The 54,458-nt window shown below is 64.9% G+C and carries 57 protein-coding genes (1 of these 57 running past the window's edge); 34 read left to right on the top strand and 23 right to left on the bottom strand.

The genetic code is table 11. The features are described 5' to 3' along the window. The 8 genes from ctaD to HZZ16_RS06965 all read right to left on the bottom strand — a co-directional run. On the bottom strand, window positions 1-1,634 hold the 5' portion of the coding sequence (gene ctaD, locus HZZ16_RS07000) for a cytochrome c oxidase subunit I (RefSeq protein WP_197947782.1). Its footprint begins 280 nt before the window's first position; 1,634 of the gene's 1,914 nt are visible here — the first part of the coding sequence; it begins with the start codon at window positions 1,632-1,634; the stop codon falls past the left edge of the window. Continuing rightward, complete coding sequence (gene coxB, locus HZZ16_RS06995; RefSeq protein WP_197948053.1) at window positions 1,631-2,635, bottom strand: cytochrome c oxidase subunit II; 1,005 nt, start codon at window positions 2,633-2,635, stop codon at window positions 1,631-1,633. The genes ctaD and coxB overlap by 4 nt, the downstream gene beginning before the upstream one ends. Then, the gene (locus tag HZZ16_RS06990; RefSeq protein ID WP_197947781.1) at window positions 2,635-3,192 is read right to left on the bottom strand and encodes a c-type cytochrome; all 558 of its coding nucleotides are present in this window, start codon (window positions 3,190-3,192) and stop codon (window positions 2,635-2,637) included. The genes coxB and HZZ16_RS06990 overlap by 1 nt, the downstream gene beginning before the upstream one ends. 73 nt (window positions 3,193-3,265) lie before the next feature. Further along, window positions 3,266-4,345: a DUF305 domain-containing protein gene (locus HZZ16_RS06985; protein WP_197948052.1), complete on the bottom strand. Its 1,080-nt coding sequence runs from the start codon at window positions 4,343-4,345 to the stop codon at window positions 3,266-3,268. Between the two features lie 71 nt (window positions 4,346-4,416). Beyond that, window positions 4,417-4,596 carry a CsbD family protein gene (locus HZZ16_RS06980; RefSeq protein ID WP_197947780.1) on the bottom strand — a complete coding sequence of 60 codons (180 nt, stop codon included), beginning with the start codon at window positions 4,594-4,596 and terminating at the stop codon, window positions 4,417-4,419. A 163-nt stretch (window positions 4,597-4,759) separates the two neighbouring features. Next, window positions 4,760-6,364: an alpha-amylase family glycosyl hydrolase gene (locus HZZ16_RS06975; RefSeq protein ID WP_197947779.1), complete on the bottom strand. Its 1,605-nt coding sequence runs from the start codon at window positions 6,362-6,364 to the stop codon at window positions 4,760-4,762. Further along, window positions 6,345-6,914 carry a hypothetical protein gene (locus HZZ16_RS06970; protein ID WP_197947778.1) on the bottom strand — a complete coding sequence of 190 codons (570 nt, stop codon included), beginning with the start codon at window positions 6,912-6,914 and terminating at the stop codon, window positions 6,345-6,347. The genes HZZ16_RS06975 and HZZ16_RS06970 overlap by 20 nt, the downstream gene beginning before the upstream one ends. A gap of 11 nt (window positions 6,915-6,925) precedes the next feature. Continuing rightward, the gene (locus tag HZZ16_RS06965) at window positions 6,926-8,101 is read right to left on the bottom strand and encodes a zinc-dependent alcohol dehydrogenase (protein ID WP_197947777.1); all 1,176 of its coding nucleotides are present in this window, start codon (window positions 8,099-8,101) and stop codon (window positions 6,926-6,928) included. Between the two features lie 167 nt (window positions 8,102-8,268). On the opposite strand from HZZ16_RS06965, the gene HZZ16_RS06960 reads away from it, so the two are divergent. Continuing rightward, entirely contained in the window at window positions 8,269-9,051 is a 783-nt protein-coding gene (locus HZZ16_RS06960; protein ID WP_197947776.1) for an SDR family NAD(P)-dependent oxidoreductase, read from the top strand. A gap of 378 nt (window positions 9,052-9,429) precedes the next feature. On the opposite strand, the gene HZZ16_RS06955 is transcribed toward HZZ16_RS06960, so the two are convergent. Continuing rightward, window positions 9,430-9,834 carry a response regulator gene (locus HZZ16_RS06955; protein ID WP_197947775.1) on the bottom strand — a complete coding sequence of 135 codons (405 nt, stop codon included), beginning with the start codon at window positions 9,832-9,834 and terminating at the stop codon, window positions 9,430-9,432. Window positions 9,835-9,918: 84 nt separating this feature from the next. On the opposite strand from HZZ16_RS06955, the gene HZZ16_RS06950 reads away from it, so the two are divergent. From HZZ16_RS06950 to HZZ16_RS06935, 4 genes are all read left to right on the top strand, one after another. Next, window positions 9,919-10,926, top strand: coding sequence for a chemotaxis protein CheB (locus tag HZZ16_RS06950; RefSeq protein WP_197947774.1), 1,008 nt, complete (start codon window positions 9,919-9,921; stop codon window positions 10,924-10,926). A 10-nt stretch (window positions 10,927-10,936) separates the two neighbouring features. After that, window positions 10,937-11,218, top strand: a complete 282-nt coding sequence (locus HZZ16_RS06945) for a hypothetical protein (protein WP_197947773.1) — start codon at window positions 10,937-10,939, stop codon at window positions 11,216-11,218. Between the two features lie 341 nt (window positions 11,219-11,559). Continuing rightward, window positions 11,560-14,730, top strand: coding sequence for a CheR family methyltransferase (locus HZZ16_RS06940; protein ID WP_197947772.1), 3,171 nt, complete (start codon window positions 11,560-11,562; stop codon window positions 14,728-14,730). Then, entirely contained in the window at window positions 14,730-15,488 is a 759-nt protein-coding gene (locus tag HZZ16_RS06935) for a Crp/Fnr family transcriptional regulator (RefSeq protein ID WP_197947771.1), read from the top strand. Before HZZ16_RS06940 ends, HZZ16_RS06935 begins: the two co-directional genes overlap by 1 nt. Window positions 15,489-15,560: 72 nt before the next feature. On the opposite strand, the gene HZZ16_RS06930 is transcribed toward HZZ16_RS06935, so the two are convergent. After that, complete coding sequence (locus tag HZZ16_RS06930) at window positions 15,561-15,755, bottom strand: hypothetical protein (RefSeq protein ID WP_197947770.1); 195 nt, start codon at window positions 15,753-15,755, stop codon at window positions 15,561-15,563. Window positions 15,756-16,374: 619 nt separating this feature from the next. Between HZZ16_RS06930 and HZZ16_RS06925 the strand changes: the two genes are divergently transcribed. Then, window positions 16,375-16,575 (top strand): hypothetical protein, encoded by a 201-nt coding sequence (locus tag HZZ16_RS06925; protein ID WP_197947769.1) that lies wholly within the window; start codon window positions 16,375-16,377, stop codon window positions 16,573-16,575. Window positions 16,576-16,589: 14 nt separating this feature from the next. On the opposite strand, the gene HZZ16_RS06920 is transcribed toward HZZ16_RS06925, so the two are convergent. Next, complete coding sequence (locus HZZ16_RS06920) at window positions 16,590-16,874, bottom strand: hypothetical protein (protein ID WP_172783320.1); 285 nt, start codon at window positions 16,872-16,874, stop codon at window positions 16,590-16,592. A 286-nt stretch (window positions 16,875-17,160) separates the two neighbouring features. On the opposite strand from HZZ16_RS06920, the gene HZZ16_RS06915 reads away from it, so the two are divergent. The 6 genes from HZZ16_RS06915 to HZZ16_RS06890 all read left to right on the top strand — a co-directional run bounded on the left by HZZ16_RS06915 (window position 17,161) and on the right by HZZ16_RS06890 (window position 20,239). Further along, window positions 17,161-17,370 (top strand): hypothetical protein, encoded by a 210-nt coding sequence (locus tag HZZ16_RS06915; RefSeq protein ID WP_197947768.1) that lies wholly within the window; start codon window positions 17,161-17,163, stop codon window positions 17,368-17,370. Further along, window positions 17,370-17,570, top strand: coding sequence for a hypothetical protein (locus HZZ16_RS06910; protein WP_197947767.1), 201 nt, complete (start codon window positions 17,370-17,372; stop codon window positions 17,568-17,570). The genes HZZ16_RS06915 and HZZ16_RS06910 overlap by 1 nt, the downstream gene beginning before the upstream one ends. Before the next feature lie 66 nt (window positions 17,571-17,636). Then, window positions 17,637-18,713 (top strand): flavodoxin family protein, encoded by a 1,077-nt coding sequence (locus tag HZZ16_RS06905; protein ID WP_197947766.1) that lies wholly within the window; start codon window positions 17,637-17,639, stop codon window positions 18,711-18,713. Then, window positions 18,710-19,612 carry an NAD(P)/FAD-dependent oxidoreductase gene (locus HZZ16_RS06900; protein WP_197947765.1) on the top strand — a complete coding sequence of 301 codons (903 nt, stop codon included), beginning with the start codon at window positions 18,710-18,712 and terminating at the stop codon, window positions 19,610-19,612. The genes HZZ16_RS06905 and HZZ16_RS06900 overlap by 4 nt, the downstream gene beginning before the upstream one ends. A 98-nt stretch (window positions 19,613-19,710) precedes the next feature. Further along, window positions 19,711-20,040: a four-helix bundle copper-binding protein gene (locus HZZ16_RS06895; RefSeq protein WP_197947764.1), complete on the top strand. Its 330-nt coding sequence runs from the start codon at window positions 19,711-19,713 to the stop codon at window positions 20,038-20,040. Window positions 20,041-20,050: 10 nt separating this feature from the next. Further along, window positions 20,051-20,239 (top strand): hypothetical protein, encoded by a 189-nt coding sequence (locus tag HZZ16_RS06890; RefSeq protein WP_197947763.1) that lies wholly within the window; start codon window positions 20,051-20,053, stop codon window positions 20,237-20,239. Here the strand turns inward: HZZ16_RS06890 and HZZ16_RS06885 are convergent. Continuing rightward, the gene (locus HZZ16_RS06885; RefSeq protein ID WP_197947762.1) at window positions 20,236-20,493 is read right to left on the bottom strand and encodes a hypothetical protein; all 258 of its coding nucleotides are present in this window, start codon (window positions 20,491-20,493) and stop codon (window positions 20,236-20,238) included. The genes HZZ16_RS06890 and HZZ16_RS06885 overlap by 4 nt on opposite strands. Window positions 20,494-20,778: 285 nt before the next feature. Here HZZ16_RS06885 and HZZ16_RS06880 point away from each other — a divergent pair, with 285 nt between their 5' ends. Next, window positions 20,779-21,153, top strand: coding sequence for a hypothetical protein (locus HZZ16_RS06880; RefSeq protein WP_197947761.1), 375 nt, complete (start codon window positions 20,779-20,781; stop codon window positions 21,151-21,153). 4 nt (window positions 21,154-21,157) lie between these two features. Here HZZ16_RS06880 and HZZ16_RS06875 read toward each other — a convergent pair whose 3' ends face one another. Together HZZ16_RS06875 and HZZ16_RS06870 are read right to left on the bottom strand one after the other, a co-directional pair. After that, window positions 21,158-22,498, bottom strand: coding sequence for a polysaccharide deacetylase family protein (locus tag HZZ16_RS06875; protein WP_197947760.1), 1,341 nt, complete (start codon window positions 22,496-22,498; stop codon window positions 21,158-21,160). Between the two features lie 157 nt (window positions 22,499-22,655). After that, entirely contained in the window at window positions 22,656-23,462 is an 807-nt protein-coding gene (locus HZZ16_RS06870; RefSeq protein ID WP_197947759.1) for a polysaccharide deacetylase family protein, read from the bottom strand. 83 nt (window positions 23,463-23,545) lie between these two features. Here HZZ16_RS06870 and mgtE point away from each other — a divergent pair, with 83 nt between their 5' ends. The 4 genes from mgtE to tolA all read left to right on the top strand — a co-directional run bounded on the left by mgtE (window position 23,546) and on the right by tolA (window position 27,345). Continuing rightward, window positions 23,546-24,967: a magnesium transporter gene (gene mgtE, locus HZZ16_RS06865; RefSeq protein WP_197947758.1), complete on the top strand. Its 1,422-nt coding sequence runs from the start codon at window positions 23,546-23,548 to the stop codon at window positions 24,965-24,967. A 208-nt stretch (window positions 24,968-25,175) separates the two neighbouring features. Further along, window positions 25,176-25,493 carry a helix-turn-helix domain-containing protein gene (locus HZZ16_RS06860; RefSeq protein ID WP_197947757.1) on the top strand — a complete coding sequence of 106 codons (318 nt, stop codon included), beginning with the start codon at window positions 25,176-25,178 and terminating at the stop codon, window positions 25,491-25,493. Between the two features lie 135 nt (window positions 25,494-25,628). Next, on the top strand, window positions 25,629-26,447 hold the full coding sequence (locus HZZ16_RS06855; protein ID WP_197947756.1) for an aldo/keto reductase: 819 nt from the start codon (window positions 25,629-25,631) through the stop codon (window positions 26,445-26,447). 49 nt (window positions 26,448-26,496) lie between these two features. After that, window positions 26,497-27,345 (top strand): cell envelope integrity protein TolA, encoded by an 849-nt coding sequence (gene tolA / locus HZZ16_RS06850; protein WP_197947755.1) that lies wholly within the window; start codon window positions 26,497-26,499, stop codon window positions 27,343-27,345. 98 nt (window positions 27,346-27,443) lie between these two features. On the opposite strand, the gene HZZ16_RS06845 is transcribed toward tolA, so the two are convergent. Continuing rightward, complete coding sequence (locus tag HZZ16_RS06845) at window positions 27,444-28,160, bottom strand: DUF599 domain-containing protein (RefSeq protein WP_197947754.1); 717 nt, start codon at window positions 28,158-28,160, stop codon at window positions 27,444-27,446. Window positions 28,161-28,283: 123 nt separating this feature from the next. Between HZZ16_RS06845 and HZZ16_RS06840 the strand changes: the two genes are divergently transcribed. The 4 genes from HZZ16_RS06840 (at window position 28,284) to HZZ16_RS06825 (ending at window position 31,088) form a co-directional block, all read left to right on the top strand. After that, on the top strand, window positions 28,284-28,946 hold the full coding sequence (locus tag HZZ16_RS06840; protein WP_197947753.1) for a glutathione S-transferase family protein: 663 nt from the start codon (window positions 28,284-28,286) through the stop codon (window positions 28,944-28,946). A 298-nt stretch (window positions 28,947-29,244) separates the two neighbouring features. Beyond that, window positions 29,245-29,448, top strand: a complete 204-nt coding sequence (locus tag HZZ16_RS06835) for a hypothetical protein (protein WP_085969273.1) — start codon at window positions 29,245-29,247, stop codon at window positions 29,446-29,448. Window positions 29,449-29,603: 155 nt separating this feature from the next. After that, window positions 29,604-30,605 (top strand): hypothetical protein, encoded by a 1,002-nt coding sequence (locus tag HZZ16_RS06830; protein WP_197947752.1) that lies wholly within the window; start codon window positions 29,604-29,606, stop codon window positions 30,603-30,605. A gap of 42 nt (window positions 30,606-30,647) precedes the next feature. Continuing rightward, on the top strand, window positions 30,648-31,088 hold the full coding sequence (locus tag HZZ16_RS06825; RefSeq protein WP_036015220.1) for a DUF1489 family protein: 441 nt from the start codon (window positions 30,648-30,650) through the stop codon (window positions 31,086-31,088). Here HZZ16_RS06825 and panC read toward each other — a convergent pair. Next, window positions 31,085-31,936 (bottom strand): pantoate--beta-alanine ligase, encoded by an 852-nt coding sequence (gene panC, locus HZZ16_RS06820; RefSeq protein ID WP_197947751.1) that lies wholly within the window; start codon window positions 31,934-31,936, stop codon window positions 31,085-31,087. The two genes, HZZ16_RS06825 and panC, sit on opposite strands and share 4 nt — an antisense overlap. Window positions 31,937-32,185: 249 nt before the next feature. On the opposite strand from panC, the gene HZZ16_RS06815 reads away from it, so the two are divergent. The 4 genes from HZZ16_RS06815 (at window position 32,186) to HZZ16_RS06800 (ending at window position 36,017) form a co-directional block, all read left to right on the top strand. After that, the gene (locus HZZ16_RS06815) at window positions 32,186-33,109 is read left to right on the top strand and encodes a division plane positioning ATPase MipZ (protein WP_197947750.1); all 924 of its coding nucleotides are present in this window, start codon (window positions 32,186-32,188) and stop codon (window positions 33,107-33,109) included. A gap of 343 nt (window positions 33,110-33,452) precedes the next feature. Next, window positions 33,453-34,313, top strand: a complete 861-nt coding sequence (locus HZZ16_RS06810; protein ID WP_197947749.1) for an alpha/beta fold hydrolase — start codon at window positions 33,453-33,455, stop codon at window positions 34,311-34,313. A gap of 159 nt (window positions 34,314-34,472) precedes the next feature. Further along, entirely contained in the window at window positions 34,473-35,222 is a 750-nt protein-coding gene (locus tag HZZ16_RS06805; protein ID WP_197947748.1) for a vWA domain-containing protein, read from the top strand. 69 nt (window positions 35,223-35,291) lie between these two features. Further along, a complete protein-coding gene (locus HZZ16_RS06800) occupies window positions 35,292-36,017 on the top strand; it encodes a DnaJ domain-containing protein (protein WP_197947747.1) in 726 nt (241 codons plus the stop codon). 232 nt (window positions 36,018-36,249) lie between these two features. Here the strand turns inward: HZZ16_RS06800 and HZZ16_RS06795 are convergent, their stop codons facing one another. Further along, on the bottom strand, window positions 36,250-38,100 hold the full coding sequence (locus tag HZZ16_RS06795) for a D-alanyl-D-alanine carboxypeptidase (protein ID WP_197947746.1): 1,851 nt from the start codon (window positions 38,098-38,100) through the stop codon (window positions 36,250-36,252). 386 nt (window positions 38,101-38,486) lie between these two features. On the opposite strand from HZZ16_RS06795, the gene HZZ16_RS06790 reads away from it, so the two are divergent. Then, window positions 38,487-38,825 carry a phasin family protein gene (locus tag HZZ16_RS06790; protein WP_011087913.1) on the top strand — a complete coding sequence of 113 codons (339 nt, stop codon included), beginning with the start codon at window positions 38,487-38,489 and terminating at the stop codon, window positions 38,823-38,825. 79 nt (window positions 38,826-38,904) lie between these two features. Here the strand turns inward: HZZ16_RS06790 and HZZ16_RS06785 are convergent, their stop codons facing one another. Continuing rightward, complete coding sequence (locus HZZ16_RS06785) at window positions 38,905-40,560, bottom strand: TadE/TadG family type IV pilus assembly protein (protein WP_197947745.1); 1,656 nt, start codon at window positions 40,558-40,560, stop codon at window positions 38,905-38,907. A 479-nt stretch (window positions 40,561-41,039) separates the two neighbouring features. Here HZZ16_RS06785 and clpS point away from each other — a divergent pair, with 479 nt between their 5' ends. Continuing rightward, window positions 41,040-41,372 carry an ATP-dependent Clp protease adapter ClpS gene (gene clpS / locus HZZ16_RS06780; protein ID WP_197947744.1) on the top strand — a complete coding sequence of 111 codons (333 nt, stop codon included), beginning with the start codon at window positions 41,040-41,042 and terminating at the stop codon, window positions 41,370-41,372. A 287-nt stretch (window positions 41,373-41,659) separates the two neighbouring features. Next, window positions 41,660-44,068: an ATP-dependent Clp protease ATP-binding subunit ClpA gene (gene clpA / locus HZZ16_RS06775; protein WP_197947743.1), complete on the top strand. Its 2,409-nt coding sequence runs from the start codon at window positions 41,660-41,662 to the stop codon at window positions 44,066-44,068. A 71-nt stretch (window positions 44,069-44,139) separates the two neighbouring features. Here the strand turns inward: clpA and HZZ16_RS06770 are convergent, their stop codons facing one another. The 4 genes from HZZ16_RS06770 to HZZ16_RS06755 form a co-directional block, all read right to left on the bottom strand. Next, window positions 44,140-44,601 carry a peptidase associated/transthyretin-like domain-containing protein gene (locus HZZ16_RS06770; RefSeq protein ID WP_197947742.1) on the bottom strand — a complete coding sequence of 154 codons (462 nt, stop codon included), beginning with the start codon at window positions 44,599-44,601 and terminating at the stop codon, window positions 44,140-44,142. Window positions 44,602-44,725: 124 nt separating this feature from the next. Next, a complete protein-coding gene (locus tag HZZ16_RS06765; RefSeq protein WP_197947741.1) occupies window positions 44,726-46,147 on the bottom strand; it encodes an MFS transporter in 1,422 nt (473 codons plus the stop codon). 136 nt (window positions 46,148-46,283) lie between these two features. Then, a complete protein-coding gene (locus tag HZZ16_RS06760) occupies window positions 46,284-47,309 on the bottom strand; it encodes an aldo/keto reductase (RefSeq protein WP_197947740.1) in 1,026 nt (341 codons plus the stop codon). Between the two features lie 150 nt (window positions 47,310-47,459). Beyond that, complete coding sequence (locus HZZ16_RS06755; RefSeq protein ID WP_197947739.1) at window positions 47,460-48,416, bottom strand: AraC-like ligand-binding domain-containing protein; 957 nt, start codon at window positions 48,414-48,416, stop codon at window positions 47,460-47,462. A gap of 191 nt (window positions 48,417-48,607) precedes the next feature. Here HZZ16_RS06755 and HZZ16_RS06750 point away from each other — a divergent pair, with 191 nt between their 5' ends. Both HZZ16_RS06750 and HZZ16_RS06745 read left to right on the top strand, forming a co-directional pair. Continuing rightward, the gene (locus HZZ16_RS06750) at window positions 48,608-49,624 is read left to right on the top strand and encodes a carbon-nitrogen hydrolase family protein (protein WP_197947738.1); all 1,017 of its coding nucleotides are present in this window, start codon (window positions 48,608-48,610) and stop codon (window positions 49,622-49,624) included. 29 nt (window positions 49,625-49,653) lie between these two features. Further along, entirely contained in the window at window positions 49,654-50,691 is a 1,038-nt protein-coding gene (locus tag HZZ16_RS06745) for a phenylacetaldoxime dehydratase family protein (RefSeq protein ID WP_197947737.1), read from the top strand. On the opposite strand, the gene HZZ16_RS06740 is transcribed toward HZZ16_RS06745, so the two are convergent. Further along, window positions 50,688-51,326 carry an HAD family hydrolase gene (locus tag HZZ16_RS06740; protein ID WP_197947736.1) on the bottom strand — a complete coding sequence of 213 codons (639 nt, stop codon included), beginning with the start codon at window positions 51,324-51,326 and terminating at the stop codon, window positions 50,688-50,690. The two genes, HZZ16_RS06745 and HZZ16_RS06740, sit on opposite strands and share 4 nt — an antisense overlap. 88 nt (window positions 51,327-51,414) lie before the next feature. Here HZZ16_RS06740 and HZZ16_RS06735 point away from each other — a divergent pair, with 88 nt between their 5' ends. The 4 genes from HZZ16_RS06735 to tsaA all read left to right on the top strand — a co-directional run bounded on the left by HZZ16_RS06735 (window position 51,415) and on the right by tsaA (window position 54,204). Then, a complete protein-coding gene (locus HZZ16_RS06735; protein WP_197947735.1) occupies window positions 51,415-52,368 on the top strand; it encodes a lytic transglycosylase domain-containing protein in 954 nt (317 codons plus the stop codon). Window positions 52,369-52,592: 224 nt separating this feature from the next. Further along, entirely contained in the window at window positions 52,593-53,333 is a 741-nt protein-coding gene (locus tag HZZ16_RS06730; protein ID WP_197947734.1) for an AzlC family ABC transporter permease, read from the top strand. Next, window positions 53,330-53,680 carry a branched-chain amino acid transport AzlD family protein gene (locus HZZ16_RS06725; protein WP_036015173.1) on the top strand — a complete coding sequence of 117 codons (351 nt, stop codon included), beginning with the start codon at window positions 53,330-53,332 and terminating at the stop codon, window positions 53,678-53,680. Before HZZ16_RS06730 ends, HZZ16_RS06725 begins: the two co-directional genes overlap by 4 nt. Window positions 53,681-53,712: 32 nt before the next feature. Beyond that, window positions 53,713-54,204, top strand: a complete 492-nt coding sequence (gene tsaA, locus HZZ16_RS06720) for a tRNA (N6-threonylcarbamoyladenosine(37)-N6)-methyltransferase TrmO (protein ID WP_197947733.1) — start codon at window positions 53,713-53,715, stop codon at window positions 54,202-54,204. Window positions 54,205-54,458: the final 254 nt, after the last annotated feature.

Raw genomic sequence — 54,458 nt, 5'->3', positions numbered from 1 at the left:
AGGCTGCCGACGACCGGGATCATCGGGAAATTGTAGCTCGGCGGAGGAGACGTCGTTGCCCATTCCAGCGTCGGCGCATCCCAGGGATTGTCCCGCGCAACCTCGCCGACGCGCGCGCTCCTGAAGGCATTGATGAAGAACAGCAGGAAGCCGGCAATGAGGATCACGGCACTGAGGCTGATGAACAGGTTGAGTCCGTGCCAGGGCAGGTCCGGCTGATAGGTGTAGACGCGACGGGGCATGCCCTCGAGCCCGAGGATGTGCATCGGAAAGAACGTCGCGTTGAAGCCGACGAAGATCAGCCAGAATGACCACTGACCGAGCGCCTCATTCAGCATGCGTCCGGTCAGCTTGGGAAACCAATAATGGATGGCGGCAAGCAACGGAAACACGGCGCCACCGATCAGCACGTAGTGAAAGTGCGCGACGACGAAATAGGTGTCGTGCACCTGGGTGTCGAACGGCACGGACGCGACCATCACGCCGGTCAATCCGCCGATGACGAAGGTCACGATGAAGCCGATGATGAAGAGGAGGGGCGTCTTGAACACCAGCCGGCCGTCCCACAGCGTTGCAAGCCAGCAGAACACCTGGATGCCGGCGGGAATCGCGATCGCCATGCTGGAGGCCGTGAAGAAGCTGTCGCCGAGCCGCGGCAGCCCCGCCACGAACATATGATGCACCCACAGTCCGAAGGCGAGGATGCCAGTGGCGATCAGCGCCATCACCAGCCCGAGATAACCGAAGGCCGGCCGCCGCGCGAACGGCTCGATCATGGTCGAGACCATGCCCGCGGCGGGCAGGAAGATGATGTAGACCTCTGGATGGCCGAAGAACCAGAACAGATGCTGCCAGAGCAGCACGTCACCGCCCTCGGCCGGGTTGAAGAAATGCGTGCCGACGAGGCGGTCGAGGATCAGGCTGGTGCTCGCGAGCACGATCGCCGGCATCGCCATGATCACGAGGAAGGAAGTCACCAGCATGGCCCAGACGAACACCGGGATGCGGTCGAGCGTCATGCCTGGCGTACGCTGCTTGAAGATGGTGACGACGAGCTCGACCGCGACCGCGAGCGCCGAGATCTCGGTGAAGGTGATCATCTGCGCCCAGATGTCGGCACGCTTGCCGGCGCCGTATTGTGGGCCGGACAATGGCACATAGGCAAACCAGCCGACGTCGGGCCCCATGTCGAGCGCGAACGCTGTCCAGAGCAGGGTGCCTCCGGCGAGATAGATCCAGTAGGAGAAGGCATTCAGGCGCGGGAAGGCGATGTTGCGGGTGCCGACCATCAGCGGCACGAGATAGACCGCGACCGCTTCCATCACCGGCACCGCGAACAGGAACATCATGTTCGCGCCGTGCATCGTGAAGATCTGGTTGTAGCGGTCGGGACCGAGCAGGCGCGCCTCCGGCTGCGCCAGCTGAATTCGCATCAAGGCGGCAAGCACCCCGCCGAGGCCGAGGAACACGAAGGCGGTGACGATGTAACGGCGACCGATGATCTTGTGATCCACGGTCGCGAGCGCACCCCAGATGCCGGAGGGAGTCTTCCAGGTCTCCGCGAGCGCGTCGGTCAGGCGCTTGCGCTCGATCTCGATGTCGCGCGTATCGGGCGCTGCAACGGGACGGTTCATTTCAGGCTCGCCAGATATGCCGACATCGCGCGCAACTCGTCGGGCGTCAGCGGCACCATCGGCATGTTGTTGCCGGGCTTGATGGTCTGGGGATCGGCGGTCCAGGCGGCGAGCGAGCCGCGCGTGGTCTCGAACAGGCCTGCGGCGATGGTGCGGCGGCCGCCGACATGGGTGAGATCGGGCCCGGTGGTGCCGGCCGCCGCCGTGCCGCGGATGGTGTGGCAGGCCGCACAGGGCTTGGCCAGGAATGTCTGCAATCCCGTCGCGGTCTCTTCATCGGTCGGTCGCGCTGCCGCTTGCCGCTGTGTTGCCGCCCATGTGTCGTAATCGGCCTGCGGCTCGGCGATCACCAGCAGCGCCATATGGGCGTGTTGCATGCCGCAGAACTCGGCGCATTGGCCCCGATAGATGCCGGCGTGCTCGGCGCGGATGGTGAGCTCGTTGGAACGGCCGGGCACGAGGTCCTGCTTGCCGGCGAGACTCGGGACCCAGAACGAATGGATCACGTCGAGTCCTTCGAGCTTGAGGCGCACGTTGCGGCCGACCGGGATGTGGATCTCGTTGGCGGTTTCGAACCGGCTTGTCGGATCGGGGCCGATATATTCGAGACCCCACCACCATTGCAGCCCGCGCACGCGGATCGTCAGCTCGTCCTGGCCGGCGACACTGAGCGCGCGCGTCGCAACGAAGCTCATGATAGTGAAGGTGCTGATGATGAGAACCGTGGCGACCACCGCACCGGTGACGGCGATGGTCAGCCGTCGCTCGCGTCCAGGCTCGGGCGAGACCGGCCGCGCATCGCGGCTTCGCCACAAGGCGGCGATCAGCGCAACCATGACCAGCATCCAGACCAATGAGCACACCGCGACGATCAGGATGATGAGATGCTTCAGAGAGATCGCGGAGGTGCCGTAGACGTCGAGCGCGGATTGCCAATTGCCGCTGCACCCGGCCAGCGGCGCGGCAAGCAGGGCGCTCGAACAGGCTCGGCGGAGGTGGATCACGGTGTCGGTCCCTGATCCCGATGGACGGGTGTGGGACCTTCATCGAACAACAGCTTTGCCGGCGCGCGGTTCTCGGCCGGCCGGGTCTGCTTCTCGTCGTTGCGGCTCGGCGCGGCGGTCTTGCCTTCGTAGGAGCCGATCGTCTGCACATAGCCGGCGAGCTGCCAGATCTGATCCGTCGTCATCTTGTCGCCGAACGCCGGCATGCCGTGCGGCCGCCCGTCCCGGATCGAGGCGAAGATCGAGACCATCTCGGGGCCGTAGGACCACCAGCCGTCGAGGAAGCCGGGGCCGCTGCCGCCCCGGCCGTCGCCATGGCAGCTCTTGCAGCCGAACCAAGCATAGAGCCGCTTGCCCTGGCTGAGATTGTAGGCGTTGACCTCATAGGGCCTGCCGAGCACGAAATAGACGTTGGGCGGCGCGCCGCCGATGCGGTTCGGCATCAGCGCTATTTTGTCGAGCGCGTCGGCGATCGGTGGATCCAGCCGCAACTGCCGCTCTTCACGTTGGCACCCGGCCAATGCAGCTGCAAGACCAAGGAGAACGCTGGCCATTCGTTGCATCTGATCGCTTGAAGTCAGAAACCTAAGATCCTCAATCGGCTCGGCGATCCAAGGTTCCTCGCGCTCAATTGACGTTGTCGCCCAGCATGTTGCGGACGCCTGTGGTGACGGCGGCGAAGCCGCTCGTGCCGTGCATCAGCGCGATCTCGCCCTGCTGTTCGTGGCGGATGGCGTGCGCCATGATGCGCAGGCGTGGGTCGCCGCGGCTGTGCCACATCTGGTCGGCCATCCTGACCGCACCGCGGTGATGCCGGCTCATCGCCTCGACGAACAGCATGTCGAACTGGTCCGGCGGCGCGGTCTTGACCTGGCGCATCTCGGCCGGTGTCAGGAAGCCCGGCATCGCCGCCCGCTCCTCGGTGCTGCAGTCGGGCATCTCCGTGTCGAACCAGCTCAGCCACCAATTCTCGAAGATGCTGACCTCTCCGGTCTGGCTCGCAACCATCAGCATCGCGAGCTTCCGCAGATGCGGATCCTGCGCGCGCTCGGCACCCGTCCGCGCCAGCTCGATACCCTGGGCATGATGCGCGGTCATGTGACGGATGTAGGCCTGATCTTGATCCCTGTCGCGGCCCATCCACGGCAGCTCGTAGCCATGATTGCCGAACAATGCGACCGCCCCAAGCAGCGCAATCACGGCCGGCGCGCCGGTGATCCACATGTTGGTGAACCGCACGTCGCCTGCGGGCGCATTTCCGCGCCTCCAGCGCAGACGCGCGAACAGCGGATACATCACGGCGGAGGAGCCATGGACCAGCAAGCCGATCCAGTAGGGTTGCTGCAGCGTGAACAGCGGCTGCCAGAACGGAAACAGCGGCACCAGCACGAACCATTCCACGCCTGAAGAGAACACGGCCCAGGGCAGCGCCAGCAGCAGGATCGTCATCGGCCGCAAGTCGGCCGTCCAGCGTCCGAGCACGCCGAAGAAGACCAACGCCCAGGAAAAATCGGCCCATTGGTGAAAGGCGATCCCGGCCAGGATCGCGCTCCAGGATGGCTCGGCGCTGATCGCCCAGTCGCGCGCAGGAATCGCGGCGACCGTCATCCAGTCGACCGCCGCATCGCGGCCGATGCGGGCAGCGAAGAGCTGGCTGACGATGGTCGAAAAAGTGCTGCTGATCAGGCCGAGTGCGGCCGCAGCCATCCAGCGCGAACGCCGCCGCTCGCCGGTGGTGCGCCGCGCCCAACTCGCGAGCGCTGGTCGCGGCTCTGCGTTCACGTCAGCTGCTTGAGCTTCTTCAGCGGATTGAGCTCGCTCGGCTTGTCCTGTTCGGCGCGCCCGCGCTCGGCTTCCGCCTTGCCGTCATCATGCAGATCCTGGTCGCCGATGATCTCGCCGACGGCCTGCTTGGTCTTGCCGGCGATCCGCTGCTGCAGACCTTTGGTCTTGCCCATGAGCTGCCTCCGTTATGTCCTGCGTCGGGCTCACGCCGCTACCCCGGCGCCTGAAGGGGGCGTGGGCGCCGGGGCTGCGGTCTTGCAAATTGCCTCCGGCGGCGGGGGGAGACGCCGGAAGCATTGATCAGACTCTTCGCGACGCCGATGGTTCCTCCTGACGTCACCGAGGTTCGAGCGCGATGATCACGCCTTCGTTGCCCCGGAGCAGGATGGACGCATCCGGCACCGGCTCGGGCGGCCGATCCAGATGCGTCGACATCAAGATGCGGCCGCGACCTTGCCAATGGAATTTCCGCGGTTCGGCCGCGAGATTGAGCGCGACCAGAATCTCGTTGCGGCCCTCCTTTCGTTTGTACGCCAGGACATCGTTCTGCGAGCGGAGCGGCTCGTAGGCGCCCCGTTGCAGGCCGGTATGCTCGCGCCGCAACCCCATCAGCGTGCGAAACAGCGTCAGGATCGAGCGTTCGTCACGCTGCTGTGTGGCGACATTGGCTGCACCATCAGGACGCTCCAGCGGCAGCCATGGCTTGCCGCTGGAGAAGCCGCCATTGGGGCTTTCGTCCCATCGCATCGGTGCGCGTTCGGAATCGCGGCACAGGCCATAGCCGGGCACGAGCTTCTCGAAGGGATCACGGACGCGGTCGGGCGGGATCGGCACCCGCTTGCGGCCGATCTCGTCGCCCATGAAGAAGAACGGCGTTCCCCGCAGCGTCATCAGCAGCATCGCCAGCACGCGCATCTGCGCCTCGCCGATCTTGCTCGCGATCCGCTGCTTGTCGTGGCCGCCGATCACCCAGACCGGCCAGCCATCGTCCGGGATAGCGTTGAGATAGGCGTCGATCGTCGCCTGAAGCGAGAGGGCGTCCCATTTGGAATCGAGCAGGGCGAAGTTAAGCGGCAAATGCAGTCGCGGCCGGTCGTTGCCGTAGAAGTGGCCGATGCGGTCGGTCTTGCCCTGGACCTCGCCGCACAGCATCCGCCCGGGATAGGAATCAATCACCTCGCGGATGAACTCGATGCAATCCATCGTTTCAGGCCGGTCGTCGGTGAACACCGTCGTATGCCGCTGCGGCGGCGGCTTGCCCTCGGCGTTCGGGTTCGGCGGATTGTCGCGCAAGAGCTGGTCCTTGATCAGGACGGCGCTGGCGTCGACGCGAAAGCCGTCGACGCCGCGGTCGAGCCAGAACCGCATGGCGTCAGCGATCGCGGCGCGCACTTGGCCGTTGCGCCAGTTGAGGTCGGGCTGCTCCACCAGGAAGGAATGATAGTAATATTGCCGCCGCGCCTCGCACCATTCCCAGCCGCTGCCGCCGAACCGGCTCAGCCAGTTGTTGGGCGGCCCGCCGTTCTCGGCGGGGTCGGCCCAGATGTACCAATCTGCTTTCGCGCTGTTGCGTGAGCTCGCGCTTTCGACGAACCACGAATGGTCGTTCGCGGTGTGATTGGGCACGAGGTCGAGGATCAGCCGGATGCCGGCGGCATGCAGCGCCTCGAGCAGGCGGTCGAACTCCTCGAGGCTGCCGAAGGCGGGATCGACCGAACAATAGTCGGAGATGTCATAGCCGAGGTCGCGGAAAGGGCTTTTGTAGAGCGGCGTCAGCCACACTGCATCGACGCCGAGCCACTTCAGATAATCGATGCGCGACATAAGGCCGGCAAGGTCGCCCTTGCCATCGCCGTTCGAGTCCTGAAAGGAGATCAGCGCGATCTCGTAGATGACGGCGGATTCCCACCACGCAGCTTCGTCACGGGACTCGACGCTCATCACCTTGCTTCACCTCGTTTGTCTTGGCGTGGGCGGCGATCTGCCTTGCCGCAGTTCGCGCGCTCTCGATGCCCTTGGGAAAACCGCTGCGGTTCGGATAGAGCTTGCGCCGAGCATCGCGCGGCGGGCGTTGCGGCTTGGTATCCTGCGCGGCACGGTAGTCGAGCACGGCGATGCCGCCGACCATGAGCAGCGCCAGCGCGATATTGCCCTTCTTGGGATTGTCCGCCGTCAGCCCGGACAGCAGCGCGGCGGCATCAAGGCCGTCGCCGCCGACGCGGGCCCACAGACCGGCGTTCTTGTCGACCGAGAGCGACATGATCCCGGCGACGATCTCGCGCACGCCGAAGGTGCGGACCAGCGTCTCATGGCCTTCCATGCCCAGCGTGTGCGTGACGCGCCTCGGCGCGAACAATTCGACGACGCCAAGGCCGATGCTGAACCAGCCGAGCGCGCGCGCGAGCTGGTCCGCCGGCTGCTTTAAGCTCGGTCCGCCCTCGACGATCTTGGGGTCACCCTTGGTGCGCACGATGTTGGAGAAGTGAAACATGGCCACCTCCTTCAGGGCTTCAGCACGACCTTGACGCAGGAATCGCGCTTGTCGCGAAACACCTGGTACATCTCCGGTCCCTGGGCGAGCGGGACGGTGTGGGTGATGACGAAGGACGGGTCGATCTCGCCCTCTTCGATGCGGCGGAGCAGATCGTCGGTCCAGCGGTTGACGTGGGTCTGGCCGGTCCGCATCGTCAGGCCCTTGTTCATGAAGGCGCCCATCGGGAGCATGTCGGACAGGCCGCTGTACACGCCTGCCACCGAGATGATGCCGCCGGGACGGCAGACATAAATCATCTCGCGCAGCACGTGGGGCCGGTCGCTCTCGGCCATCACCATCTGCTTGGCGCGATCGAGCAGGGTGTCGGGCAGCGATGGCATCACATGCGCCTCCATGCCGACGCAATCGATGCATTTTTCCGGGCCCCTGCCGTCGGTCAGCTCCTGGAGCCGCTCCACCACGCTCTCGGTCTCGAAGTTGATCGTGGTGGCGCCGCCGGCTTCCGCCATGCTGAGCCGCTCCGGCAGGCAGTCGATCGCGATCACCTGGTTGGCGCCGAGCAGGATGGCGCTGCGGATCGCCATCTGCCCGACCGGGCCACAGCCCCAGATCGCGACCGTGTCGGTCGGCTCGATGTCGCATTGCGCGGCGGCCTGCCAGCCGGTCGGGAAGATGTCGCTGAGGAACAGCAATTGCTCGTCGGGAATGCCTGGGGGCACCTTGATGTGGGTGGCGTCGGCAAAGGGCACGCGGAGGTATTCAGCCTGGCCGCCGGGATAGCCGCCGGTCAGATGCGTGTAGCCGAACAGGCCCGCGGTCGTGTGCCCGAACACCTTGTCGGCCAGGTGACGCTTGCGGTTCGTCGTCTCGCACACCGAAAAATTGCCGCGCTTGCACTGGTCGCATTCACCGCAAATGATCGTGAACGGCACGACGATGCGGTCGCCTTTTTTCAGTTTGCCGTCGACGCCCGAGCCGACCTCGACCACTTCGCCCATGGTCTCGTGGCCCATGATGTCGCCGGGCAGCATGCCCGGGATGAAGTTGTGGAAGAGGTGCAGGTCGGAGCCGCAAATGGCACAGCTCGTCACCTTGATGATGGCGTCACGCGGATCCTGGATTTCGGGGTCGGTGACGGTGTCGCACCGGATGTCCTCCTTGCCGTGCCAGACCAGCGCCTTCATCGTCCGTCCTCCCGGTTGAGCCACGTGCCATCTAAGTCCAGGCACGAACGATGGTTGCTATCGCCACGTGCAAATTCTTCGCACTGCGCAAATAGGAACGGGAGAGCAGGGGAGCGGTTGAGCGTGATCACCTCGATTCCAACGGCTCGATCGCAAGGATTTGCCGCATGTCCGCCAATCAACTCGCCGTCGTCACAGGCGCCTCAACCGGTATCGGACTGGAACTCGCACGATGCTGCGCGCAGGCCGGGTTCAACCTCGTCATCGCAGCGGACGAGCCCCAGATCGAGCGGGTGGCCGTCGATCTGCGCCGGCTCGGCGGCAGCGTGGAGCCGGTCGAGGCCGATCTTGCGACCACCGAAGGCGTCGACAAGCTTTGCGCCGCGGTCGGCAACCGGCCGATGGATGCGCTGCTCGCGAACGCCGGAATCGGCCTCGGCAAGGCCTTCCTCGACCAGGACTTTGCCAGGGTGAAACACCTCATCGACACCAACATCACCGGCACGCTGTATCTGATCCACCGCGTCGGCAATGAGATGCTCCGCCGCAATGCCGGCCGCATCCTGATCACCGGCTCGATCGCCGGCTTCATGCCGGGCAGTTTCCAGGCCGCCTACAACGCCAGCAAGGCGTTCCTCGATTCCTTCTCGTTTGCGCTACGCGAGGAGCTGCGGGACAGCGGCGTCACCGTCACCTGCTTGATGCCGGGTGCGACCGAGACAGAGTTCTTCCGCCGCGCCGACATGATGGACACCAAGGTCGGCACCGACAAGAAGGACGGCGCCTACGATGTCGCCAAGGCCGGCTTCGATGCGATGCTGCGCGGTGACGCCGATATCGTCACCGGGCTGAAGAGCAAGATCCAGACGACGGTCGCGAACGTCACGCCGAACGAGATGCTGGCCAAGCGGCATCGCAAGATGGCGGAGCCCGGTACCGCAAGGCCGTAAGACGACGCGCTCGCAATCTTGCGGAGCAGCGCGAGTCCGTGCGGACAGATAGGAGACCCGATTCACATAGCCTAATGCGCCGCGGCCCTCAAACCGTCAAATTGTACGGGCTGAACCAAGTGGGGACTGCTGTGGCGATGGATCGCATCGAACAGGCCTTTATCGCGACTGCCGTTACGGGTTTTCTCGTGATGATGGTTGCGATCGTCTGGATGATGATGAGCTGAAGGTGGGGAGCTTGCCGTCTTGCGCGTCGCGCTACCTTACGCCGCGGTTATCCTGTGCCTTGCGGTGACCGCGTGGCTTGCTTTCGCGCATCTGTTTTGATCGTTTATCGGCCGTGAGCCTTGCAACGTAAGGCCGAGCGCATCGTCTGTGTCACGCCCGCCGGTCGCCAACGAGCCTGGCCAGATTCTGTGCCATGGCCACGATATCGATCGGCTTCTCCCAAAGCGGCACGTCGTGGAATTCCGGCTCGATGCTGACCTTGTCGTAACCCGTCGTGAAAACGAAGGGTACCTCGCGTGTCCTGAGCTCCCTGGCAATCGGAAAAATCATCTCCTTGCGGATGTTGACGTCGAGCACGGCGCCATCGAGTACGCCGTCCCCGTGCAGTACCGCCTTCGCATCCTCGATGTCCCCGACCGGACCTGCGATCTCCGCGCCGAGCGCACGCAGCGCGTTGCCGATGTCGTCGGCCAGAAAATATTCGTCCTCGACCACGAGGATGCGCCGACCTGTCAGCAGCGCAGGTTTACGGTCCAACGGGGGTGAAACGGACATGAGCCCCTCCAGAAAGCCTCCGCTTGAAGGAACATAAAGCCGGGGGCCGCCTTGGTGCAAACGATGCAATCGGAGATGGGTTCCATGAGCAACCGCGACATCATTGTCATCGGGGGCTCTGCCGGAGCGACCGCGCCACTCAAGCAGATTTTGGGCCGTCTGCCCGAGCACTTGCCGGCCGCCGTCTTTATCGTGCTGCACATTCCCGCGCAGGGCATCGGCATCCTCTCGACCGTGGCCAGCAGCACGGCAAATCTTCCGGTCCGGCAGGCTGAGAACGGCATGAAGATCGAGCCCGGCCAGATCTATCTGGCCGCCCCCGACCATCATCTGCTGCTCGCCGACGATCACGTTTTCCTTGGCCGCGGCCCGCGCGAGAACATGGTCCGCCCCGCGATCGACGCCCTGTTCCGCTCGGCGGCCCTCTATCACGGGCCGCGCGTCATCGGCGTGCTCCTGAGCGGCCTTCTATCCGATGGCGCCGCCGGCCTCAACGCCATCAAACGCTGCGGCGGAGTGACCGTGGTCCAGGATCCCTCGGACGCGATTTCGGATGAAATGCCGCTGCATGCGATGGAGGCGACGACCGTCGATCTCTGTGTTCGTGGCGCCAGCATGGGCGATGTCCTGTCCGAGCTTGTCAAGGAACCGGCCGGCGCGGCGCTGCCGATCCCGCCCGAGATCAGGCTCGAGGTCGAGATTGCGGCCGGAGAGCGGATCGGAAGCGACAATCTCGTTTCGATGGCCGATCCCGTCGCACTGACGTGCCCCAGCTGCGGCGGCGTCCTGTCCGAGATGAAAGGATCGCGCCCGATGCGCTTCCGCTGCCAAGTCGGGCATGCCTTCACCGCCGATGTGCTCGCCAAGGAGCAGGAAGGCCGGGTCGATGAAGCCTTGCGAGTTGCGCTGCGCATCATTGAGGAGCGGGCGGAATTGGTGCAGCGCATGGCGGCCGATGGCCGGCGCAGCGGCCGCCCAGCAGTCGCCCAGATGTATGATGCGCGAGCAGCCGAATACCGCGAATATGCCGACATGATCCGGCGCGTCGTGCTAAAGTCGCTTGATCCTCCGGTTCGCAAGCGCGAGGGTTGAGGGCTTTGCCATGGCCATCTCCACTGCCGAGTGGACCGAGCAGCTCCGTGCCGAGCAGCGCCAGCTGGTGAAAGCCGACAGAGACATCGAGGAGGGCTGGCAGCGCGTGCGCGATCAGGAGCGCCGGGTGCAGGAGCTGATGGCGGACGGCCACGATACGCGACAGGCCGAACGGTTGGTCGAGCTCCTGAAGCAGACCTCGCTCGAGTGGGAAAGGCACCGCGTCCTGATCGAGCAGCGCGTCACTTATCTCCGGCAGCAGGTCGAGGCGGGGCAGCCGGGCGGTGGCTGATTGCCGGGGTCCTGAAATTTACGCCGAGTTCGAGCAGATGGTCGAGCTGTCGCTCCACGCAGTCGCGCCAATGCTTGTTTTCGTTCAGCAGCCGGCTGGCGGTCAGGCTCGCGTCCTCGGCGCGCCTGATGAGAGCGGCGAGTTCCTCGGAGATTTGCATCGCAGCTTCCTGAGCTGGCCGGAGTATGGACGTTCCGGCCGGAGCTGACAACGCCGGTGCGAGAAATCGAAACGAGCTCCGGGACATTTTTGCCTTTGTTCTGTTGGGATAATATCCATTTCTGCTATTTGCAGGAGCCGGGCGGCCGTTGGTCCCGGTCACAAGGAAAGCTACCTGAGCCATGAATGAAGTCGGCGACCAGCCGGTTGATGGAGAGCGCCAGATCAAGGCCCCGCTGATCATCGGGGTGGGCGCCTCGCCCGCAGCTCTGGACAGCATCGAACGTTTTTTTGCCAAGCTGACCGTTGGGGCCGATCAAGCTGTCGTGCTGGCGCTTCAGCACCACGAGGCCTTCGACGAGCCGTGGCTGCGCGGGATCGTGCGGGGATCCAACGACAGCAAGGTCGCCGAGATCCGCGACGGCCATGCGATCGAGGGCGGCACGATCTATCTGTGCCCGCCGGCGGCGATCACCACGATCCAGGGCGACCGGTTCGCGACCCGCAAGGCCGAGCAGGCGCCCGGCGAGCGCGCCTCCATCGACAGCTTCCTCGTCTCGCTCGCGGAAGAACGTGCCGAGCGTTCGATCGGCGTTATCCTGGCAGGTACAGGCGGCGACGGCACGCTCGGTACGGCGGCGCTGAAGGATCACGGCGGTTTGGCCATCGCCGAAAAGATCGACCGCTCGGAAGACGCAGAGCATCTGGTCGACGGCAACACGCCCGCCGCCATTGCCGACTACGTGCTGCCGCCGGAGGAGATTCCTGAGCACATCCAAGTCTACACCCGTCATCTGCGGCGCCTCGAGGAGAAGCAGGGCTTTGACGAGGTGCTGGCAGCCGCCGCGGCTTCGCTGTCGCGCATCGCCGACATCCTCCGCAACAAGACCGGCAATGACTTCCACGGCTACAAGCAGAACACCTTCCTGCGCCGGGTGCAGCGGCGCATGCAGGTGGTTCAGATCGAGGACATCGCCGCCTATGTCGATTTGTTGCGGAACGACAAGGACGAGGCCCAGAACCTCTTCAACGACCTCCTGATCGGCGTCACCGAGTTTTTCCGCGATAAGCGCGAGTTCGAGGTGCTGGAGACCCAGATCATTCCGAAGATATTCGAGGGAAAGGGCGCAGGCCAGCAGCTCCGCGTCTGGGTGCTCGGCTGCGCCACGGGCGAGGAGGCCTATTCGATCGGCATTCTCTTGCGTGAGTACATGGCGCGGATGGACTCCGTGCCGCAGGTCCAGATCTTCGCCACCGACATCGATGGACGGGCGCTCGCAGCCGCGCGCGTCGGCCGCTACCGCACCAACATCGAGGCGGACATGCCGAGCGAGCGGCTGGCCCGCTGGTTCGTGCGCGAGGGCGACACTTATTGCGTGGTGAAGGAGCTGCGCGAGATGTGCATTTTCTCGCAGCACAACGTCACTAAGGATGCGCCGTTCTCCAAGCTCGATCTCATCTCCTGCCGTAATCTGCTGATCTATCTCAATGCCGAGCTGCAGAACCGGGTAATACCGCTGTTCCATTTCGCGCTGCTGCCGGAGCGCTATCTGTTCCTCGGCAATTCCGAGAACGTGACCCGGCATCCCAAGCTGTTCGCGCCGATCGACCGCCGCGCCCGGATCTTCAAGAAGCTGGAGACCGGAACGCGGCTGCCGCCGGAATTTCCGATCACGACCGCGGCCGGCCGGGTGCCGGTCGAAGTGCCCGCAACGCGCGCCTTCGGCCCCGACGTCGGCCTCGAGCGGCGCGCCCAGCGCATCGCCGAGCGCTATGCGCCGGCCTATGTCATCACCGACGATCATTTCCAGGTCCTGCATTTCTCCGGGCGCACCGGTCGCTATATCGAGCCGACTGCAGGCGTCGCCACGCTCGACCTGATGCAGCTCGTGCATCGCGATCTGCGGCTGGAATTGCGCACCGCGCTCAGCCGCGCCGCCGAAACCAACGAGCCCGTCCATGCCGAGCAGGTTCAACTTGGGGTGAACGGTCATCGCGTCCTGGTGGACATTACGGTCGAGCCGATTCAGGAGGGCACCGGCGGCCATCGCAATTTCGTCGTCCTGTTCAAGGACGGCCCGGCGCGGACCATCGAGGTCGACCATTCCGATCCCAACGCGCTGGTGCGCACCGAGCATGTCGAGCGCCTTGAGAGCGAGCTGCGTGCGACTCGCGAGCGCCTCCAGGCGACGATCGAGGAGCTCGAAAGCACCAACGAGGAGCTGAAATCCTCGAACGAGGAATATCAATCGCTGAATGAGGAGTTGCAGTCGGCCAACGAGGAGCTGGAAACCTCGCGCGAGGAGCTGCAGTCCGTCAATGAGGAGCTGACCACCGTCAACGGCGAGCTGGCGCACCGCGTTCAGGAGCTGACGCGTGCCACCAGCGACCTCAAGAATTTTCTCGAGAGCACGCAGATCGCGACGGTGTTCCTCGATAACGATCTGCGCGTGATGAACTTCACGCCGGCGATCACCCAGCTCCTGCATCTCGTCGAGACCGATACGGGGCGGCCGATCAGCCATATCAAGGCGCGTATCCCGATCGAGGAGCTCTATGATGACGTTCGCCGCGTTCTGCGCACGCTCGCCAGCGTCGAGCGCGAGCTGAGCGCGCCGGACAGCGGCACGCGTTACATCGTGCGCATCCTGCCATATCGCAGTATCGACAATTTCATCGCGGGCGTCGTCATCACCTTCATCGACGTCACCGCAATCACCCGTGCCGAGGAGCGGCAGCGCCTGCTGCTCGCCGAGCTCCAGCACCGGGTTCGCAACACGCTCGGGGTGGTGCGCTCGATCGCCCGCCGCTCGGCGGAAACGAGCTCGACCGTGGAGGAATACGCCTCCCACCTCGACGGCCGTCTCAACGCCTTCGCCCGCACCCAGGCGCTGGTGACGCGCGATCCCGAAGGCGGCGTCGATCTGGAATATCTCGTGGTCGAAGAATTGCTCGCCTATAATGCCCGCGAAGGCGAGCAGATGCGGGTCTCGGGCCCCAAGGTCCGCTTCCAGCCCAAGGCCGCCGAGACCTTCGCACTCGCCATCCACGAGCTCGCGACCAATGCGCTCAAATACGGCGCTCTCAGCCAGCCGAGCGGGCGCATCGAGGTGACCTGGCGCGTCGACGAGAGCACCGACCCGGCGGAGCTGGTGTTCGAGTGGCGGGAGCGCGGCGGACCCGCTGTCACGACAAGACCGCGAAAGGGATTCGGGACCGAGCTTTTGGAGCGCACACTGGCGTTCGAGCTGAAGGGGCAGACCACGATGGTATTCAATCCTGGCGGGCTGCAATGCACCATCACCATCCCCCTGACCAAGCGCGCTTTCCACACGCCGGTGGTGGCCGCCTGATGCCGTTGTCGACAGCCGATCGCGGCGTCGTGGAGCCGGTCATCCGCCGGCTGAGCGCGCTGCGGCCGTTGTCGAGCGAGGCTCGGGCGTCGCTCGAATACGCCTTGCTCGAAGGACTCCAGCGTGCCGGGACGGGCGAGGACCTGATCACCGAGGGTGATCCCGTCGATGCCGTCCGCGTGCTGTTGTCGGGCTGGCTCGGCCGCTACAAGACATTGGAGGACGGCCGGCGGCAGATCGTGAATTTCATCTTCCCGGGCGAAAGCTGTGATGCGCATGCCTACCTGCTCTCGGAGATGGACCATTCGATCGTGGCGCTGACGCCTGCGGTTTATGCCGAGATCAAGCGCGCCCGCTTCGAGAGCCTCCTCGCCAACAATTCCACGCTTTCGGAAGCGTTCTGGTGCGAGACGCTGCTCAACAGCGCAATCCAGCGCGAATGGGCGATCAATCTCGGCCGCCGCGTCGCACTGGAGCGCGTGGCGCATCTGTTCTGCGAGATCTTCGAGCGGCTTCGACCGGTGGGAATGGTCGACGGCAATTCCTGCCTCATGCCGGTGACGCAAATGGATCTGGCCGATGCCACGGGCCTGTCCGTCGTTCACCTCAATCGGACGCTCCAGGAGCTGCGCGCCGCGGGGCTGATCGTGCTCCGCGAGCGGACGCTGACCATCCCCAACCTCGATGCGCTCAAGAACGCGGCGCTGTATTCGCCGAGTTATCTGCGGCTCTACCGGACGACCGAAGCGGTTCGCTGACGCCGTTCCGTCCCGGCGCGGACGAGTCGTTTCGCCGATATGGGCCGGAGCAGGACGTCGTCCTGCGCGCAATCATGCCGATTTGGGGCGCTGTCCGTCCTGCACATCCTCGTCGTGTTCACTTGGAAAAGGCTCGTGAGTTTTCCGGCCCAGAAACGTATCCGGTCGAGGAAGCGTCAATACCTCCAGCGATTCACGGATCGCCTTGCGAACCTGCTCCACGTGCTTCTCATCGGATTGCGATGGATAACGCGGCTGCTTCGCCATCAGGCGCTCCCCCGGGTCATGCAGGCGGGAGCACCATCGGTCTCTCAGCCACCGGCGCCTACGGGCAGAGCCTCAGCCAGTGATGAGGTCACCGTACACCCGCTGCGGCGATTCAGCTAAGCAAATCGGCGATCTGCGGGTCAATTCCTGTACCTAGCTACCCGTGCGCGGTTGAGGACGATCCGGCGGGGTTGTGACGGCTTGATCCAGGTTAATCGGCGACGCTTTTTGAGCCGTTGGCGCCGTTTAAGTAACCTATGCAAGTGCGTGCTCGCGAGCTCTGTTGCATGATGTCTGATGCCAGAGACCCTGTTTGCCCGCGCAACACGCGTTATCGAAGAGAGCCGCGCCCTTCGGGAGCAGCACAGACAAGTCGCGGGACGCTATGGCGACGCGGTGAACGATTTGCGCCTCGCTATCATGGACAGCGCCATGCTTCGCTCCGAGATCAGGGCGCGCCGCGAGAACGAGGAATCTTAGCTCCGGTCTTTTCGCCGTAACAGGCAACCGTTCCCCTTCTGGAACGTTAGATCCTCTGCGAGGCTGTGCGTGCAGCCTGGCATCAACACCCGTCGGAACGCAACGACGCGCTCGACCTCATGCACCAGGAGGACGCCTGATGAGGACGCGACATCGGTTCAAGCAAGTCGACACTTTGGAAGCGCGGCTCGCCGCCGAGGCGGAGCGGCTGCGCGAACAAGCTAACTTGCTTCCGCCCGGCGCGGCGCGAGATGAGATCTTGCGCAAGGCGCGTCAGGCGGAAACGGGATCGCAGATGAGCGAGTGGCTGAGGTCGCCGGGCCTGCAGCCGCCGAACTAGCCCGGCGATGCCCGTCAGCGCCGCTTCGCCGCTTTGCTTCGCCTGTTGTACGGCGAGCGGTTGACGGGCCGCAGCGAAATTCCTTCGCGTTGCGCTTTGCTGCGGATGGCTGCGACGGGGCGCTGCAGCTTGATGCTCATCACGCCAGTCGGCGTGTTGCCTTTCGCGAGCTGCTTGAGCTTGCTCACATCCGCCGCTGTCCATGGCTCGCGCGCGCGGCGCTTGTAGGTGGGATTTGCCTTGCGCGGTCCTTTGCGGCCGATCGGCGAGCCCGGTCGTTTCCATGCTGCTTTTGCCATGATGATCCTCCTTCAAGTCGTCCTTGAACATACGAATCAGCATTTCGGTTCCGGCGCAGTCCGGACCGATCGATCCCGCGGTTGTGCTTTGCGCAAAATCGCGCAGCGTTAACTTATGGAAATGCTGGAACCGGTTGTTGCGACGGAAGCTACAATCGTTGCCGGGCCGAGCCGCCTCGACCGGCAAGCGACTTGAGTGACAAGAGAACTTAGGCCCCGGCGCCCGATCCCCCGCCGGGGCCGATTTCCTTCGAACCGAATTGTCCACGAGAGTTCAAAAGCACAGATGACCGCGAAACGTAACCGCAGGAAACAAACCCAAACGCTTCAGGAGCGGCTGGCCGCCTTTGCCGAAAGCGCCCGCGAGCGCGCGAGCAGCCTGCCGCCCGGCAGAGAGCGCGAGATGCTGCTGCGCCGGGCCAAGCAGAACGAAGTGACCTCGAACCTGACGGATTGGCTGAGCGCACCCGCCGCTCCCAGGCGAGGACACCCTTAGTGGCAAGCATCAAGCATTACCGTGCGTTCCAGATCGATCCGGACGGACACGTGTTCGGATGCATCAGCCTGGTCTGCGACGACGACGAAGAGGCCAAGCGCGAGGCCGCCTCGCTCGTCCTGATGCATCGTATCGAGCTGTGGCGGCTGGACCAGCGGATCGCCAAATTCGATGCGCCGCAGGAGCTTGCTCGCCAGTAAAGCGTTGGGAACCGCGCGCTGGGCGCTGGGTTGGGTCGAAGGACACCGATCTCGCCAGGAGCCAGCATGACGGATGCCGACATTCGCAAGGGGATGCCGCCCGTCAAGCTGTCGCGCCAGGAGTTCGAGCAGCGCTACAGGGATCGGTTCGTCGATCCCGCCTTTGCTCCGCTCGGGCGTGAGCTCGATGCCATCACCGCTGCGGCGTGGGATGCCTACAGAAATTCGCGCAAGGCACCATTGACGCGGAAGGCTGGCGCAGGCTTCTCCGATCCGGACTACGATCTCGCCGTCGACTGGCTCGATGCGCGCGCAAAAATCCTGGACGCGCAGCGCCGCCACGACGATGCCGACGAGACGCCGCGCATCCTGATCATCAACGGCTCTGCCCGCAGCGAGCACACCTGTCCGGGCGAGATGTCCAAGACCTGGCGGCTGGTCAAGCTGGCCGAGCCCGTGTTCGTCGAGATGGGATTGGCCGTCGACATCCTCGATCTGTCGCGCCTCGCCTCGGAATTCGGCAGGAACATTCATCCCTGCAAGTCCTGCGTCGGCACCGCCATGCCGCTGTGCCATTGGCCGTGCAGCTGCTATCCGAACTACTCGCTGGGCCAGACCCACGACTGGATGAACGAGATCTATCCGCTGTGGGTCGCCGCCCACGGCATCCTGATCGTCGCCCCCGTGAACTGGTATCACGTGCCCGCTGGTCTCAAGGCGATGATGGACCGCATGGTCTGTGCCGACGGCGGCAATCCCGATCCGACCTCGACCCACGGCAAGAACGCCGCGGAAGCCAAGGCAATCGAGCTGAAGGGCTGGCCCTATCCGCGCCATCTCGCCGGCCGCCATTTCGGCCTCGTCGTTCACGGCGATGCAGTCGGGGCCGAGGGCGTGCGCCGGGCCTTGTCCGACTGGCTGACCGACATGCACTTGATCTCGGCAGGCCGCTACGCCGAGCTCGACGGTTATGTCGGCTACGGCGAGCCATACGCCACATCCCATCGCGAGCTCGACGAGGACCGCGAATTCCAGCAGCAAGTGCAGAATGCGGCGCGCGCGCTCGGCAACGCAGTCCGACTCGCGCGAAGCGGGCGCCTCGAGGAGCCCGGTGCCGGTCTTGCGGACCCGAACCCCAAATGACCGGCGCGCCAGGAGTTGAATGCCTGATCGTCGGAGGCGGGCCGGCGGGACTGATGGCCGCGATCTATCTGGCGCGCTTTCGCCGCCGCGTCTGCGTCGTGGACGCCGGCGCGAGCCGGGCGGCTCTGATCCCGCGCAGCCACAATGTCCCCGGCTTCGTCCACGGTCTGTCCGGCACGGAGCTGATCGAGCGGATGTCGGCCCAGCTGAACGAGCTCGCTGTCACACGCGTGGAGGCCGAGGTCACGGCGTTGCAGCGTCACGAACATGGTTTCGAAGCCAGCTGGAATGGCCGTGCGCATGTGGCTGCCACGGTCATTCTCGCCTGCGGGATCGTCGATACCCATCCGCCGTTCGACGCATGGCGCGCCGCCGTCGCGGATGGCCTGCTGCGCTATTGCCCGGTCTGCGACGCCTTCGAGGCGACCGGCCGCCGCATCGGCGTCATCGGCCCGCTCGCGCGCGCTGCGGGCAAGGCGCTGTTCCTGCGCGGCTATTCGCGCGACGTGACGCTGCTCGCAATCGGGCAGGATGACGATCGGTCGGCAACGTCACGGCTGGCCGAGGCCGGCGTCGAGGTCGTGTTCGCGCCCGACCTGCGGTTGCGGCGAAGCGGCGAGGGCGTCGAAGCCGTCTTCGCCGACGGCAGGACGGCGCAATTCGAGCTGGTCTATCCCGCGATGGGTGCCGAGGTGCGCTCGCAGCTCGCGATGGCGCTTGGCGCCGACCATACCGGGGAGGGTTATCTGGTGGTCGACGATCACCAGCGCACGTCGATCGCCGGGCTCTACGGAATCGGCGACGTGGTCACCGACCTGCACCAGATCTCGGTCGCGTTCGGCCACGCGGCAGTCGCGGCCTGCACGATCCACAACAGCCTGCCGCCGCGATTTGCGTGATGGGACGGCGGTGAGCCTCACAATCGACTGGAACCGGGAACGAAGCGCGTTGCCCCGCTTTGGTCGAGCGGAGCGGGGCGCGCAACTGGAGACAACCGATGGCTCAATCCGAAGACATGACCCGCTGCATCGCGCTTTGCATGAGCTGCTACCAGACATGTCTCGGCACGGCGATGAACCATTGCCTCGAGACCGGCGGCAAGCATGTCGAGCCGAAGCATTTCCGCCTGATGATGGCCTGCGCCGAGATGTGCCGGACCGCCGCGCACTTCATGCTGATCAACACGCCGCATCATAAGCACACCTGCGGTGAGTGCGCCGAAATCTGCACCGAATGTGCCGAGGATTGCGCGCGGATCGGCGGCATGGACGAATGCGTCGCGACGTGCCGCTCCTGCGCCCAATCCTGCCGCGCGATGGCGGCTTGAGGAGGTGCCCATGCTGGAAGAGAAACTCAAGGAAGCGATCGTCGGCGAATTGCAACGTCAGGCCGCCGACCGGCCGCAATCGCTGAAGGTGCAAGGCGCTGCAGACGCGACGGGGTCGGAGGAGCTGACCGTCAACGGCAAGATCGACCTCGGCGCGCTGGTCATGGTGATCGCAGGATCGATCGCCGGCGGGCCCTAGCCATATTCCTCGCCAATGCCGTATTCCCGGTAGATCTCCAGCGGATCGAGCTCGGGAAACAGGCGGCATTTGGCCTGGGCGAGATGCAGGCTCACCGCGGCCGGCTCCTTGCCGTTCGCGAGCAGCTTGCGGATGTCCTCCATATGCGCGTTCGGCTGGTGCTTCGGCTCGAGCTGCTCCAGCGCGACCAGGGCGGTCGCGAGTGCCTCGGTCATAACCCAGTCGTCGTGGCCCGTGATTCCCTTCTTCGGCATCGGAAGAACCCCACATATGGCGACGGTCGCAGTTTACCGCGCCTTCGGCCAAATCGCTATTGAGCCGTTGCGGGCCCTTCGCGCGCGCAGGGCCAAGGAGCCATGCTCCGGCTTGCCTTATGGCCGCGTCAGGCTAAAAGGCGGCTAGTTGCGGGGGCGGCAGTATCTTTGTTGAAACAAACTTGGCGTAGACGGGCCGCATCCAGGCTCGCCGTTCCAGTCTGGGTCCCGATCCCGCACGTCGCAACACCATAGGGTTGCGACCCCCTCAAGGTTCGAGCCAGCATGGTCTTTCTCAGTTTCGTCTACCGCTTCCTCACCAATTTCGCCTTCATGGCGGTGGTCTATTTCAGCCTGAACTTCATGGAGAAGTATCCGAACCGGGCGATCCTGGCGATCCTGGTGCTGGTCTATGCCGCCATGCGCGCGGCCTCGACGCTGCGGGCGTTCTATTTCTTCCAGAAGATCGAGAAGCTGGAGGCCGAGACCAAGCGCCTTCAGGCTCCGATCAACGATGGTTCGGGCGGCACCACCGCGCGCAAGCAGGTGATCACCGACGTCGCGCGGCTGCGGCGAGACGGCGAGATCAAGTCCTACATGGACCTGTTCTTCCTGGCGCTGATCGTGCTGCTCTGCGTCGCCGCCATCATGCGGCAATAGCAGCTCAGGCGCGCTTTTTCAGGCTGGCGACGCGGGTCGGACGGGGCGGCACGCCCTTCGAGGCCGCGCCATTGGCCGCGGCGCTCTTCGCTGCGGTACTCTTGGGTACGATGTCGACGGGCTGCGCCGCATGATCCGGTGCAGCCGGCGCCGCCTGGGCGGTACGCCGCCCCTGCAGCTTGGCGGTCTTGCCCTTCGCGCCTCTGCCCTGTGCTGCCTTGTCCTTGGCCGGATGCGGCCTCTCGGCCGCCATGGCGAGCCGGGTCGCGGCGCGCCGCGACAAGGTCGTCGACATCAGCACCTCGACCGAGCCTTCCGGAATCGCGAACAGATCGCGACCCGGGACGGGCAGGGTGGATGCGAGGTCCATCTGGCCCTTGCTCCGGCTTGGCAGCAGCGACTGATGCTCGGCCTGCACATTGAGGCCCGCGAGCGCGGGCGCCGGCAGCGTCCTGGTCTGCGTAAACACGAAATGCGGCACGCGCGGCCAGCGCGCGATCGGCGTCGTCTCGGATGGCGGATGCAGCAGCCATTCGACCTGCGTGGTCGGCGTCGCCGGCCGTTCGGCAGTGGCGGGCACCACATGCACGATGCGATAGCCGCGCGCCTTGAGGTCGCGGATGATCTTGGGCAGCGCAGCCACCGTGCGAGCCTGAATGTCGTGCAGCAGCAGGATGCCCTTGCCCTTGGCCTCCAGCCGCTGGATCGCGAGCTGGTAGACGCGGTCGGACGAGACGTGCCGCCAGTCGTCGGCCGGGAAGTCGGCGCTCCAGACCTGGATGCCGCGCGAGATCAGATGGTTCTCGATGCCCTCGGCGCGCATCAGCCCGGGAATGCGGAAGAACGGGGCGAGCTGCGACGGATCGGTCATCGCGGCTGCGGTCCATTCGATGCCGCCATTGATCTCCGCCTCGGCCTTCTCGATCGGCATCCGGTCGAAGGTCAGCGGATGGTCCATGCTGTGCGTGCCGACGGTATGGCCCGCCGCGACCAGCTTGCGCACGCCTTCCGGATTGGCCTTGGCCTGATTGCCGACGATGAAGAAGGTCGCCTTGATGCATTCGTCGGCGAGGATCTTGAGCACTTGGTTGGAATATTTCGGGATCGGACCGTCGTCGAAGGTCAGGACGACCTCATGGTCCTTCAGCGGCAGCGTCTCGCGGTACTGCATGGTGCCGATCAGCGGATGCTCGCGCGGATCGACAACGAGGGTGCGGGAGGTGCCGAGGGCGTCGGGATGGCCGGGACAGTCGGCCGCGAGCGCGGCCGGCGAACCGGCGGTGAGCATTCCCAGACAGAGGACGATCCACGATCGCGTCCGCAAAACAGCGCTACTTCCGATCATGAACCTCGTCTGCCCCCATGCAATTGGCGCCTAGATAGGTCGGAGATGGCCCAAAACGGTTCAGCCGCAGCCGCCCTTATCTTTGCACGGGGTAGCATGAACAGAGTGTTAATTGGCTCCAAATCACCCCATTTTGCCGGGGCGTGACATTCCGGCATCAGCGCGTATCGGCGTTCCTCTGCGATGTGCCCGCCGGTATGATGTGCACAACCCGATAGCCGTTCTCCCTCAGATACCGCAGAAACGCCGGCATCATTGCGGCCGTGCGCGCCTTGTTGTCGTGGAAGAGGATGATGCCCTTGCCGCTCGCGGCGAGGCGCTCGGTGACGAGCTTCAATTGCTGCTCCGGCGTCATCTCCTCCCAGTCGCTGGCCCATAGATCGGCCCCGAACACAATGATGCCGCGCGACTGGAGCAGGTCGAGCTGTGCGTGGGTCGACTCGAAATAGGGGAAGCGGAAGAACGGCGTCGACGGTGTTGTGGTCGAGCTTCCGTGCAGCGCCATCTCGTCTGCGGTAATGCCCCGGTCGATGTCAGCCATGGCCTTCTCGAACGGAATACGCCCCATGAACGGATGCGAGTAGGAGTGATGGCCGACGGTGTGGCCCTCGCGGGCGATGCGCTTGACCATGTCCGGATGTTCGGAGGCGTGCTGGCCGATCAGGAAAAAGGTCGCGCGCACGCATTCCTGTTCCAGCGCCGCCAGCACTTTCGACGTCGTCGGCGGGTTCGGCCCGTCGTCGAAGGTCAGCACGACCTCGCGATCGGCCAGCGGCAGCGTCTGCGGAAAGCTCTTCAGGCCCACGCGCGGATAGGTCCTGGGATCGACACTGAGGACGCGCGCGGTGCCGAGCGCGTCCTTGCGCGGGCACTCGGCGGCCTCTGTCGCGGCAGTGCCGCTGATGGTCGCGACGAGCGCGCCCGCCATGGTCGAGGTCCACCTCAGTCGCAGCATCTTTGTCATTGCGCTCGGCTTTGCCTTGTGGGTATTGCCTGAACGATCAGCTCACACCACCCGTTCCAACCTGTCAAACGGCGAGGCGCGCCATGGATGAACATCTGGACGTTGCCACACCCGCTGCGGATTCGGTACTCGACCACGTGCCGATGCGCAATGAAGACGGCGAAATTCGTCACGAATTCGTGGAGGAAGTCGCTCGTGCGATCGAGGCCGGCGACAGCGCGGCGCTGCGGGCCTGCGTCGCGGAGCTGCACGAGGCCGACCTCGGCGATCTGATCGGCGCCCTCGAGCCCGACGACCGCGTCCGCCTGGTCGAGCTCACCGGCCGTGATTTCGACTTCTCGGCGCTGAACGAGGTCGACGAGACGGTTCGCGAGGAGATCCTCGAGGAGCTGCCGCCGGAGACGGTCGCCGAGGGCGTCCGCGAGCTCGAATCCGACGATGCGGTCGAGCTCTTGGAAACGCTCGACGCCGAGGAGCAGGAAGAGATCCTGGAGAAGCTGCCGCTCAAGGAGCGCGTCGCGCTCGAGCGCAGCCTGCTGTACCCGGAGAACTCCGCGGGCCGCCGCATGCAGACCGAGTTCATCGCCGTGCCCCAGGATTTCACCGTCGGGCAGGCGATCGACTACATGCGCGAGACGCCGGATCTGCCCGACCGCTTCTACGAGATCTACGTGGTCGACAAGGAGCAGCACTGGCAGGGCGCGGTGCCGCTGGACGTGCTCCTGCGCACGCGCCGGCCGGTGGCCTTGACCGAACTCACCGACGAGGACCGCCGCCGCGTCTCCGTCCTGGAGGACCAGGAAGAGGTGGCGCGCATGTTCGGCAAATACAATCTCGTCGCCGCACCCGTGCTCGACACCCAGGACCGCCTCGTCGGCGTCATCACCGTCGACGACGTCGTCGACGTCATCGAGGAGGAGGCGGACGAGGATCTCAAGGCGCTCGGCGGCGTCACCAGCGATGAAGAGCTGTCGGACACCTTCCTCACCATCGCTCGCGGCCGCTTCAACTGGCTGCTGGTGAACCTCGCCACCGCGTTCCTGGCGTCCTCCGTGCTCGGCCTGTTCGAGGGTCAGCTGGAGAAGATGGTCGCGCTCGCGGTGCTGGCGCCGATCGTGGCGAGCCAGGGCGGCAATGCCGCGACCCAGACCATGACGGTGGCGGTGCGGGCGCTGGCGACGCGCGAGCTCGGCTCCTCCAACGCCTGGCGCGTGGTGATGCGCGAGGCCCTGGTCGGCCTCGTCAATGGCCTCGCTTTCGCCGTGATCACCGGCATCGCCGCGGTGGCCTGGTTCAAGATCCCCGGCCTCGGCATCGTCATCGGGCTCGCCATCATCTGCAACCTCGTCGCCGGCGCGCTCGGCGGCATCCTGATCCCGATGGCGCTGGAGCGCGTGCGTGCCGACCCGGCGGTAGCTTCCGGCACCTTCGTGACAACCGTGACCGACGTCGTCGGCTTCTTCTCCTTCCTCGGGATTGCGACGCTCTGGTTCGGGTTGAAGTAGCGAACGGCGCACGCTCTCTCCACGTCATTGCGAGCGCAGCGAAGCAATCCAGAATCCCTCCGCGGAAAGATCCTGGATTGCTTCGTCGCAAGAGCTCCTCGCAATGACGGGGGAGGCGGCGAGGCACTCTAACCCTCGTGCCCCGACTGCGCTGCGTTTTTAATCCGACTTTAAGCGACCTGCCGCATCATCGCCTCTGCTTGGGGGAATGGGCATGCGGTTGCGGCTGAAGGCGGACGGACGGATCGTCGAATTGCGGGAAGGGCAGGAATTTCCGGTCCAGCCGCTTTCGGTTCAGCCGACGGCCGATGCGGCGCCGGCTGACACCGGCCCGCTCGCGGTGCGCGATCTGCGCCGGCGCGCCTGCCTGACCCAGATGGAATTCGCCGCCAAACTCGGCGTTCCCGTCGAGACCATCCGGAACTGGGAGCAGGGCAAGCGCGCTCCGCGCGGCCCGGCCCGCGCATTGCTCGCGGTGATCGCGCATGCCCCGGACACCGTGTTCCAGGCGCTCGCCAAGGCCTGACGTGAAGGCCTGACGCACAACCTCCCGTTAGGCCTGCATCGAATATCCGGCCCGGCCGCCGCGGCTTCCGTTGGCAGCATCATCGACCGGGTCCATACTGACTTCTGGGGCTGCCGCAACGGAAGAGGATTCCTCATGCTGTTCGTCGAGGCCAATGGCGCAAGGATTCCGGCGATCGGTCTCGGGACCTGGGAGCTGAGCGGAAGGCCGGCCGCGCGCGTCGTCGAGCAGGCGCTACGGCTCGGCTATCGCCATATCGATACCGCGCAGGTCTACGACAATGAGCGCGAGGTCGGCGACGGCTTGCGCGCCTCCGGCGTGCGCCGCGACGACGTCTTCCTCACCACCAAGGTCTGGACCAACCATTTCGCACCCCATGATCTCGAGCGCTCGGTGAAGGAGAGCCTCGCTCGCCTGCGGCTTCCCTCGGTCGATCTGTTGCTGCTGCACTGGCCCAATCCTCATGTGCCGCTCGCGGAGACGCTGGGCGCGCTGTCGCATGCGAAGACGATGGGCCTGACCCGTCACATCGGCGTCTCCAATTTCACCGTGGCGCTGATCGAGCAGGCGGTCGCGCTATCGGCGGAGCCGCTGGTCTGCAACCAGGTCGAATATCACCCCTATCTCGATCAGGCGAAGGTGAGGGCGGCCTGCGACCAGCATCGCCTTGCCCTCGTCGCCTACAGCCCGATCGCCAAGGGCCGCATCAAGTCCGACCAGACGCTGGCCGAGATCGGTCGCGCCCACCGCAAGACGCCAGCGCAGGTTTGCCTGCGCTGGCTGGTGCAGCAGAATGTCGCTGCGATCCCGCGCACCTCGCGCATCGAGCGCCTGTCGGAAAACATCGAGATCTTCGATTTCGAGCTGTCGGAAGACGAGATGAGCCGGATCGCCGCGCTCGCCGATCCGAAGGGACGCCTGACCGACTTTGGCTTCGCCCCGAAATGGGATTGAGAGGGACCCAGGGTATGCTAGGACCGCGGCGGCAACCCAAGATCGGTCGATGGAACTGCGCAAGATCATACGGACGGACATTGCCGCCTCGGCAATCGCCCATCTGACGCTGGTGGCGCTGATCATCGTGATCAGCGAGGTCCGTCCGTTTCACAGCCAGCCCCCCGAAACCGTCTCGGTCGACATCGTCACGCCGGAGCAGGTGAAGCAGGAGGAAGCCAAGGCCGAGGAGAAGAAGGAAGAGGCGAGGCCGCCGGAGCCGCTCCCCGATCTGAAGCTGCCGAAGCCGGATGTTATCGACGAGGCGGAGGCATCGAAGCCTGCGGCCAGGCCGCAGGCGGCGGCACCACCGCCATCACAGCAGGCCTCGCCCGAGCCGCAGCAGAAGCAGCCGCAACCCTCGCAGAGCTCGAAGCAGCGTGAGGCCAACGCGCAGCCGCAGCCGCAGACCGCGCCGCCGCCGGCCTATCAGGCGCCGCAGCCGGACGTCACCATCAAGTACGGGGTCATGCTGGGCCTGCCGCCTGAATTGCCGGTCGAGCCGAAAGGCGCCAAGGACGACGGCGGCGGGGCCAATGATTCAATCGCTGCGAAGCTTCCGCCCGAGGTCATCGCGGAGCTTCGCCGCCATTTGCGCAGCTGCGCCAAGCTGCCGGCCGGCGTCGCGCCGACCGACAACGTCCATGTCAAGCTGCGCACCGTGTTCGCCACCGACGGCACGCTGGCGCGCGAGCCCATCCTGATCGAGGCGCCGCCATCCGCCAAGGGCGTGGCCATCGTCAAGTCCGCAATGAGCGCGCTGCAGAGCTGCCAGCCCTACAAGATGCTGCCAGCCAATCTGTACGGCGAATGGAAGGTGCTGGATCTGCCGTTCAGCCCGAAGGATTTTGGTTCGTAGCGACCCGTAGAATTCCCCGTTCCAGTGCGCGATTGCTTCGCTGCGCTCGCAATGACGGGCAGGAGAGAGCGAGCCCTGTCCACGATCAGACACGTGGCTCAATGACCGCGCTTCATCCCCTCGCCACCATTCACCATCTCCGGTGCCATTGCGGCCCAAGCGCTGGACGCGAACTGCCGGCGCCAGGTCACGACCACCACGGCTGCCGTGGTCACGAACAGCACCCAGGGACTGACGAACCAGCCGAGATAGCCGAGCGCGAAGAAGAAGGCGCGCTGACCGCGGTTGAAGTGGCGGCCGGCGGATTCGAACAGGCGCGAGGTGCGGATGACGTGGGCCTCGGCCTCTGGGGTGCCGCGCTGTGCGGCCGGCGGCATGCCGCCGAACAGGATGGCGACATAGTTGAACAGGCGATAGGCCCAGGCGAACTTGAAGAAGGCGTAGACGCAGATCAGCACGAGGCCGACGCATTTCAGCTCCCACAAGGCGGGCGAGGTGCTGAGGTCGATCGGCAGCTTGCTCAGAATCGTGATCGCGTCGTTGGTGGCGTGCAGCAGCGCCAGCGCGCCGCCGAGCGCGAACAGGCTGGTGGAGGCGAAGAAGGCGGTGCCGCTCTGCAGCGAGGCCATGATCTGCATGTCGACCATCCGCGTCTCGCGCTCGAGCAGCCGGCGCACCCAAACCTCGCGATAGCGGTTCATGCGCGCCGACAGGCTGTCGCGGCCATAGGCCGAATGCTCCAGCGTCAGGGCATAGGCCAGCCATTCGATGATGAAGAAGCCGACGGCGGTAATGTCGACCCAATGCCTGCTCATGTCCGTCTCCTGGCAACGATCGCAACGATTGCCACGCACGACGGGGCGCAGCAACGATTGATTGGCGGCAGGCGATGGCGCTAAAAGCGGCTGCAACCGCAGGACTCAACGAAGGACAGTGACATGGCTGCGCTGAAACTCGCGATCGGCAACAAGAACTACTCGTCATGGTCGATGCGGCCCTGGCTCGCGCTCCGCGCCAACGACATCCCGTTCGTGGAGACGCTGATCCCGCTCTACACCGACGATCCCGCCGACAAGGAGCAGATCCTGTCCTTCAGCCGCGCCGGCAAGGTGCCCGTGCTGGTCGACGGCGACGTCACGGTGTGGGATTCGCTCGCCATCATCGAATACATCGCCGAGCGTTACCCGGAGAAGAAGCTGTGGCCCGACGATGTCGCGGCGCGCGCGCATGCCCGTTCGGTGTGCGCCGAGATGCATTCCGGATTCGTGCCGCTGCGCAGCGAATGCGGCATGAACCTGCATCGGCCGATCCGCCCCGTGGCGCTGTCGGCGGAGGCCAAGGCCAACGTCGCGCGCATCGAGGAGATCTGGCGCGAGTGCCGTACCCGCTTTGGCGCGAAAGGGCCGTTCCTGTTCGGCAGCTTCTGTGCCGCGGACGCCATGTACGCCCCGGTCGTGCACCGCTTCCGCACCTATGCGATCGAGGTGGCGCCGGACACCAAGGCCTACATGGAGACGATGATGGCGCTGCCGGCGTTCCAGGAATGGACGCGCGACGGGTTGGCCGAAACGCTCGTCATCGCCAAGTTCGAGGACGCCTGAGCGCAAGGTCTGACGGGGCGGCCAGCCGCGTGCCGGCTGGCGGCCCTCTGGTCCGCAATGGGGGTGGGATGGGGGGAGCTGCGACACCACCTGCGACATGCCTGGGAAATGAGCCGCACCGCCGGCATCATCGGCCCGCCGGGTGTCCCCCTATCGTTCTGAAATAATTGCAAAATTTGAGCGCATGCCATGCCGGCAAGACGCTGGCCAAAACGGCGCGACGCGTGCTATACAACCGCCCGGGTTTCCGGCCGGCCATCGCAGTGGGACACTGGGCGAGGCCGGCGCTGTTTGAGTAATGGAGAGGGTGTTGAAGCACAAATTCCCCGTGGGAACGCGCGTCCTGTTCACGGCCAGCAATGTCGCGCGTCCGGCTGCGAGCGGCGCGTATGAGGTCATCCGTCTGCTCCCGACCGAAGGCGACGACTGCCAGTATCGGATCAAAAGCTCGACCGAGGCCTTCGAGCGCGTTGCCAAGGAAAGCCAGCTCGCGCTCTCCTGAACGCTGCCGCCGTCAGCGCACAGGCGTCTCCCGGGAATTGTATTCTGCCGCCGTCAAAAGGCCCGCTTCACCTTCACAAGGTGAGCGGGGGCAGTTGCCAACTCGCGGTGCTCGCTTGACCATCCGCTGTTTGCTCGCGTGAGGGGACGTCGCGCATGAACTGGGCATGGGCCACTTCGCTCGACCAAATCTGGCGTTCGCCGGCCCTCCCGATGTGGATGACGCTGGCGGCTGCCGGATTCTTCGGATTTATCCTCCTGATCACGCTGCTGCGCGCCGACAGATCGGTCGCCAACGGGGTGCTGACCGTCATTACCCTGCTATCCATCGCGATCGCCGGCGCAGCCACGATGCGTCTCTATGGACCGGACGCGCCATCCGCTCCGGCCGAGGCGCGCGTGCAAGCTGTGGTGAGCGCGAGCCTGCCTGCGCTGTCCTGTCTCGACGAACTCGCCGGCGATGCCGTCGCCGCCGGCTGCGAGAAGGCGCTGTTCGGCGCGCCTGACGCTGCGGCTGCGGCAGTCTCCTACACGGCCGCCAGGATCGACCGGCTGACCGCGCTCGGCGATGTCGCCACGGCCGAGATGAGCCTGACGCTCGACATGAAGGTGCTGCGCAAGTCGCTCGAGCGCGATCGTTACGGCCTCGTTGCGCATGTTCTGGTGGCACGCGACGGCTGCACGCAGTTCGATTGCGCCGCGTTTCGCTCGCTGACCGACCAGCAGCAGGTCGCCGCCAACATGGGCGCCCATCTCTACGACGCGCTTGTGGCGCGCTATGCACCGACCTGGAACGCACCCGCAGGAGCACCGGCGATGCCGGCCAACGCCGCGCTCGCCGGACTGCCGCCGTCGATGCCGACGGGCCGGCCGACCAATGCCGAGTTCCCGAGCGCGTCCTCGACGCCGCCGGTGAGCATCATGAATCCGGAGCCATCCACGGCGGCGACGCGCCAGGCGGCGCCGGCCGCAAATGCGGGCGCAGCACCGCGCGCGCCGGCCGCAGCCTCCGCACAGGCCGCAGCGCCTCCGGCATCAACCCCGCCGGCTGCAAAGAAGCCGCCGGCCCAAAAGGCTGCGCGTGCGCCTGCGGCGCCGGTTCCGCTGGCGCCGCCGCCGGCCTCGACCGCTGCTCCCGCGCCTGCGGATAACGAGTAGATCGGCATTCCAAATACTGGGCTGCCCGGCTATTGCTTGGGCATGCCACTCCATCTGATCAAGCTCGCCGTCGGCTGCGACTCCGTCAAGGAATTGAAGGAGTGGGTGGCCGAACGGATGCAGACCGCCAAGAAGAAGGGTCTGCCGCAACATCACATCCACATCACCCGCATGGTGCCCAAGCGCGACGCCGAGATCCTCGCCGGCGGCTCGCTCTACTGGGTGATCAAGGGCGAGATCGCCGCGCGCGAAAAGATCATCGGCATCGAGCCGTTCCGCGACAAGGACGGCATCGGGCGCTGCCGGATCGTAATGCAGCCGAAAGTGATCTCGGTCTCGCCGCGGCCGATGCGACCGTTCCAGGGCTGGCGCTATCTGACCGACGATTCCGTGCCGGCCGATCTCGGCAAGTCCGCGGCCGGCTCGATTGCGGCGATGCCGGAGCCGATGCGGCGCGAGCTGCGTGACCTCGGGCTACTCTAAACCGCGATATTGTCGATCAGCCTGACGGTGCCGAGCTTGGCTGCGACCAGGATCCGCAAGGGGCCGTCCTTGCGCGATGTGACCGGTGCCAACGTCTCGGCGTGGCGCAGTTCGAAATAGTCGAGCGCAAACCCGGCGGCCTTGATCATCTCGGTGCCGCCCGCCATCGCCGGCGCGATCGCATCGCCCGCACGGATGCGCCCTGCGCTCTCTTTCATGGCGCGGTAGAGGACGGTGGCGGTCTGGCGCTCCTCGGGCGAGAGGTAGACGTTGCGCGAGGACATCGCGAGTCCGTCGCGCTCGCGCACGGTGCGGGAGCCGATCACCTTGACGCCGAGGTCGAGGTCGCGCGCCATCTGCGTCACGACCCGCAATTGTTGGAAATCCTTTTCGCCGAAGATTGCGACATCCGGCCGGCACTGCGTGAACAGCTTGCCGACGACCGTGGCGACACCGCCGAAGAAGTGCGGGCGGAAGCGGTCCTCGAGACCGGCAAGCGCCGGCCCCTCCGGCACGATGCGAGTGGCAAACCCCTCCGGATACATGGCCGCGACGCCCGGGTGCCAGACGACATCGACGTCCTCGGCGGCGAGCTTGGCGATGTCGGCCTTCCAGGTGCGCGGATAGGCGCCGAAATCCTCGGTCGGGGCGAACTGGGTCGGGTTGACGAAGATCGACACCACGACGCGGCTGGCGCGCCGCTTGGCGAGGCGAACCAGCGACACATGCCCGTCATGGAGCGCCCCCATGGTCGGGACCAGCGCGATAGTGGCCTTTCGCTTGCGGAGATTGTCGACGGCGCGTCGCAGGGCGGGGACCGTGCGGGCGATCAATGGGCTTGCTGACATCGGGACTCGACGATTGGGAAGCGGCGCAGGTGCGGGCGTCGCGCCCGGCCGGCTAACCTTAACAAGCGGAGATAGTGGACGCCATGCATCCAGATGCGGGACAGCATCCCGCGCAATCACAGACGAAAGACGGCGCCGCGATACATCGCGAGAAACGGCGCATTGCAATTTGCATTACCTGTCACGCATTTCACTTGACCGCTGACGCAGTCAACTCGAAGATATTCGCAAGGGGTGTTGAGGATCGCCATGCTTGTGCAGGCTAGCCAAGGCCAATCCGGCTCGGCGCACGTGGTCGTGCTCGGCAACGAGAAGGGTGGCTCCGGCAAATCGACCACCGCCTTGCACATCGCCGTTGCACTTCTGAAGGCAGGCCAGCGCGTCGCCACCATCGACCTCGACTGCCGCCAGCAGAGCTTCACGCGTTACATCAGCAACCGATCCGCCTGGGCGCAACGTACCAAGCTCGACCTCGAGCTTCCGGTGCATCGCTGCATCAAGCTCGGCGAGACCATGCAGATTGCCGAGAACGAGAATTCCGAGTTCCAGCAGTTCATGGAAGCCGTCTCCGCGGTCGAGAGCAGCTTCGACTTCATCGTCATCGATACGCCCGGCACCGACAGCTATCTGATGCGGCTCGCGCATTCAATGGCCGACACCCTGGTCACGCCGATCAACGACAGCTTCCTCGATTTCGACGTGCTCGGCACCGTCGATCCCGCGACTTACGCAGTGACGGGCGAGAGCCATTACGCCGAGATGGTGCGTGACGTCAGGCGCAAGCGACGCCAGCTCGACGGCGCAACCACCGATTGGATCGTCGTGCGCAACCGCCTTTCCATGCTCGGCTCGCGCAACAAGCAACTCGTCGCCGAGGGCCTGAAGGATCTGTCGCTGCGGCTCGGCTTCCGCTACGTCGACGGCTTCGCCGAGCGCGTCGTGTACCGCGAATTCTTCCCGCGCGGCCTGACCGCCCTCGACGATATCGACGAGGCCACGCTCGGCATGCGGCCCAATCTCGGCCACCTCACTGCGCGGGAGGAGGTGACGAGCCTGCTCCGCCAGCTCAAGCTCCCGCTCGACGAGCGCGGCCGCCGCCGCGCGGCCAACCGGGCCGAGTGGTTCAGCCAGGTCGACAAGCCGCTCGAGGTCCACGATATCCTCGGCGCCTGACCCCGCGGTATAGCGCTACTCCCGGCCGATCCGGGCCCTCGGCTGGCGCGGGAACCCGGCCTGCGGCGCGCGCGTTTTCACAGGGCATTTAATGCGAGTCGAACCCGATCGAGACCGGTTGCGTCGAATAGGGGACCTGCACCTGACGTAGCGGTCTGAGAATGGGGTGCACACGGAACGAGTGCGACGCACAATGAAAGGGCTGCCGGTTCACAACATTTAGCCTTCCTGTCACGCTGCTGTGACATATATTAGGGAATAGGCGACAAGGGGCCGAAGAGCCCCGGAAGAACACGATTTCAACAGGGATTCAGGCCGCTTAGGCCTGAGGCTGAGGACGAAAATGAAGCGTGGAATTGCCGTTCTGGTTTCGGTCAGTGCCCTCTGCGGCATCGCCTATTTCACGGCGAGCAAGTGGGCGATCAAGCACGAGACCATCACATTCTACGATGCCTCGCGCGACAACCGTCCGGTGCCCGTTTCCATCGCGGTGCGCCGCGACAAGGAAATGCAGGCCAATGCCGGCATGATCAAGCTGCCCGTCGCAGTGATCAATCACGGCAACACCGTCAAGAACACCGAGTACGGCTTCCTCGCCAACATCTTCGCTGCGCGCGGCTACATGGTCGTGAGCCCGCAGCACGATCTGCCGACTGATCCTCCGATGGTCACCAAGCCCGGCGAGCTCTATGTCGGCCGGCTGCCGCAGATCCTGCGCGGCGTCGCCAACATCCATCTCGCCATGCAGGAGATGAAGAAGGTTCAGCCCAACGCCGACTACGACAAGGTGACGATGGTCGGCCATTCCATGGGCGGCGACATCACCATGTACTTCGCCAAGCAGTATCCGGACGAGGTCAAGAAGGTCGTCACCCTCGACAATCTGCGCGTGCCCTTCGTCACCGCCGGCAAGTTCAAGATCCTGTCGTTCCGCTCCCAGGATCCGCAGTTCAAGGCCGACGCCGGCGTGCTTCCGACCGACGAGGAATGCGAGAAGGCGGGCATTCAGGTCGTGAAGACCGAATTCCAGCACAACGACATGCGCGATACCGGTCCGGATGTGGCGAAAAGCTCGATCCAGAGCATGCTCGACAAGTTCCTGAGTGCCACCGACAGCGAGTTGGCGCCGGTCGACACGCAGTCGTCCCCGCCCAAGATCCTCGAGCCTGGTCCGGTCGCCCTGATGGCTCCTGCCAAGAGCTGACTTTCAAGAGCTGACTTCCAAGAGCTTACCCAGCTGACGTCGCCGCCCGGCTGCACCAATCATCGAAGCCTCCGCCGGCGCCCGCCCGCGGAGGCTTTGCGCATTGACCGGGCCGCATGCGCTGACCACATTAGCTGCTGACGCAAGGTGCAAGCAGCGATGTCGGGCGAACCCATCAAACCGCGCGGCCGCGATGCCGTCTCGGCGCGAGCAGACGGCGTGCTGCCGCAAGCGCAAACCTCGACTTCGGAAGACATCGCCGCGTTCGTTGCCAAGGCGCGGACCCTCTCGCCGCATGCCCCGGGCGCGAGGGGGCGGCTGATCTTCGCGCTGGATGCGACCATGAGCCGGCAGCCGACCTGGGACATGGCCTGCGCGCTCCAGGCCGATATGTTTCGCGAGACTGCAGCGCTCGGCAGTCTCGACATCCGGCTGGTCTATTATCGCGGCTTCAACGAGTGCCGCGCCACGGCTTGGATTTCCGACAGCGCCAAGCTGGCGACCCTGATGAGCAAGATCGATTGCCGCGGCGGCGACACCCAGATCGGCAAGGTCTTGAGCGAGGCCAGGCGCGAGGCAGTCGCATCCGGTGTGCGGGCCGTGGTCTTCGTCGGCGATGCCATGGAGGAAGACATCGACGAGCTCTGCGCCAAGGCCGGCGAGCTCGGCATGCTCAAGGTGCCCGTATTCCTGTTTCAGGAGGGCCATGACGCGGTTGCCGAGCAGGCTTTCCGCGAGATTGCGCGGCTGACTGGCGGCGCCTGGTGCCGGTTCGATCCCGGTGCGGCGGCGCAGCTGCGCGAGCTGTTGCGAGCAGCCGCGGCCTATGCCGCGGGTGGACGTGAGGCGCTGCTGAAGCTGGCTGGAAGCGTGAGTGGCGCGGCGAAGCTAATCAGGCAGATGAAATAGCCGTCAGGCCGGTTGGGCTTGCGCGGTGGACGCCATGCTTTTTGATAACAGCACGACTATATTCCGGCCATGACCCTGATCGCCGGCGCTGTCGCCGTTATCACGCTTTACCTGCTGCTCCAGATGTTCCGCTCCGCCAATCCGGCGGTGCTGGCGCGCACCATCAAGTTCGGCGGCGGCGTGCTGGCGCTGGCGGTTGCGGCCTTCACCGGCTTGCGGGGCGAGCTGGCGGTTGCGATCCCGCTCGGAATTTTCGGCGCCGGGCTGCTCGGCTGGACGCCACTCGCGAATGCCGGCTTCGGCAATGTCGGCGGGCTGTTCGGCGGCGGAGCGACGCGTCCGTCCAGGCAGGCCTCGCGGGTGCGCTCGCAATTCCTGGACATGCGGCTCGACCACGATTCCGGCCAGCTTTCCGGCCAGATCGTTGCGGGGCCTCATGCCGGGCGCAATCTCGACGAGTTCGATCTCGCCGGCTTGCTCGCGATGGTGCCGATGTTCGACGCCGAGAGCGTGGCCCTACTTGAAAGCTATCTGGACCGCCGGTTTCCCGCTTGGCGTCAGAACGCGCAGGGCGATACGGCAGGGCGGCAGCGCCGCACGGCGGCGAGCAGCAAAATGACGGCGGAGGAAGCCTATCAGATCCTTGGCTTGCAGCCGGGAGCGGGGCGCGAGGAGATCAGCCGGGCCCACAAATCCCTGATGAAGAAACTCCATCCCGACCAGGGGGGCTCGACGTATCTCGCTGCCCGGGTAAACGAGGCCAAGGATACTCTGCTTCGCACGCATAACGGCTAACTCCGGCACCAACGCTACAAACGCCCGTACCCGCGTGAGCTCCGTTTGCTCTGTCTGCCGTCGCCCGCCCTTATCGGCGTGATCGATCCCTTGAGCAAAGTTTTAACCGTAAATCCTTGACGAGAGGTTGTCGTGGAACAGCCTTGTCCTGAACAGCCTGCGCATCACCGCCGCACCAAAACGAAAATGCCCGCGCAAGGCGCGGGCATTTGCTCTGGAGCGGAGAAGGAAATCAGTTGCGAACGGTGATGCAGGAGATCTCGGCGCGCTTCAAGGTGCGGCAGACGGCTTCGGCCTGGTCGCGCTCAAGTCCGGCGAAGCGGGCGCGGTAGAGCTTGCGATTGTCCTTGGCGACGACCGGCTCGGTGAATGGGTCAGCCTTGCTGAGCAGGCCGCGGGCCGAGTTGCGGGCCGCGTCGATGCGCTGCTGAGCTTCGTTCTCGCTCTCGAGCGCGCCGACCTGGACGATCCAGCCGCTGTGGGTAACGGCGGGCTTGGTGGTGGCGCTCATCTGGATCGGCTGCGGCGCCGGATCGGCCGACGCGAGCTTCGGAGCGGCGGGAGCCGGTGCGGCGGCAGTTGCGGCCGGCAGCACGCCGAGGATGCCGTTGCCGGTGCCGAAGCCCGCCGGCTGCCGCGGCAGTTCAGTGCGGGCCATCTCGGCCTTCGGCGCTTCCGGCTGGCTCACCGCCTCCGGCTTGTTGATGAGATCTGCCCTGGCGACGACGGCGCCTGAGGTTTCCGCGACGTCGGAACGGGGCGGCACGGTGCTGGTGACCGGCGGCGCGGCGACCTGGACACCACCTTGGGCCGGAGCCGCGGAGGCGACCTTCACGGCGCCGGCCTTGACCTGAACGGTCTTGACTCGAACCGGCTTCATCGGCTCGGACGAGCCGGGGATGATCGAGAGCGGCTGGCTCGAGATCACGCCATTGGTGAGCGGCGCCGGCTCCACCTTGGACTCCGTCGGCCGAGCTTCGGGTTTGGGCTGAGCGGGCGGCATCGCCGCAGTCGCCGCGGCCAGCGTCGACAGACGCGCCGCAAGGCGCGAGGGGGCCGCCTCTGGAACGGGGGCTGCAGCGGCCTGGACCGGCAGGGCGGGCCGTGCCGGCGTATCCGAGGCATCGGCGACATCGACGTTGGCTTCAGCGCCGTTGCGCTCCGTGACGGCGGCGACGGTGCGGACGGTCGCGCCCTTTTCGATGTTCTCCGCGAGCAGGTTGCGCATGATGGCGTCGCGCGAGCCGCCGCTGCGACCGCCGAGCACCACGCCGATCAGGTGACGGTTGCCACGGCGGATCGAGCTGACGAGGTTGAAGCCGGAGGCGCGGGTGTAGCCCGTCTTGATGCCGTCCACGCCTTCGACGCTGCCGAGCAGGCGGTTATGGTTGCGGATCGACTGTCCGCGCCAATTGAAGCTCGCGGTGGCGAAATAGCGATAATAGCGCGGGAAACGCTCCTGGATGGCACGGCCGAGCGTGGCCTGGTCGCGCGCGGTCGTGACCTGCTCGTCGTTGGGAAGACCGTTGGCGTTGCGGTACACGGTCCTGGACATGCCGAGCGCGCGAGCCTTGCGCGTCATCATCTGGGCGAAGGCGTCCTCGTCGCCGGCGATCGCTTCCGCGATCACCACGGCTGCGTCGTTGGCCGAACGGGTGACGAGGCCCTTGATCGCGTCCTCGACGCGAATGGTCTGGCCGGCACGCAGATTCAGCTTGGTCGGATCCTGGTCGGCGGCGTGCTTGGACACTGGCATCTCGGTGTCGAGCTTCATCTTGCCGGATTCGAGGCGCTCGAACAGCAGATAGAGCGTCATGATCTTGGTCAGCGAGGCCGGATGGCGGATCCCGTCAGGGCTCGTCGCCTGGAGCACTGCGCCGGAATTGCCGTCGACGATGATGGACGCGAATTTCGAGCTGGCGCTCTCGGATACATCGCGCTGCACCTTGTGGTGTGCATAGTGGCGGCGATGGCGCCGCGCCTCGGCTGCGTCGGTGGTGAAGATGACTGCGGTGGTGACCGTAAGAAGCCCGAAAACGCCAACCCGCGCCAAGCGCGAGGTAGACAAGTTTTTACGAAGCATGGAACCCCGTCCCCGTTTCTGACTTGATCACCGGCTCGTGAGGCGAAATTGTGCCCAACGGACCCGGGATCATTACCTGCTCAGGCTGTCCCTCCGCTGGTGTTCGCCGCGGGGGACGTTGAACCCGAGCCGCTGTTCTGGCTAAGGTGATGTTCTCAAACGGCTTTGGCCGCTCGCGGAAGTGAACACGTCCAGGGAATCAAGGTAGGGCGGCCCGGTTTCCAAAAGCTTAAGGAACCCTTGCGGGAAACCACGGGAATCTCTGCGATTTGTGCTGAATTTTGTGCGACGCACAAGATTCTTGACTTTTTTGTGCGTTGCACTAATTTTGGGCGGAGTCAGGGAGCCGGGGCTTCCCGACGCGAGCCAGGGAAAAGGATTCCGAAATGTTCAAGGTTGAAGACTTCCAGAGCTACGGGAAAGAGCAGTTTGAGCAGTGCGTCGCCTCCGCGACGTCGGTGCAGCATGGCCTCCAGGCGATCGCCAGCGCCTATGGCGACTACACGAAGAAGTCGTTCGAAGACACCAAGTCCTTCGTCGAGAAGCTTTCCGGCGTGAAGTCGCTGGACAAGGCGATGGAAGCGCAGACCGATTTTGCCCGTTCCGCCTACGAAACCTTTGTCGCGGAATCGCAGAAGATCGCCGGCCTCTACAGCGACCTCGCCAAGCAGGCGTTCAAGCCGGTCGAGACCATCGTGTCGAAGTTCACCCCGGCCGCTAACTGACGCGCTGATAGGCGCCTGAAGCAAAAGCCCGGCCGAGTTGGCCGGGCTTTTCATTTGTCATTGTGGATCTCTGATCAGATTACTTCGCGACGCGCAGCTTGGAAATCTGCGTCAGGATATTCTTGAACGCGTCCGAAGTCTGCGAGGAACTCGTTATCATTTGGAAGTTCCCATCGGTCGCGCATTTCTCCAGTACCTGAGACTTCGCGTCCGCATTGTTAATGTTGACCTGGATCGTGAAGATCGTGACCGGGTTTGACTTATCCGCCTTGATATTATCGCAAAGGATCGCCTGGCGGGCGTCGATGGTGGACTGGGAGGTGCTCCAGCGGTTCTGCGTGTTCAAGCCGTCAGACAGCAGCACAATATAGTCCTTGTAGACGTAGTTGCTGGCCTTCGGCGGTGCCGCGATCGGCGGGTTGGTCGTGCTGAGGGACTGCCATCCCCAGGCAAGACCAATAGCCTGGTTGGTGTTGCCGCTCGGCGACATCGAGTCGATCTGATCCTTGAGCGTCTGCCACTGGTTGCTCATCGGAAACACGGTGGCCGGAAGGCAGCCCGACCACTGCTCGGCATAGAACTGCGAGGAGGGGCTCCCGCTGCCCGAACCGGGGGCGGAGTTCTTGGTGTCGTAGTCCTGATCACGGTCGTTCACGCAGCCGGTCCAGGTGTTGTGACCCGGTGCTGCCGCAGCTGTTGCTGTGGTCCCGTCGCCGCGCCAGAGATGGCAGATCTTGCCCGAGCCGCTCCCTGTGCAGGTGCAACTCGTGCTCGATCCGCAGCTTGCGCTCGCCCCGGTGGCGGTGGTGTAGCAACCGTTGTAGTAGATGCCTGACTTGCCCGAGATCTTGTTGCCGTAGTCTATGCTCGGGCAGATGTAGCCGGCATAGGTCCCGGTCGATGGTACTTTGCTGGTCTGGCTGGCGCCGCTCAACGTGGCGGGCCTGTCCATGCAAACAAAGCCGTGGGTATAGTACGAGAAGGGACAGTCCGATCCGCCCACGGCGGAGTTAAAGGCGCTGGACTTGTTGTTGACGAGGATCGGAGGCTCTGCCTCCCATTCAGTCCAGTTGATCCATGAGGCACTGACATTGGTCTTGCCGACGTTGACATCTTTCGAGAACGGAATGATCGAGATGTAAACGTCGCCCGTCTGCTTGTTGTAGTTGGACAAGGTGGTGATCATGTCCTTGGCTGCGGCTTGCATGGCCGTCATTTTGCCGTTCTGGGCCATCGATCCCGTGTTATCCAGGACCATTGCCACCCGCATGCGGGTATTTCCCCACGCCGCAGTCGAACTGCCGTTGTATCCAAGCGTCGGATAGCCCGCGATCTTCATGAAATCGGTCGGCATGGCGCCGGATCCGGTGACCACGACGTTCGAAATTCCATTGGAATCCTTTGGGGTGTAGGTGGCACGGATGTCGGTGGTCGAGACCAAACCGGGGCGACCCGTATAGAGGCCGCTAAAATACGATTTTGCCTTGGCCTCAATTTCGGACTCCGAGATGACGCCGTTGGTGAGGTCTTTGGAGACCATCAACGCTGCGGAATCGAGCGCAGCCTGCAGCGAGGTACGTGCGTGGACGACACGGCTGTAGTCCAGCGCGGCGCCGACAAACCCCAGTACGGGTACCAGCGCAATGGCGAAGATCACTGCGATATTGCCTTGCTCGGCCGCTGCGAAACGGGCGAGTTGTCGACCTAGGCGGCTTACGAGGGGCAGACCAGACATGACGATCCCCGAAATCTGTGTTTTGCCCGATTTCGCGGCACGTCATTGAATGGCAGGTAAACTGGACCGTAGAAAACCGGAGGCTTCTGCCGAAAACCGTCGCGGGCGGGCTAACGGCCGGGTTCCTGGTCAACATGTTCTAAGCGTGCCGGGCGGAAATTTTTGTCAAATCGCTCCGGATTGATTAACCTGACCAAGATCGCCCGGACCGGGAATCGGGACTGCTGCGACCGCATGGGCTGGACCCCCGCGTGCTTGCGGCGGGCCGGGGGCAGGGCCATATTGCTGGCGAGCGATCCGGCCTGAACCGCATTTGCCGGGAGCGGCGATCCAAGGCGGCGCGCCTGCGCCAGGCCCCGAAGGGCGGGGTCGCGCGGTGACCGCCATTCGCTTCCGTGGGGAATTTGAACGCCTGTGCCATGCTGCAATTGACTTCCAGTCTCGATCAGTCCGCGCCAGCCGCTGCCGACGCGCCTCGCATGAGCAATGACGACAACCGTTCGGGTACTCCCTCGGGGCCGAGCACGTCGGTCATCACCAAGGTCAAGCCCAAGACCAAGCGGCCGAACCTGTATCGTGTGCTCATCCTGAACGACGACTACACGCCGATGGAGTTCGTCGTTCACGTGCTGGAGAAGTTCTTCAACAAGGACGTCGAAGCCGCGACCAAGATCATGCTGCACGTCCATCATCACGGGATCGGGGAGTGCGGCGTGTTCACCTACGAGATCGCCGAGACCAAGGTGACGCAGGTGATGGATTTCGCCCGCAAGCACCAGCACCCGCTGCAATGCGTGATGGAAAAGAAGTAAGACGGCTTGCGGCGCGCTTGAAGCCGGCTCCTGTGCAAGGAGCAGTGTGATCGTCGCGTGCGGCTGCGTGCGATGGGGGGCGCAGCCGGCAAAACGACGGAATTCTGCGCCGGCGCCGATCCCGCCCAAATCGGAACGGGTTTTGCATCGAAAATACCGCAAGTGTGTCGCCGCCGAGTCGCGGAACCGGTCTTACGCCGCGGTCTTGTATAACTATATGTGACAAAGGTTGTTGTTGCCTGACCGGGCGATGGCGATCATGATGGTGGGGGCCATAGAGGACGCGAATGCCGACTTTTTCCCAAAGCCTTGAACAATCCCTGCATCGTGCGCTGGCGATCGCAAATGAGCGTCATCACCAATACGCGACGCTCGAGCATCTCTTGCTCTCCCTGATCGACGACTCCGATGCAGCCGCCGTCATGCGCGCCTGTAGCGTCGATCTCGACAAGCTCCGTACGAGCCTCGTCAACTACCTAGAGACCGAATTCGAGAACCTGGTGACGGACGGCGCCGACGACGCCAAGCCCACCGCCGGCTTCCAGCGCGTGATCCAGCGTGCGGTGATCCATGTGCAGTCGTCCGGTCGCGAAGAGGTGACCGGCGCCAACGTGCTGATCGCGATCTTCGCCGAGCGCGAGAGCCATGCCGCGTATTTCCTGCAGGAGCAGGACATGACGCGTTACGATGCGGTCAATTACATCAGCCACGGCATTGCCAAGCGGCCGGGCGTCTCCGAGGCGCGGCCCGTGCGCGGCGTCGACGAGGAGACCGAAGCCAAGGGCAACGAGGACGCCAAGAAGAAGGGCGAGGCGCTCGAGACCTATTGCGTCAACCTCAACAAGAAGGCGCGCGACGGCAAGATCGATCCAGTGATCGGACGCAATTCCGAAATCAACCGCGCGATCCAGGTGCTGTGCCGCCGGCAGAAGAACAACCCGCTGTTCGTCGGTGAAGCCGGCGTCGGCAAGACCGCGATCGCAGAAGGGCTCGCCAAGCGCATTGTCGACAGCGAGGTGCCGGAGGTGCTGGCGGCCGCCACCGTGTTCTCGCTGGACATGGGCACGCTGCTCGCCGGCACGCGCTATCGCGGCGACTTCGAGGAGCGCCTGAAGCAGGTGCTCAAGGAGCTCGAGGCGCATCCCAACGCCATCCTGTTCATCGACGAGATCCACACCGTGATCGGTGCAGGCGCGACGTCGGGCGGGGCGATGGACGCCTCGAACCTGCTCAAGCCGGCGCTGGCCTCTGGCACGATCCGCTGCATGGGCTCGACCACCTACAAGGAATATCGACAGCACTTCGAGAAGGACCGCGCGCTGGTGCGGCGCTTCCAGAAGATCGACATCAACGAGCCGACGGTTGAGGACGCCATCGCGATCCTCAAGGGCCTCAAGCCGTACTTCGAGGACTATCACCGGCTGAAGTACACCAATGAGGCGATCGAGGCTGCGGTGCAGCTCTCCTCGCGCTACATCCACGACCGCAAGCTGCCCGACAAGGCGATCGACGTGATCGACGAGTCCGGTGCCGCGCAGATGCTGGTCGCCGAGAACAAGCGCAAGAAGACCATCGGCATCAAGGAGATCGAGACCACGATCGCCTCGATGGCGCGGATCCCGCCGAAGAGCGTCTCGAAGGACGACGCCGAGGTGCTCAAGCATCTCGAGCAGACCTTGAAGCGTACCGTGTTCGGTCAGGACAAGGCGATCGAATCGCTCGCCGCCTCGATCAAGCTGGCGCGCGCCGGCCTGCGCGAGCCGGAGAAGCCGATCGGCTGCTACCTGTTCTCAGGACCCACCGGCGTCGGCAAGACCGAGGTCGCCAAGCAACTTGCGGCCGCGCTGGGGGTCGAGCTGTTGCGCTTCGACATGTCCGAATACATGGAGCGGCACACTGTGTCGCGCCTGATCGGCGCGCCCCCCGGCTATGTCGGCTTCGACCAGGGCGGCCTGCTCACTGATGGCGTCGACCAGCATCCGCACTGCGTGGTGCTGCTCGATGAGATCGAGAAGGCCCATCCCGACCTCTACAATGTGCTGCTCCAGATCATGGACCACGGCCGGCTCACCGACCACAACGGCAAGCAGGTCAACTTCCGCAACGTGATCCTGATCATGACCACAAATGCGGGCGCGGCCGATCTCGCCAAGCAGGCATTCGGGTTCACCCGCTCCAAGCGCGAAGGCGACGACCACGAGGCGATCAACCGGCAGTTCGCGCCGGAATTCCGCAACCGCCTCGATGCCATCGTCTCGTTCGGCCATCTCAGCGTCGAGGTGATCGGCACCGTGGTCGAGAAGTTCGTGCTTCAGCTCGAGGCGCAGCTCGGCGACCGCGACGTCACCATCGAGCTGTCCGAGGAGGCCAAGGCCTGGCTGATCCAGCACGGCTACGACGAGCAGATGGGCGCACGTCCCATGGCCCGCGTGATCCAGGAGCACATCAAGAAGCCGCTGGCCGACGAGGTGCTGTTCGGCAAGCTGAAGGGCGGCGGCCACGTCCGCGTCGTCCTGGTCAAGGACGAGGCCGACGAGACCAAGGAGAAGATCGGCTTCGAGTTCGTCGAGGGGCCGGTCACGCCGAAGCAGGAGAAGCTGCCTGGCGCCCGCAAGCGTCCGCCGGGCAAGTCCAAGCCGGGTGGCCCCGGCGGCTCGAAGGGGCCGACCTCGAAGGGCCCGCTGGTCAAGGTTTGATCGGCACGTGATGAAATCGAAAAGGCCGGCTGCAAAGCCGGCCTTTTTGTATTCACGGCAGTTACGGGGTTCTAGGTGCCGGTGTCTGGCGGAGACGGCGCCGGCGCTCGCGGCTTCCTGGGCGCCGGCGGACGTGGGCTGCGGGGAGGGGCCGATGGTTGCATCGTCACGATGACCGGGTTCGGCTTGTGATCGGTCGCCGCCCCGGTCGCTGCGTCGACGCCCATGCCGACGATACCGCCCAGCAGGAGATTGCCCGCGAAACCCGCGGCTCCGCCGGTCTGGACGTCCCGGCTGAGCGGAACGACTTGCGGCTCATAGCCTTTCTTCTGGAAGGTGATGGAGATGTCGGCATTCCGCTTCACCACCACGGAGCAAGGCGTCGTGCAGGTGGTCGGAACGTCCATTCCGCTGACGACGGCTTCCACGCCTGACGGTGTCGATGAAATGCTGATATTCTCCGTCGTGCCGCGCGTGACCGACGCGCAGCCGCCCAGCATGACGCTGAGCGCCACAATTCCAAATGAACGCATGAAATGCCCCCTGTCCCGCTGCCACTAAGCGCAACCGGGGCGGGAGGGCAATAGGCTATTGCTCCGGATAGTTAAGCCACGCAGAGGTTGTGCACGACAATGCGCGAGCCCGGGTCGGGTCCTGCTAATCCCCGCGCAGGCGCTGATCGTCCTGCACGCGGACGTGCTCGGCACCGCGAGCGCCGGCTGGGGAAAGCCGCAGCATGCTCAGCATCGCGCCGCAGAGCGCAAATCCAACGCCGACAAGGAGCGCCAGCCTGGTCCCCTCAACCGGATACCGTCCGAGCAACAGCGCCACCAGCGCCGCTCCGGTGGTCTGGCCGAGCAGGCGCGCGGTCCCCAGCATGCCGCTGGCGCCGCCGGCGCGCTCGCGTGGGGCGGCCGCGATCATGGTGCGGTTATTGGGGGTCTGGAACAGACCGAAGCCGGCGCCGGCGAGCGCCATCCGCCAGATCACGTCGAGCGGCGTTGGTGTCGCGGGCAGGAGGGCCAGCGCGCCAAGGCCGCAGGCGAACAGCGTGAGCCCAATACCGCCGAGCAGGCCGGCCGGATAACGCTCGACCAGGCAGCCGGCGAGGGGGGCCGCAAACGCCAGCGCGATCGGCCACGGCGTGATCAACAGTCCCATATGTACCGCCGAATAGCCGAAGCGACTCTGGAGATAGAAGGGGATCGCGACGAAGGCCAGCATCTGCCCGCAGAACGATGCGATCGAGGTCGCAATCGACAGCGCGAACACGGGGATGCGCAGCAGATCGATTGGCAACAGCGGCGAGGTCATGTGAGTTTCGCGATAGATCAGCAGCGCACCCGCAACGATCGCGATGGCGAACTGCACGAGGCAGGTGATCGCGGCCTCGCCATGACCGACGCTGTCGACCGCCGCGATGCCGACGCCGAACGTGATCGCCGACAGCCCCGCGCTCTGCCAGTCGAAGGAGCGGCTCGCGGGCTTGGTGTGCGGCAGGCTGCACAGACCCAGCACCAGCGTCACCGCGCCGAGCGGCACGTTGATCGCGAACAACCAGGGCCAGCTTCCCACCGCGAGGATGCCGGCGGCGAGCGTCGGGCCGATCGCGGCCGAGAAGGCGACGACGAGCGCGTTGAGCCCGATGCCGCGGCCGAGCAGGCTGCGCGGATAGGTGAAACGCACCAGCGCCGCGTTGACGCTCATGATGCCGGCCGCGCCAAAGCCCTGGAGGATGCGCGCGATCGTCAGCAGCGGCAGCGTCTGGGCCAGCGCACAGAAGGCCGATGCCAGCGTGAACAGCGCCAGCCCGACCAGATAGACGCGGCGATAGCCGACGATCTCGCCCAGCGAAGCCAGCGGCAGCAGCGAGATCGTGATCGCGAGCTGGTAGCCGTTGACGATCCAGATCGAGAACGCCGGGGTCGCATCGAGATCCGCCGCGATCGTCGGCAGCGCCACATTGGCAATGGCGCTGTCGACCACCGCCATGACGATGCCGAGGGCAATGGTCAGCACCGCCCGGTTGCGTTGCGGCTGCGGCAGGCCGTCGGCATGCTCGATGGTCACTGTCGACATGGTGAGCGGTGTATCGTTGGCGAATCGGACTCGGCCACGGGCCGAGTATTGCGCCAACAGGGCAGGGCCGCGATAGTTCCGGAACCGCGCTGCCAGCGCGCCGTCGCCTTAACCAGCCGCGCCTGATGCAGCTGTCCTACACCGCCGGCGGATTGCGGTCGCTGAAGGTCACGCGCTGGTGCCAATAGGGATAGGGCAGCGTCACCGTGCTCGCGGCATCGAGCTTTGCGACCTGGTCCTTGGTCAAGGACCAGCCGACAGCGCCGAGATTTTCGCGCAACTGAGTCTCGTTGCGTGCGCCGATGATCAGCGTCGAGACCGTCGGACGCTGCAGCAGCCAGTTCAGCGCGATCTGCGAGACGCTCTTGCCGGTCTCCTTCGCGATCTCGTCGATCGCATCGACGACACGGTAGACGTGCTCGTCCGACACGGGCGGTCCGAACTCGGCCGTCTTGGGCAGGCGGCTGACTTCCGGTTTCGGCTGACCGCGGCGGATCTTGCCGGTGAGGCGCCCCCAGCCGAGCGGCGACCACACCACGGCGCCCAGCCCCTGGTCGAGGCCGAGCGGCATCAACTCCCATTCGTAGTCGCGCCCGATCAGTGAATAGTAGGTCTGGTTGGCGACGTAACGTGGAAAACCGTGCTTGTCAGCGACGTCAAGCGACTTCATGAGGTGCCAGCCCGAGAAATTCGAGACGCCGACGTAGCGGATCTTGCCGGCGCGCACGAGCACGTCGAGAGTCGAGAGCACCTCTTCGGGCGGAGTGAAGGCGTCGAAGCCGTGGAGCTGAAACAGATCGATGTAATCGGTGCCGAGCCGGCTCAACGAACCGTCGATCGCCGCGAGCAGATGCTGGCGCGATGAGCCGATATCGTTGGGGCCGTCGCCGAAACGGAACGTCGCCTTGGTCGAGATCAGGACCTTGTCGCGACGACCCTTGATGGCTTGCCCGAGCACCCGCTCGGACTCGCCGAGCGAATAGACATTCGCGGTGTCGAACATCGACACGCCGGCCTCGAGGCAGATGTCCAGAAGGCGCCGCGCCTCGGTCGCGTCCGTCGTGCCCCATGCAGCAAGGCGGCCGACGCCGCCGAACGTGCCCGTTCCCAGGCTCAAAGCAGGCACCATAAGGCCGGACCGGCCCAAGCGTCGGTATTCCATCGATCTGCTCCTCGGCTGGCCGCTGATTGATCGTTGCGGCCTTGGCGGCGGAAGATACTGCAAGCAGGCGCCGTGTCCTACCACCTGCTCACATACCGGCCCTGCTCGGAATGACCTGTTCGTGCAGATGACAGCCGACTGGAATGCACCTCAATGCCGCAACTGGCTCTGCCGGAAGTCGCGCGGGGACATCCCGAAATGCTCGCGGAAGACGCGGCCGAAATGCGAGAGGTCATTGAAGCCCCAGGCGAAGGCGATCTCGCTGATGTGGCGATGGGCGAGCAGTGGCGAGGCGAGATCTCTCCGACATCGGGCGAGGCGTTCGGCAAGGACATGGCGCTGGAAGGAGGTGTCCTCGTCTGCGAGAAGATCGTTGACGTAGCGCGGCGAGATGCCGAGCGCGGCTGCGGTTTCAGCCAGCGAAAGATCGGGATCGGCGAGGTGCGCGCGGATGTGCGCCTTCAATCGGTAGAGCAGGGCCGAGCGGTGGGTCGAAGACGGCAGCGATGACTTGCCGAGCCGCTCGCTCAATGCCATCGCAAGCAGATCAACTGCCTGCTCCGACAGCGCGGTGGCCGTATCCGGAGCCAAACTATCCGCACTCTGGCAGAGACGCATGATGAAATCATAGGCGAGCCGCTCGAGTGGTGCGTCGGCGCCGAATGACATTGCGGTCAGCGTCTCGGTGCCGCCGAGCCGCCGGTGCAGCATCTCGCGTGGTACCTTGAAAATGGTCTGCGTAAAACTATCGTTGAACTTCAGCTCGTACGGGCGCGTTGTGTCGTAGAGCGCGAACTCGCCGGGGTGGATCACGGTCTCGCGGCCGTCCTGCACAACGCTACCGTTGCCGTGATTGCCGAGGGCTACAAGAACGAAATCCTGGTTTGAACGCGCGATACGCGACGGCGTGCGGAATACGTGCTGGCGGTCGGAGCAAACTTCGGAGCAGACCGCCTTACCGAGCGAAGCCTGGGTGACCGATCCGCGAAAGGCGCTGCCGAGGTCCGACTTGCAGTCCAGCCCGACGAAAACGTCGCAGACGATGTCCTGCCAGAGAGCGAGCCGCCGATAGCCGGGACTGCCGTCCGTCGTGAACTGGATTGGCATCTGAACAGCCTCCCTTTCACATCCTGCAAAATCGCACCTGGGATCCAGTCTGACCGGAGGCAAATCTCGTACCGGCCGGTAGCGCGTCCAGTCGAGTTTTTCTTCCGCCGCGGTCGAGCGGCCGGCTGCCCGGCTTGGCCAAATAGACTGCATCGGACGTGGCTTGCGATCAACCGGCAATGGAGGCAGGAATGGGCATCGAGCATCCGAAATACAAGGTTGCGGTGGTTCAGGCGGCGCCGGCCTGGCTCGACCTCGACGCCTCGATCGAAAAGTCGATCGGGCTGATCGGGGAGGCCGCGGAAAGGGGCGCCAAGCTGATCGCCTTTCCCGAAGCTTTCATCCCCGGCTACCCCTGGCACATCTGGCTGGACTCGCCGGCCTGGGCGATCGGGCGGGGCTTCGTGCAGCGCTATTTCGACAATTCGCTGTCCTATGACAGCCCGCAGGCTGAGCGCCTGCGCGAGGCCGTGTGCAAGGCAAGGCTCACCGCCGTGATCGGTCTGTCCGAGCGCGACGGCGGCAGCCTTTACCTCGCGCAATGGCTGATCGGCCCTGATGGCGAGACCATCGCAAAGCGCCGCAAGCTGCGGCCGACCCATGCCGAGCGCACGGTCTATGGCGAAGGCGACGGCAGCGACCTCGCCGTGCATGCGCGGCCCGACATCGGCCGCCTCGGCGCGTTGTGCTGCTGGGAGCATCTGCAGCCGCTGTCGAAATACGCGATGTACGCTCAGAACGAGCAGGTCCATGTCGCGGCCTGGCCGAGCTTCTCGCTCTACGATCCCTTCGCGCCGGCGTTGGGGGCCGAGGTCAACAACGCGGCTTCGCGCGTCTATGCGGTGGAAGGCTCCTGCTTCGTGCTCGCGCCTTGCGCCACCGTCTCGCAGGCGATGATCGACGAGCTCTGCGACCGGCCGGACAAGAATGCGCTGCTGCATGCGGGCGGCGGCTTTGCGGCCATCTACGGCCCCGACGGCAGTCAGATCGGGGAGAAGCTGGCGCCCGATCAGGAGGGTCTGCTGATCGCAGAAATCGATCTCGGCGCCATTGGCGTTGCCAAGAACGCCGCCGATCCCGCCGGACATTATTCGCGGCCCGACGTCACACGGCTGCTGCTCAACAAGAAGCCCTACAAACGAGTCGAGCAATTTGCGTTGCCTGTCGACACCATCGAGCCCATGGACATTGCGGCGGCGGCAAGCTGATCGCCGCGATCACGGGGGAGGACACCGCCATGGAATCGGCAATTCCTGCGCATCTCGAAACCGCACGCACGCGCCACAAGCGCGTGCCGGATGATTACCAGCCGCCATATCCGTCCTTCGTGGCGCGCTACAAGCCTTCGGTCAGCCGCGTCGTGATGGCCTATTTCGGTGTCCAGTATGGCGGTGCGGCACCGGCGCCAATGGAGGCGTTGAAAGAACTCGCAGGACTGTTCGCAATGGATGGCGGTCCGTCGCATTGGGACCGGGCAAGTTATACAGATCAGTCCGGCTTCGAGAATGTTGTCACGGTCGCTTATTGGGACGATCTCGCGCGCTTTGATGCCTGGTTCGCGCGGGCTCGCGAGATGTGGACCGGGCGGCAACACGAAGGCATCGGAACCTTCATCGAGGTGCTGCGTCCCATCGTGGCCCGTCACGAGACGCTGTTCTCCTCGCCTGATCGGCCGGAAGGTATCGCTGTCGTTGCGGAGGGCATGAGCGGTGAGGTGCAGGAGCACGCCTATTGGGGCGGCATGCGCGATCGCATCCCGCAATCACAGACCGATGCCATGGCTCCCGCGGGGACTCCAGGGCTGATCCGCGACGGCGCGCGGCTGAGAGTCGTGGCGCACGATAATCTCTGCCTGATCCGCTCCGGGCAGGACTGGAGCGATACCGCAGCATCCGAGCGAAAGCTCTATCTCGACGAGGTCGAACCGGTGCTACGCGAGGGCATGGATTTTCTGCGCGATGAGGGCCTCGCGATTGGCTGCTATGCCAACCGCTATATGCGGGTGCTCGCGGCCGACGGAAGCGTCAGCGAGAAGTCCTACGGTCAGAGCTGGTGGAAGAGCCTCGCCGCGCTCGAGCGCTGGGCCGAGTCGCATCCGACCCATGTCAGGATCTTCGGCGCGGCAATGAAATATCTGTCGACGCTTGGGCCGTCCGCCAAGCTGCGGCTCTATCACGAGGTGACGGTGGCAGCCGCCGGCGAACAGTTCTTCGAATATCTGAACTGTCACCCGAAGACGGGCATGCTGGCGGCGGTCGAAACGGTCAGCACCTAAGCGAGACAATGGCCGAGCAGCTCGGGATGCGCCGTGCAAATGTGATGCGCGCCGGCCTCCCGCAGCTCGGCTTCGCTGCCATAACCGTAGAGCACGCCGATGGCGGTCATCCCGTTGGTCCTGGCGCCGACCACGTCGTGGCTGCGGTCGCCGATCATGATCGCGCTGTTCGCATCAACCTTGGCCTCGTCGAGCGCGTAGCGGAGCAGGTCGCGCTTGTCGACACGCGTGCCGTCGAGCTCGGATCCGAACACGCGTTCGAAATACGGCTTCAAGCCGAAATGATCGACGATGCGGCTGGCGTAGACGGCGGGCTTGCTGGTCGCCACGAACATGCGCTGACGTGTCGCTGCGAGCGAAGATAATGTGTCCGTAATTCCGCTGTAAGCCTCGTTCTCGAACAGGCCGATATCGCTGAAGCGCTCGCGATAGAGCAGCAGTGCGCGGTCGGCGAGCTCATCGGCTCCGGTGAGCTTTCGAAGGCTGGCAAGCAGCGGAGGGCCGATGCACCAGGTCAGTTCGTCCTCGCTCGGCACGGGAACGCCGAGCCGTCCCAGCGCATATTGGATCGATCGGGTGATCCCGGGCTTCGGGTTTGTCAGCGTGCCGTCGAGATCAAAAAAGATTGTCACCATCAGGCGGGACCGGTGTTGATATTGCCGTCTGTTGCTAGTTGGCTCTGGTTCCAAGTCAAGGTCTGATTTGTCCGATAGCGTCGATGCCATGCGAATAGCTCGGGTCATTGCTGTCTTGTGCCAGGCTTTGCTGCTGGCGCCGGCGCTCGCGGAGGAGGCACCGACCACCGATGCGCCTCCGAAAGCCGAGGAACCCGAGAAGCCGGTGGAGAAACCGAAAGACGTGCGCGAGAGCGACACGCGGGAGTCGATCTGCCTGATCGTGGAGGCGGCCGCGCGCGACAATAACCTGCCGCTGGAGTTCTTCGCACGCGTGATCTGGCAGGAGAGCCGCTTCCAGGCCGATGCGGTCGGGCCCATGACGCGCAACGGCAAACATGCGCAGGGGATCGCGCAGTTCATGCCGGGCACTGCCAGCGAGCGCGGGCTGCTCGATCCCTTCAATCCAGTGCAGGCTTTGCCGAAATCGGCCGAATTCCTGAACGAGCTGCGCAACCAGTTCGGAAATCTCGGCCTTGCCGCGGCCGCCTACAATGCCGGTCCTCGGCGCGTGCAGGAATGGCTCGCCGGAACCGGCGGGATGCCGGAGCAGACCCGCAACTACGTCTATGCCATTACTGGCACCAGTGTCGATGCCTGGGCCAAGGCGGGGAGCACCGGCAAGGGACCGCCGAGCTCGCCGCCGACGAGCTGTCGTGATCTGATGGCGCTGCTCAAGCGCGCTCCCAATCCGTTCGTCGCCGAGCTCGAGCAGCATGTCGAGCTTGCAGCCGCAAAGATCTGGGGCGTCCAGCTCGCGGCCGGCTTCGACCGCAACAGGGCGCTGGCGATGTATTCCCGGGCCGTGACGAAACTGAGCACCGTGATCGGCGAGCGCGATCCGAGCCTGCTCTCCTCGGTGATGCGCAGCCGCGGCACGCGGGCCTTCTACCAGGTCCGCATCGGCGCGGATACGCGCGCCGAGGCGGATGATCTGTGCAACCGGATCCGGAAAGTGGGCGGGGCGTGTTTCGTGCTGAAGAACCGCGGTGTGGCGGGGTAGGATGAGCTGTCATTCCGGGGCGCGACAGAGTCGCGAACCCGGAATCCATTGTGCAGCGATTTCTGTGGCCTGATGGATTCCGGGTTCGCGCGCCAAGTGGCGCGCCCCGGAATGACGATGGCGGGCCTGGGCGTCGCGCATGCCAGCCCCGCCGCGCCCTTCCTTGACGCGCGCCACCGTCTCGCCCGTTATGCCGGCACGATTCCTCACCGGCCAAAGCACCCGTGGCGCTCCCTCCGCTCGATTCACCGCAATGGAATAGTCCCTGGCGCGCCTTCGCGTGGGGACTGCGCTCGATCACGCAGACGATCCTCACTATCGTGCTGTTCGTGACCTATCTCGGCATCGGTGCGCTCGCTCACGACACCCATTTCAGCCTGCTCTGGGCGTTGTGCTCGACGCTGTTCGTCTGGGCCGGTCCGGCGCAGGTCATCCTGATCACCACGCTCGGCTCGGGCGCCACCATCATCCAGTCGGCGATCGCGGTGACCGTCAGCGCCATCCGCCTGTTTCCGATGGTGGTCTCTGTGCTGCCGCTGATGCGCACACCCACGACCAAGCGGCGCGAGCTGATTTTCGCCGCGCATCTCACCGCAGTGACGCTGTGGGTCGAATGCCACCGCTTCCTGCCGCAGGTGCCGCGCGAACGGCGGATCGCCTTCGTCCACGGGCTCGGCTGCGGCCTCGTCTCCGTGTGCCTCGTCGCCAACATCGTCGGCTATTTCCTCGCTGCCAACCTGACGCAGACGCTTGGTGCGGCGATCCTGATGCTGACGCCGCTGTCGTTCCTGTTCTCGACGGCGCGCAACAGCCGCGAGGTTGCCGATGTCGTCGCGCTCGTGCTGGGCATCGTGCTCTATCCGCTGGCGGCGAAGATGAACTCCGGTCTCGACATCCTCGTCAGCGGTGTGGTCGCCGGGACGATCGCTTATGGCGTGCATTGGTGGCGGGAGGTTCGCGCATGAGCTTTGCGCAAGCGATCGGCGACTGGCACGCGCTGGCCGTCCTGTTCGTCGCCGGCGTCGTTCCCAACCAGATCTGGCGCATGCTGGGCCTGTGGTTCGGCGGCGGCATCGACGAGGGCTCGGAGCTGCTGGTCTGGGTCAGGGCGGTCGCCACGGCGATTCTGGCCGGCGTCATCGCCCAGATCGTGGTCCAGCCGCCAGGGGCGCTGGCCAGTGTGCCCGACGTCCTGCGCTATGGCGCGGTCGGCGCCGGGCTCGTCGTCTTCCTGCTGACCCGCCGTTCGATCTTCGCGGGCGTGGTCACGGGCGAAGTCTTCATGCTGGCCGGCAAGTGGTGGTTGGGCTAAAACCGCCGTCGAACAGCCAGGGAACAGGACATATGGTTCGCGAACAGGAGCTCCGCGAGGGCGAAATCGCCATCGAGCTGCCGCCGACGCAAGATGCCGGGCTCGTCTTCATCGGCCGTATCCGCACGCCCTGGTCGTCGCGGCTGGAGACGCCGCGGCAGGGGCGTCAGGACGGCCCGATCTGCCGCCTCGAGATCTTCGAGCCGTTCGTGCCGGCCATCAAGGGCGTCGACTTCTACAGCAACCTCGAGGTGCTCTATTGGCTCGACCGGTCGCGCCGCGACATCATCCTGCAGAGCCCGAAGAACAACGAGAAGACGCGTGGCACCTTTTCGCTGCGCTCGCCGGTGCGTCCCAATCCGATCGGCACCTCGATCGTCAAGCTGGTCGGCATCGAGGGCAACGCCATCCTGGTGCGCGGCCTCGACTGCATCGACAACACGCCGCTGATCGACATCAAACCCGATCGCTGCGAGTTCACGCCGCTGGCCGCGCCGCAAGCAGGGGATTTCGAGACGGAGTAAGTTTCTCCTCCGTCATTGCGAGGAGCTCGCGACAAAATTGCGTAGCAATTTTGCGCTGATGCGACGAAGCAATCCAGACTGTCACCACGGATGCAGTCTGGATTGCTTCGCGGAGCCTGTCATCGGGTCGCGCGCCGCGCGGACCCGTTGGCTCGCAATGACGGAGTTTGCGGCGATCACCCCTTCAACGCCCCCATCAGCTTCGCCGCGTGTTTTTGCAGCACCTTGTCGTCTTCCTTGCGGCTCGCCGGCGG

The sequence above is a fragment of the Bradyrhizobium glycinis genome, from assembly GCF_016031655.1.
Classification (GTDB): Bacteria; Pseudomonadota; Alphaproteobacteria; order Rhizobiales; family Xanthobacteraceae; genus Bradyrhizobium; species Bradyrhizobium glycinis.
Note: the sequence above shows the minus strand (reverse complement) of the source record. Positions and strands in the feature narration are given on the sequence as shown.

Coding starts and splice junctions, on each gene's coding strand:
- HZZ16_RS06990 (WP_197947781.1), bottom strand. CDS start 3,192: ATGGCCAGCGTTCTCCTTGGTCTTGCAGCTGCATTGGCCGGGTGCCAA.
- HZZ16_RS06985 (WP_197948052.1), bottom strand. CDS start 4,345: ATGGCTGCGGCCGCACTCGGCCTGATCAGCAGCACTTTTTCGACCATC.
- HZZ16_RS06980 (WP_197947780.1), bottom strand. CDS start 4,596: ATGGGCAAGACCAAAGGTCTGCAGCAGCGGATCGCCGGCAAGACCAAG.
- HZZ16_RS06975 (WP_197947779.1), bottom strand. CDS start 6,364: ATGAGCGTCGAGTCCCGTGACGAAGCTGCGTGGTGGGAATCCGCCGTC.
- HZZ16_RS06970 (WP_197947778.1), bottom strand. CDS start 6,914: ATGTTTCACTTCTCCAACATCGTGCGCACCAAGGGTGACCCCAAGATC.
- HZZ16_RS06965 (WP_197947777.1), bottom strand. CDS start 8,101: ATGAAGGCGCTGGTCTGGCACGGCAAGGAGGACATCCGGTGCGACACC.
- HZZ16_RS06960 (WP_197947776.1), top strand. CDS start 8,269: ATGTCCGCCAATCAACTCGCCGTCGTCACAGGCGCCTCAACCGGTATC.
- HZZ16_RS06955 (WP_197947775.1), bottom strand. CDS start 9,834: ATGTCCGTTTCACCCCCGTTGGACCGTAAACCTGCGCTGCTGACAGGT.
- HZZ16_RS06950 (WP_197947774.1), top strand. CDS start 9,919: ATGAGCAACCGCGACATCATTGTCATCGGGGGCTCTGCCGGAGCGACC.
- HZZ16_RS06945 (WP_197947773.1), top strand. CDS start 10,937: ATGGCCATCTCCACTGCCGAGTGGACCGAGCAGCTCCGTGCCGAGCAG.
- HZZ16_RS06940 (WP_197947772.1), top strand. CDS start 11,560: ATGAATGAAGTCGGCGACCAGCCGGTTGATGGAGAGCGCCAGATCAAG.
- HZZ16_RS06935 (WP_197947771.1), top strand. CDS start 14,730: ATGCCGTTGTCGACAGCCGATCGCGGCGTCGTGGAGCCGGTCATCCGC.
- HZZ16_RS06930 (WP_197947770.1), bottom strand. CDS start 15,755: ATGGCGAAGCAGCCGCGTTATCCATCGCAATCCGATGAGAAGCACGTG.
- HZZ16_RS06925 (WP_197947769.1), top strand. CDS start 16,375: ATGAGGACGCGACATCGGTTCAAGCAAGTCGACACTTTGGAAGCGCGG.
- HZZ16_RS06920 (WP_172783320.1), bottom strand. CDS start 16,874: ATGGCAAAAGCAGCATGGAAACGACCGGGCTCGCCGATCGGCCGCAAA.
- HZZ16_RS06915 (WP_197947768.1), top strand. CDS start 17,161: ATGACCGCGAAACGTAACCGCAGGAAACAAACCCAAACGCTTCAGGAG.
- HZZ16_RS06905 (WP_197947766.1), top strand. CDS start 17,637: ATGACGGATGCCGACATTCGCAAGGGGATGCCGCCCGTCAAGCTGTCG.
- HZZ16_RS06900 (WP_197947765.1), top strand. CDS start 18,710: ATGACCGGCGCGCCAGGAGTTGAATGCCTGATCGTCGGAGGCGGGCCG.
- HZZ16_RS06895 (WP_197947764.1), top strand. CDS start 19,711: ATGGCTCAATCCGAAGACATGACCCGCTGCATCGCGCTTTGCATGAGC.
- HZZ16_RS06890 (WP_197947763.1), top strand. CDS start 20,051: ATGCTGGAAGAGAAACTCAAGGAAGCGATCGTCGGCGAATTGCAACGT.
- HZZ16_RS06885 (WP_197947762.1), bottom strand. CDS start 20,493: ATGCCGAAGAAGGGAATCACGGGCCACGACGACTGGGTTATGACCGAG.
- HZZ16_RS06880 (WP_197947761.1), top strand. CDS start 20,779: ATGGTCTTTCTCAGTTTCGTCTACCGCTTCCTCACCAATTTCGCCTTC.
- HZZ16_RS06875 (WP_197947760.1), bottom strand. CDS start 22,498: ATGATCGGAAGTAGCGCTGTTTTGCGGACGCGATCGTGGATCGTCCTC.
- HZZ16_RS06870 (WP_197947759.1), bottom strand. CDS start 23,462: ATGACAAAGATGCTGCGACTGAGGTGGACCTCGACCATGGCGGGCGCG.
- mgtE (WP_197947758.1), top strand. CDS start 23,546: ATGGATGAACATCTGGACGTTGCCACACCCGCTGCGGATTCGGTACTC.
- HZZ16_RS06860 (WP_197947757.1), top strand. CDS start 25,176: ATGGGCATGCGGTTGCGGCTGAAGGCGGACGGACGGATCGTCGAATTG.
- HZZ16_RS06855 (WP_197947756.1), top strand. CDS start 25,629: ATGCTGTTCGTCGAGGCCAATGGCGCAAGGATTCCGGCGATCGGTCTC.
- tolA (WP_197947755.1), top strand. CDS start 26,497: ATGGAACTGCGCAAGATCATACGGACGGACATTGCCGCCTCGGCAATC.
- HZZ16_RS06845 (WP_197947754.1), bottom strand. CDS start 28,160: ATGAGCAGGCATTGGGTCGACATTACCGCCGTCGGCTTCTTCATCATC.
- HZZ16_RS06840 (WP_197947753.1), top strand. CDS start 28,284: ATGGCTGCGCTGAAACTCGCGATCGGCAACAAGAACTACTCGTCATGG.
- HZZ16_RS06835 (WP_085969273.1), top strand. CDS start 29,245: ATGGAGAGGGTGTTGAAGCACAAATTCCCCGTGGGAACGCGCGTCCTG.
- HZZ16_RS06830 (WP_197947752.1), top strand. CDS start 29,604: ATGAACTGGGCATGGGCCACTTCGCTCGACCAAATCTGGCGTTCGCCG.
- HZZ16_RS06825 (WP_036015220.1), top strand. CDS start 30,648: ATGCCACTCCATCTGATCAAGCTCGCCGTCGGCTGCGACTCCGTCAAG.
- panC (WP_197947751.1), bottom strand. CDS start 31,936: ATGTCAGCAAGCCCATTGATCGCCCGCACGGTCCCCGCCCTGCGACGC.
- HZZ16_RS06815 (WP_197947750.1), top strand. CDS start 32,186: ATGCTTGTGCAGGCTAGCCAAGGCCAATCCGGCTCGGCGCACGTGGTC.
- HZZ16_RS06810 (WP_197947749.1), top strand. CDS start 33,453: ATGAAGCGTGGAATTGCCGTTCTGGTTTCGGTCAGTGCCCTCTGCGGC.
- HZZ16_RS06805 (WP_197947748.1), top strand. CDS start 34,473: ATGTCGGGCGAACCCATCAAACCGCGCGGCCGCGATGCCGTCTCGGCG.
- HZZ16_RS06800 (WP_197947747.1), top strand. CDS start 35,292: ATGACCCTGATCGCCGGCGCTGTCGCCGTTATCACGCTTTACCTGCTG.
- HZZ16_RS06795 (WP_197947746.1), bottom strand. CDS start 38,100: ATGCTTCGTAAAAACTTGTCTACCTCGCGCTTGGCGCGGGTTGGCGTT.
- HZZ16_RS06790 (WP_011087913.1), top strand. CDS start 38,487: ATGTTCAAGGTTGAAGACTTCCAGAGCTACGGGAAAGAGCAGTTTGAG.
- HZZ16_RS06785 (WP_197947745.1), bottom strand. CDS start 40,560: ATGTCTGGTCTGCCCCTCGTAAGCCGCCTAGGTCGACAACTCGCCCGT.
- clpS (WP_197947744.1), top strand. CDS start 41,040: ATGAGCAATGACGACAACCGTTCGGGTACTCCCTCGGGGCCGAGCACG.
- clpA (WP_197947743.1), top strand. CDS start 41,660: ATGCCGACTTTTTCCCAAAGCCTTGAACAATCCCTGCATCGTGCGCTG.
- HZZ16_RS06770 (WP_197947742.1), bottom strand. CDS start 44,601: ATGCGTTCATTTGGAATTGTGGCGCTCAGCGTCATGCTGGGCGGCTGC.
- HZZ16_RS06765 (WP_197947741.1), bottom strand. CDS start 46,147: ATGTCGACAGTGACCATCGAGCATGCCGACGGCCTGCCGCAGCCGCAA.
- HZZ16_RS06760 (WP_197947740.1), bottom strand. CDS start 47,309: ATGGAATACCGACGCTTGGGCCGGTCCGGCCTTATGGTGCCTGCTTTG.
- HZZ16_RS06755 (WP_197947739.1), bottom strand. CDS start 48,416: ATGCCAATCCAGTTCACGACGGACGGCAGTCCCGGCTATCGGCGGCTC.
- HZZ16_RS06750 (WP_197947738.1), top strand. CDS start 48,608: ATGGGCATCGAGCATCCGAAATACAAGGTTGCGGTGGTTCAGGCGGCG.
- HZZ16_RS06745 (WP_197947737.1), top strand. CDS start 49,654: ATGGAATCGGCAATTCCTGCGCATCTCGAAACCGCACGCACGCGCCAC.
- HZZ16_RS06740 (WP_197947736.1), bottom strand. CDS start 51,326: ATGGTGACAATCTTTTTTGATCTCGACGGCACGCTGACAAACCCGAAG.
- HZZ16_RS06735 (WP_197947735.1), top strand. CDS start 51,415: ATGCGAATAGCTCGGGTCATTGCTGTCTTGTGCCAGGCTTTGCTGCTG.
- HZZ16_RS06725 (WP_036015173.1), top strand. CDS start 53,330: ATGAGCTTTGCGCAAGCGATCGGCGACTGGCACGCGCTGGCCGTCCTG.
- tsaA (WP_197947733.1), top strand. CDS start 53,713: ATGGTTCGCGAACAGGAGCTCCGCGAGGGCGAAATCGCCATCGAGCTG.